Annotated in this window: 45 protein-coding genes (2 of these 45 running past the window's edge); 13 read left to right on the top strand and 32 right to left on the bottom strand. The window is 74.5% G+C overall.

All coding sequences use genetic code 11. The features are described from left to right. From ACFVUY_RS23585 to ACFVUY_RS23705, 25 genes are all read right to left on the bottom strand, one after another. Positions 1 to 756: the 5' portion of a DUF6519 domain-containing protein gene (locus ACFVUY_RS23585; RefSeq protein WP_387732856.1), read on the bottom strand. The gene continues 660 nt to the left of window position 1, outside the view; 756 of the gene's 1,416 nt are visible here — the first part of the coding sequence; the start codon lies at positions 754 to 756; its stop codon lies beyond the left edge, outside the window. Between the two features lie 29 nt (positions 757 to 785). Further along, positions 786 to 3,005: a hypothetical protein gene (locus ACFVUY_RS23590; RefSeq protein ID WP_387732859.1), complete on the bottom strand. Its 2,220-nt coding sequence runs from the start codon at positions 3,003 to 3,005 to the stop codon at positions 786 to 788. A 64-nt stretch (positions 3,006 to 3,069) separates the two neighbouring features. Then, positions 3,070 to 6,849, bottom strand: a complete 3,780-nt coding sequence (locus ACFVUY_RS23595) for a putative baseplate assembly protein (RefSeq protein ID WP_387732861.1) — start codon at positions 6,847 to 6,849, stop codon at positions 3,070 to 3,072. After that, a complete protein-coding gene (locus tag ACFVUY_RS23600) occupies positions 6,846 to 10,055 on the bottom strand; it encodes a putative baseplate assembly protein (RefSeq protein ID WP_387732863.1) in 3,210 nt (1,069 codons plus the stop codon). The genes ACFVUY_RS23595 and ACFVUY_RS23600 overlap by 4 nt, the downstream gene beginning before the upstream one ends. Further along, positions 10,052 to 10,480: a GPW/gp25 family protein gene (locus ACFVUY_RS23605; protein ID WP_387732866.1), complete on the bottom strand. Its 429-nt coding sequence runs from the start codon at positions 10,478 to 10,480 to the stop codon at positions 10,052 to 10,054. Before ACFVUY_RS23605 ends, ACFVUY_RS23600 begins: the two co-directional genes overlap by 4 nt. Beyond that, positions 10,477 to 10,809: a hypothetical protein gene (locus ACFVUY_RS23610; RefSeq protein ID WP_387732868.1), complete on the bottom strand. Its 333-nt coding sequence runs from the start codon at positions 10,807 to 10,809 to the stop codon at positions 10,477 to 10,479. The genes ACFVUY_RS23605 and ACFVUY_RS23610 overlap by 4 nt, the downstream gene beginning before the upstream one ends. Before the next feature lie 13 nt (positions 10,810 to 10,822). Beyond that, complete coding sequence (locus ACFVUY_RS23615; protein WP_360341224.1) at positions 10,823 to 11,332, bottom strand: phage baseplate assembly protein V; 510 nt, start codon at positions 11,330 to 11,332, stop codon at positions 10,823 to 10,825. A gap of 22 nt (positions 11,333 to 11,354) precedes the next feature. After that, a complete protein-coding gene (locus ACFVUY_RS23620) occupies positions 11,355 to 12,512 on the bottom strand; it encodes a hypothetical protein (RefSeq protein WP_387732870.1) in 1,158 nt (385 codons plus the stop codon). Beyond that, the gene (locus ACFVUY_RS23625) at positions 12,505 to 12,864 is read right to left on the bottom strand and encodes a hypothetical protein (RefSeq protein ID WP_387732872.1); all 360 of its coding nucleotides are present in this window, start codon (positions 12,862 to 12,864) and stop codon (positions 12,505 to 12,507) included. The genes ACFVUY_RS23620 and ACFVUY_RS23625 overlap by 8 nt, the downstream gene beginning before the upstream one ends. Then, complete coding sequence (locus ACFVUY_RS23630) at positions 12,864 to 13,496, bottom strand: hypothetical protein (RefSeq protein WP_387732996.1); 633 nt, start codon at positions 13,494 to 13,496, stop codon at positions 12,864 to 12,866. Before ACFVUY_RS23630 ends, ACFVUY_RS23625 begins: the two co-directional genes overlap by 1 nt. Positions 13,497 to 13,501: 5 nt before the next feature. Next, the gene (locus tag ACFVUY_RS23635; RefSeq protein WP_387732875.1) at positions 13,502 to 14,086 is read right to left on the bottom strand and encodes a hypothetical protein; all 585 of its coding nucleotides are present in this window, start codon (positions 14,084 to 14,086) and stop codon (positions 13,502 to 13,504) included. A 20-nt stretch (positions 14,087 to 14,106) separates the two neighbouring features. Continuing rightward, positions 14,107 to 20,340: a DUF4157 domain-containing protein gene (locus ACFVUY_RS23640; RefSeq protein ID WP_387732878.1), complete on the bottom strand. Its 6,234-nt coding sequence runs from the start codon at positions 20,338 to 20,340 to the stop codon at positions 14,107 to 14,109. Beyond that, positions 20,337 to 20,687, bottom strand: a complete 351-nt coding sequence (locus tag ACFVUY_RS23645) for a hypothetical protein (RefSeq protein ID WP_387732881.1) — start codon at positions 20,685 to 20,687, stop codon at positions 20,337 to 20,339. Before ACFVUY_RS23645 ends, ACFVUY_RS23640 begins: the two co-directional genes overlap by 4 nt. After that, positions 20,678 to 22,657, bottom strand: a complete 1,980-nt coding sequence (locus ACFVUY_RS23650) for an ATP-binding protein (RefSeq protein ID WP_387732883.1) — start codon at positions 22,655 to 22,657, stop codon at positions 20,678 to 20,680. Before ACFVUY_RS23650 ends, ACFVUY_RS23645 begins: the two co-directional genes overlap by 10 nt. 20 nt (positions 22,658 to 22,677) lie before the next feature. After that, positions 22,678 to 23,946 carry a DUF4255 domain-containing protein gene (locus tag ACFVUY_RS23655; protein WP_387732886.1) on the bottom strand — a complete coding sequence of 423 codons (1,269 nt, stop codon included), beginning with the start codon at positions 23,944 to 23,946 and terminating at the stop codon, positions 22,678 to 22,680. 114 nt (positions 23,947 to 24,060) lie between these two features. Further along, positions 24,061 to 24,759 (bottom strand): hypothetical protein, encoded by a 699-nt coding sequence (locus tag ACFVUY_RS23660; RefSeq protein WP_387732889.1) that lies wholly within the window; start codon positions 24,757 to 24,759, stop codon positions 24,061 to 24,063. Then, positions 24,752 to 25,483, bottom strand: coding sequence for a hypothetical protein (locus ACFVUY_RS23665; protein WP_387732892.1), 732 nt, complete (start codon positions 25,481 to 25,483; stop codon positions 24,752 to 24,754). The genes ACFVUY_RS23660 and ACFVUY_RS23665 overlap by 8 nt, the downstream gene beginning before the upstream one ends. Before the next feature lie 11 nt (positions 25,484 to 25,494). Beyond that, the gene (locus ACFVUY_RS23670; protein ID WP_387732895.1) at positions 25,495 to 26,019 is read right to left on the bottom strand and encodes a phage tail protein; all 525 of its coding nucleotides are present in this window, start codon (positions 26,017 to 26,019) and stop codon (positions 25,495 to 25,497) included. A 7-nt stretch (positions 26,020 to 26,026) separates the two neighbouring features. Then, positions 26,027 to 27,874, bottom strand: coding sequence for a phage tail sheath family protein (locus ACFVUY_RS23675; RefSeq protein ID WP_387732898.1), 1,848 nt, complete (start codon positions 27,872 to 27,874; stop codon positions 26,027 to 26,029). Positions 27,875 to 28,060: 186 nt separating this feature from the next. After that, positions 28,061 to 28,498: a hypothetical protein gene (locus ACFVUY_RS23680; protein ID WP_387732901.1), complete on the bottom strand. Its 438-nt coding sequence runs from the start codon at positions 28,496 to 28,498 to the stop codon at positions 28,061 to 28,063. A 19-nt stretch (positions 28,499 to 28,517) separates the two neighbouring features. Further along, positions 28,518 to 30,245, bottom strand: a complete 1,728-nt coding sequence (locus tag ACFVUY_RS23685; protein WP_387732904.1) for a peptidoglycan-binding protein — start codon at positions 30,243 to 30,245, stop codon at positions 28,518 to 28,520. 563 nt (positions 30,246 to 30,808) lie between these two features. Further along, complete coding sequence (locus ACFVUY_RS23690; RefSeq protein WP_387687744.1) at positions 30,809 to 31,204, bottom strand: hypothetical protein; 396 nt, start codon at positions 31,202 to 31,204, stop codon at positions 30,809 to 30,811. A 178-nt stretch (positions 31,205 to 31,382) separates the two neighbouring features. Further along, complete coding sequence (locus ACFVUY_RS23695; protein WP_387732906.1) at positions 31,383 to 32,288, bottom strand: ketopantoate reductase family protein; 906 nt, start codon at positions 32,286 to 32,288, stop codon at positions 31,383 to 31,385. A 61-nt stretch (positions 32,289 to 32,349) separates the two neighbouring features. Next, positions 32,350 to 33,078: a hypothetical protein gene (locus tag ACFVUY_RS23700; RefSeq protein WP_387732909.1), complete on the bottom strand. Its 729-nt coding sequence runs from the start codon at positions 33,076 to 33,078 to the stop codon at positions 32,350 to 32,352. Continuing rightward, positions 33,075 to 33,236 carry a hypothetical protein gene (locus ACFVUY_RS23705; RefSeq protein WP_387732912.1) on the bottom strand — a complete coding sequence of 54 codons (162 nt, stop codon included), beginning with the start codon at positions 33,234 to 33,236 and terminating at the stop codon, positions 33,075 to 33,077. The genes ACFVUY_RS23700 and ACFVUY_RS23705 overlap by 4 nt, the downstream gene beginning before the upstream one ends. 359 nt (positions 33,237 to 33,595) lie before the next feature. Here ACFVUY_RS23705 and ACFVUY_RS23710 point away from each other — a divergent pair, with 359 nt between their 5' ends. The 3 genes from ACFVUY_RS23710 (at position 33,596) to ACFVUY_RS23720 (ending at position 37,233) form a co-directional block, all read left to right on the top strand. Continuing rightward, a complete protein-coding gene (locus ACFVUY_RS23710; protein ID WP_387687860.1) occupies positions 33,596 to 34,360 on the top strand; it encodes an ABC transporter ATP-binding protein in 765 nt (254 codons plus the stop codon). Positions 34,361 to 34,365: 5 nt separating this feature from the next. Continuing rightward, positions 34,366 to 35,757: an FtsX-like permease family protein gene (locus tag ACFVUY_RS23715; RefSeq protein ID WP_387732915.1), complete on the top strand. Its 1,392-nt coding sequence runs from the start codon at positions 34,366 to 34,368 to the stop codon at positions 35,755 to 35,757. A 162-nt stretch (positions 35,758 to 35,919) separates the two neighbouring features. Then, positions 35,920 to 37,233 (top strand): sensor histidine kinase, encoded by a 1,314-nt coding sequence (locus ACFVUY_RS23720; RefSeq protein WP_387732918.1) that lies wholly within the window; start codon positions 35,920 to 35,922, stop codon positions 37,231 to 37,233. 111 nt (positions 37,234 to 37,344) lie between these two features. On the opposite strand, the gene ACFVUY_RS23725 is transcribed toward ACFVUY_RS23720, so the two are convergent. After that, entirely contained in the window at positions 37,345 to 38,013 is a 669-nt protein-coding gene (locus ACFVUY_RS23725) for a response regulator transcription factor (RefSeq protein WP_359900828.1), read from the bottom strand. An 83-nt stretch (positions 38,014 to 38,096) separates the two neighbouring features. Here ACFVUY_RS23725 and ACFVUY_RS23730 point away from each other — a divergent pair, with 83 nt between their 5' ends. Both ACFVUY_RS23730 and ACFVUY_RS23735 read left to right on the top strand, forming a co-directional pair. Further along, on the top strand, positions 38,097 to 38,585 hold the full coding sequence (locus ACFVUY_RS23730; protein ID WP_387732921.1) for a MarR family winged helix-turn-helix transcriptional regulator: 489 nt from the start codon (positions 38,097 to 38,099) through the stop codon (positions 38,583 to 38,585). Next, the gene (locus tag ACFVUY_RS23735; protein WP_387732924.1) at positions 38,585 to 40,120 is read left to right on the top strand and encodes an MFS transporter; all 1,536 of its coding nucleotides are present in this window, start codon (positions 38,585 to 38,587) and stop codon (positions 40,118 to 40,120) included. Before ACFVUY_RS23730 ends, ACFVUY_RS23735 begins: the two co-directional genes overlap by 1 nt. Positions 40,121 to 40,127: 7 nt before the next feature. Here ACFVUY_RS23735 and ACFVUY_RS23740 read toward each other — a convergent pair whose 3' ends face one another. After that, entirely contained in the window at positions 40,128 to 40,658 is a 531-nt protein-coding gene (locus ACFVUY_RS23740; protein ID WP_387732927.1) for a DUF5959 family protein, read from the bottom strand. Positions 40,659 to 40,965: 307 nt separating this feature from the next. After that, positions 40,966 to 41,964 carry a ScbA/BarX family gamma-butyrolactone biosynthesis protein gene (locus ACFVUY_RS23745; protein ID WP_387732930.1) on the bottom strand — a complete coding sequence of 333 codons (999 nt, stop codon included), beginning with the start codon at positions 41,962 to 41,964 and terminating at the stop codon, positions 40,966 to 40,968. 461 nt (positions 41,965 to 42,425) lie between these two features. Between ACFVUY_RS23745 and ACFVUY_RS23750 the strand changes: the two genes are divergently transcribed. After that, positions 42,426 to 43,127 (top strand): ScbR family autoregulator-binding transcription factor, encoded by a 702-nt coding sequence (locus ACFVUY_RS23750; RefSeq protein ID WP_387732933.1) that lies wholly within the window; start codon positions 42,426 to 42,428, stop codon positions 43,125 to 43,127. A 289-nt stretch (positions 43,128 to 43,416) separates the two neighbouring features. Then, positions 43,417 to 44,271 carry a BTAD domain-containing putative transcriptional regulator gene (locus ACFVUY_RS23755; protein ID WP_380541222.1) on the top strand — a complete coding sequence of 285 codons (855 nt, stop codon included), beginning with the start codon at positions 43,417 to 43,419 and terminating at the stop codon, positions 44,269 to 44,271. Positions 44,272 to 44,372: 101 nt separating this feature from the next. Here the strand turns inward: ACFVUY_RS23755 and ACFVUY_RS23760 are convergent, their stop codons facing one another. Further along, complete coding sequence (locus ACFVUY_RS23760) at positions 44,373 to 44,792, bottom strand: SgcJ/EcaC family oxidoreductase (RefSeq protein ID WP_387732936.1); 420 nt, start codon at positions 44,790 to 44,792, stop codon at positions 44,373 to 44,375. Between the two features lie 34 nt (positions 44,793 to 44,826). Further along, a complete protein-coding gene (locus tag ACFVUY_RS23765) occupies positions 44,827 to 45,546 on the bottom strand; it encodes a TioE family transcriptional regulator (protein ID WP_387732939.1) in 720 nt (239 codons plus the stop codon). A gap of 169 nt (positions 45,547 to 45,715) precedes the next feature. Here ACFVUY_RS23765 and ACFVUY_RS23770 point away from each other — a divergent pair, with 169 nt between their 5' ends. Then, positions 45,716 to 46,870 (top strand): erythromycin esterase family protein, encoded by a 1,155-nt coding sequence (locus ACFVUY_RS23770; RefSeq protein WP_387732942.1) that lies wholly within the window; start codon positions 45,716 to 45,718, stop codon positions 46,868 to 46,870. Here the strand turns inward: ACFVUY_RS23770 and ACFVUY_RS23775 are convergent. After that, the gene (locus ACFVUY_RS23775) at positions 46,783 to 47,952 is read right to left on the bottom strand and encodes a LysR family transcriptional regulator (RefSeq protein WP_387732945.1); all 1,170 of its coding nucleotides are present in this window, start codon (positions 47,950 to 47,952) and stop codon (positions 46,783 to 46,785) included. The two genes, ACFVUY_RS23770 and ACFVUY_RS23775, sit on opposite strands and share 88 nt — an antisense overlap. Positions 47,953 to 48,023: 71 nt before the next feature. On the opposite strand from ACFVUY_RS23775, the gene ACFVUY_RS23780 reads away from it, so the two are divergent. Continuing rightward, positions 48,024 to 48,713 (top strand): maleylpyruvate isomerase family mycothiol-dependent enzyme, encoded by a 690-nt coding sequence (locus ACFVUY_RS23780; protein WP_387732947.1) that lies wholly within the window; start codon positions 48,024 to 48,026, stop codon positions 48,711 to 48,713. Positions 48,714 to 48,751: 38 nt separating this feature from the next. Here the strand turns inward: ACFVUY_RS23780 and ACFVUY_RS23785 are convergent, their stop codons facing one another. Then, entirely contained in the window at positions 48,752 to 49,141 is a 390-nt protein-coding gene (locus ACFVUY_RS23785; protein WP_387732950.1) for a hypothetical protein, read from the bottom strand. A gap of 140 nt (positions 49,142 to 49,281) precedes the next feature. Between ACFVUY_RS23785 and ACFVUY_RS23790 the strand changes: the two genes are divergently transcribed. From ACFVUY_RS23790 to ACFVUY_RS23805, 4 genes are all read left to right on the top strand, one after another. After that, positions 49,282 to 50,406 carry a PP2C family protein-serine/threonine phosphatase gene (locus ACFVUY_RS23790; RefSeq protein ID WP_387732953.1) on the top strand — a complete coding sequence of 375 codons (1,125 nt, stop codon included), beginning with the start codon at positions 49,282 to 49,284 and terminating at the stop codon, positions 50,404 to 50,406. Between the two features lie 467 nt (positions 50,407 to 50,873). After that, positions 50,874 to 52,199: an MFS transporter gene (locus ACFVUY_RS23795; RefSeq protein WP_387732956.1), complete on the top strand. Its 1,326-nt coding sequence runs from the start codon at positions 50,874 to 50,876 to the stop codon at positions 52,197 to 52,199. Between the two features lie 129 nt (positions 52,200 to 52,328). Continuing rightward, the gene (locus ACFVUY_RS23800) at positions 52,329 to 53,657 is read left to right on the top strand and encodes a non-ribosomal peptide synthetase (RefSeq protein WP_387732958.1); all 1,329 of its coding nucleotides are present in this window, start codon (positions 52,329 to 52,331) and stop codon (positions 53,655 to 53,657) included. 295 nt (positions 53,658 to 53,952) lie between these two features. After that, positions 53,953 to 56,985, top strand: partial view of an amino acid adenylation domain-containing protein gene (locus tag ACFVUY_RS23805; protein WP_387732961.1) — the 5' portion only. Its footprint extends 54 nt past the window's final position; the window shows 3,033 of its 3,087 coding nt (coding positions 1–3,033); the start codon lies at positions 53,953 to 53,955; its stop codon lies off the right edge, out of view.

A 56,985-nucleotide genomic window follows, 5' to 3' on the forward strand; every position in this document is an offset into this window, starting at 1 on the left:
CTGGTTCTCCGGGCCCCGGTAGCCGGCCTCGGGGTGGGCCAGGCACGGGTCCTCGCTCGCCCGCTCCGGCCGCCTGGCGCGCGCGGCCAGCAGTCCGCCCGGCCGCTCGTGTGCCTCGGCCCACGCGTCGAAGGCCTCCCGCACCCGGGACGCCCCGCCGTCCGGAACGCTCAACTCCGAGGCGGGCAGGGCGAGTACCTGCCAGACGAGCTTGGCCCGGGCCGCCGTGTCGGGCATCGCCGCCCCGAGCGCGACCTCGCGGATCTCCGGGTCCTCGACGGCGGTGACGCTGCGCTCCCAGACCTTCAGGTAGACCAGGAACGGGAACTCGCCGGGCAGCCGGTCGCCGTCGCGCTCCTGGTCCCGGTAGGCGTCCGGCTGGTCCCAGTACGTCCAGCCGGCGGGCGCCTCCCGGGCGTCGCCGCCGTTGCCCTGGCCGCCGTCGTCGGGCACGGCGATGCCGGGCTCGGGCCGGTCGGCCTCGCACAGGATGCCGTCCACGTAGTAGCGGCCGCCGCCGATGGTGAGGTCGTCCACGTCGTGGTTGCCCGGCACGTAGCCGATCGCGAATCCGGCCGCCCCGGCCGGTCCGCCGCGGCGGCCGATCAGGTCGGCGGCGAGCGTGCGCAGCTGGTACCGCTCGATCGCTGCCTGTTCGTTGGCGTCGGCGTCGAGCTGGACCCGGCCCTGCTGGGTCAGCACCGCGGAGTAGTGCTTGCCGGGCCGGAAGGTCAGGCGCGAGAAGTCTGCGTGCACGGTTTGCCTTTCGGAGTCATCGGGGCGGGTCAGGAGACGAAGAAGATCCCGGCGTCGGTGCCGGCCGGGGTGTACTCGGCCAGCCGCGCCCGCAGGTTGTCCTCGCGCTGGGGCTGGAACAGGTCGTGGAAGGCGCCGAGTTCGGAGCGGTCCTCGGCACCGCGGGTGATCTCCGGCGCGCACCCGGCGGCCAACTGCCCGTAGCCGGGCGTGCCGTAGCGGAGGCTGGTGAACAGCGGGCGGACCCGCTCGGCCTCCAGCTCGCGCAGCCGGGCGGCCTGCGCCGGGTCCAGTTCGCCGCGCTCGACGAGTTCGGTCACCGCCGAGCGCACCAGGTCGGGCTGGCACTCGTACCGGCGCGGGGTGCGCGAGCACGGCGGGACGTAGCAGAACCGCAGGCAGCCGAGCGAGCGGCGGGCCACCCGCAGCCGCCCGGTGAACACGCAGTCCTCGGCGATCGGCACAGCGTGGGTGTGCACCTCGCCGACCACCGTGGAGCGGTGGGCGTGCAGCAGCGCGTGGGCGTGCTCGCAGTCGGGCCCGGAGAGCGCCGGGCGCTCGGGCCCGGTGGCGTCCAGGATGCTGTCGGCGAGGTGGATCTCCAGCGGGTCGGTGTCCACCTCGTCGCCGACGACCTGGATCGTGCCCAGGATGCTGCTCTCGATCGTCACGCAGGCGGTGGTGTGGTCCAGCACCAGGCTGGGCTCCTGCGGCGAGTGCGGTTCGCAGTGCGGCTCCAGCGACCAGCCCGGCACCAGGGTGCAGTGCCGCAGGGTGACGGAGGCCAGCGGTCCGGTGACGTTGACCCCGCGACCGGTGATCAGCAGTCCGTCCAGGATCAGCCGCCCGCCCGGGCAGATGCCCCGCACGTTGAGCGCGTCCGGCCGGTTGCTGTACCAGTCGAGCAGCCGGATCACCGGCCGGTTGCCCTCGGCGGCGCGCAGTTCGAGGTGGTCGTTCTCCGCCAGGTCGAAGTCCAGCTGCTCCTGGTAGGCGCCGCTGTGGGTGATCTCGATGACGGCGGCGCCGCCCGCGCTGCCGTCCTCCTGGTCGGCACGCCACTGCTGGTAGGCGTCGTTGATCCGCTCGTACGGCTCGCCGGGGCCGACCCGGTAGAGCGCCCGCTGCCGGGCCTCCGGACGGTCGCGCGGGTACTCCCCACCGCCGGTGTCGCCGCCGAACGCGTAGTGGTAGTCGACCCAGACGCCGCGGCGCGGGGCGGAGCGGGCGCCGAAGGCGATCCGGCCGAGCAGCGGGTCGATGGCGACCTGGCCGCGCTTGGGCCGGTACGTCCAGTCGCTCAGGTCGGCCACCGTGATCTCGGCGGGCGGGACCGGCTCCTGGGCGCCGTCGCGCCAGATGGCGAAGCTCCTGCCGGGCCCGTAGTAGTCGGCCGGGCGCTCGGCGAGCTGCCGGCGCCGGATCGGGGCCGGCACGTTGTCGATCGCCGCGAGATGGGTGGTCGACGGCTCCGGCTCGGGTTTGGTGATCAGCTGGGTGTCGTTGCCGAGGACCGAGAAGGTGAAGAGGTTCCTGGCCCGGTCGATGCAGTACGCGGGCGCCCGGGTGACCGGGTACGGCTTCAGCCGCCAGACGTACAGGGCGACACCGGCCGGCGTGTGGCCGCCCTGGCGGCGGGTGGATGCGGCCCGGCGGACGTCGGTGGTGTGCGCCTGTCCGTCGAAGGGCCCGCCGAGCAGGTCCAGTTCGGCGCCGCGCCGCACGTCGACCAGCCGGCCCCGGCCCAGCCTCTGACGGTCGGCCGCCTCCTCGTCGGGGCGCAGCAGCCGTACCGGCTGGGTGCCGCCGAGCAGCCGGGAGAGCTCGACCGCCCGGGCCGGCCAGTCGGCGACCGAGGCGGACAGCTCCTCCAGCAGGGCGAGCGTGCCCTTGCGCCGGCGGTAGGCGACGGTGTTCGCGACGTCGTTCCGCGGCGCCAGCCGGGCGGCGAGCCGGTCCCGGGCCGCGGCCCGCTCCGGGGAGGCCCCGCCGTGCAGGCCGGTGGCGAGCACCTCCTCGTAGCCGGGCAGGATCCGGTAGCCGACCAGGTCGCCGAGGTAGGCGACGGCCCAGTCGGCGGCGGTCTCCACGAACCAGTCCTGGTAGCCCTGTTCGATGCCGCTGCGCACGACGTCGACCTGCTCGGCGACGACGGCCAGCAGGGCGCGCAGCGGCTCGCCCGCGTCGGCGTCCCTCAGCCGGTGCCACTGCGGCAGCAGTTCCAGCAGTCCGTCCGGGTCGCGATTCATCGGACGCACCTCTCGACGATTCGCTCTCCCTCGGCCTCCGGCCGGGGGGACCCCCGTCGCTCACTCATGCGCGGATCTCCTTGAGGATCAACGTGTCGGGAAGATTCGGTGACAGCAGGGCGAGTTGGGCCGGACGGATGCCGCGGAACACCGTCACCGCGCGGCCGGCCGGCAGCGGGCGGGTGTCGGTGACGGACGGGTTGAGGCGCAGCAGCTCCGCGACGGAGACGCCGTTGCGGGCGGCGATGTCGGTGAGGGTCTCCCCGTCGGGGTCCCGCACCCGGTAGCGCTGCTCGTCGAAGCGGGCGAGCCGGGCCGGGACGATCGGCTGGGGCTGGGCGAGCTGCTCGGACAGGTGTTCCAGGCCCTCCGGGGTGAGGCTGCCGGGCACACCGGTGAAGGCGTCGACGTCGACCCGGTCCACGCCGGGGACGGTCTGGGCGACGGCGAGCACCTCGGACAGGTGGGCGCTCTGGCCGAGTTGGCGCCCGGCGTAGCCGAGGCGGTCGAGCAGGGCGCGGCGCAGCACCGGTTCGACCAGGTCCCAGGAGTGGTCCGGGTCGACCTTGACGCTCAGGGCGAGGACCAGCAGGACGAGTTCGCGCAGCGCGACCTCGACCGGAAGCCTCGGGTCCCCGTAGGTGGTGAGCGAGGAGTGCAGGGTGCGGATCAGGTCGGAGTCGGGGGTGAGCGGGATGTCGTCCACCCCGGCGACCGTGACGTGGACGAGCTCCCGCCGGCCGTCCGAGAGCCGGGTGGCGCCGGCGCGCCCGATGCCGGCCCGGGAGCGGGTGAAGTCCTCGTAGTCGGGCACCGAGACCAGCCGGTCGAGTGCCGTGACGGCGAGCGGGATGTTGCGCCTGGCCAGATCCGGGCCGTCCGGGCCGGCGCCGCCGGTGGCGGGCAGCGGGTTGACGACGGCGGAGACGCCGAGCGGACGGGTGGTGAGCTGGGTGATCCGGCCGACGCCGACGTTTCCCGGCTCGCCGATGCCGATCCGGTAGCGGGCGCGGACGTTCTCCTGGCCGGTGGGCAGGCGCGAACCGTGCACGCCGTCGCCGAAGGTGACGGTGGTGCGGCCGTCGGCGGCGGTCGAGGTGACGTAGACCCGTTCGTCGGCGCCGCGCCCGGCGAGGCTGTCGACCTCGTGCCAGCGCACCCCGTCGACCCGGATCTCCAGGGTGCTGCGCGCGCCCCCGGGGGTGTCGGCGGCCAGCCAGGTGAGCGGTGACTGCCAGAGCGTGAAGCGCTGGCCGGGGACCCCGGCGTCGCCGCTGCCGACGGCCTCGTCGCGGGTGGCCCCCTGGGTGGCGCGGACCACGTTGCCGAGGACCTGGACGGTGTCGCGCCGGTAGCGGTAGGCGAGCGGGGCACTGAGCGTGATCGCGGTGCGGACGGTGTCCCCGGGCAGGCGCGGGTCGACGCTCTGCCCGACACCGGCGATCATGGCGAGTTCGGTGCCCCGGACCCCGGTGGTGTTCGGGATGTCGGTCCGCTCGCCGCCGACCGCGATCCACCGGCCGGGGGTCAGCCCGTCGTAGAGCCGGGCGAGTTCGATCCGGTCGCCGTGGACGTCCTCGGTGACGGGCTCGTCGGCGAGCCGCAGCGACTCGCCGCGGGCGTAGACGGTGGTGTCCCGGATGTCCGAGAGCTGGGTGTCCTTCTCGTCCAACCACGGTTGTTGGAGGGACAGTTCGGTCACCTTGCCGGTGATGCCGAAGTCGGCGCGGGAGATCACGCGCACGTCGGTCACCCGGGTGATGACCTCGGCGAGGTCGCGGCTGCCCGGGATGCCGCCGTCGATCCCCTTGCGCGGGCGCTGGATGACCACCCAACTGCCGGGCGCGATCTGGTCGTAGACGGCGTCGAGGGTGAGGACGGTGCCGGAGACCGGCTGCAGCTTGGTGGTGAACACCACCTCGACCGCGGGCGGCGACTCGTCGGTGGCGGTGTAGCGGTGGACCCGGACGTTCAGCTCGCCGGACTCGCCGGTCTTCTCCTGGCCCGGTTCGAGCTGGTAGTCGAGCGCGGAGCCGGGCCCGCCGTCCACCTTCACGTGGACGCGCCCGTCGGCCTGCGGGCGGGACACGAAGACGGTGCGCTCGGGCAGTTCGGCCAGGAACTCGGCGCTGACCCCGGCCTCCTGGTCGGGAGCGGGCACCGCGGCGCGCACGGCGGCGGCGTGCGGGTTCGGTGCCGGTGCGGGCGGCTCGATGGTGACCACCTTGACCTGTCCGGGGCCGAGGGTGAAGGTGTGGTCCCACGGCAGCGAGAAGCCGTCGTGCGTCAGGCTGCCGGCCTCGACGTACGTGAAGTCGGCGGTCCTCGGGACGGTGCCGGCGGTGTCGAAGCCGATCCGGACGCCGATCAGCGTGCTGCCGGCGAGCGGCCAGTCCACGTAGCGGTCGATCCGGCCGTCGTTGCCGTAGACGGGCTTGAGCGGCGCGGTGGCGCCGAACGGGGTGGCGACCACCCGCATCGCCTGGATCTCGTGCACGGCGAGCGGCGCCGTCAGGTCGACCCGCCGCCAGGCGGGGTAGAGGCCGTCGCGCAGCCGGGGGTCGAGCGCGGACAGCAGTTGCACGCCGAGGTCCGATCCGGGCGCGAACAGGCGCTGCGGGTCGCGGGTGAGGTCCCGGGCGCTCAGCGGGGTCCGGACGGGGGCGGTGCGCAGCGCCGCCAGCACCGAGCCGAGTCCGCGGACGGCCGGGTCGGCGGTGCCGGCGCCGGGAGGGTTCGGTCCGGGCTTGTCGGGGACCTGCGGCGGCTCCAGCTGGTGGGCGCGGTCGCGCAGGCCGGACAGTTCCTCGCCGAGGCGTCCGAACCAGTCGGCCACCGGCTGCCGGGAGTGCGCCAGTTCGGCGGCCTCCGCCGCCCGGGCGATCACCGGGGTGAGCCGCTCGGCGAAGTCGGCCGGGGTGCTCAGCGGGCCGGACGGCCGGTCGAGGTCGGCGCGCAGCGGGGTCAGCACCTGGTCGTCGAAGTCCCGGATGATCCGGCTGTGCCCGGGCCTGGGGTTCGGGGCGTCCTCGGAGACGGTGATCCAGTCCGCCAGTTCGGCGCGCAGGTCCTTGAGGGTGCGCAGGTCCCGGGGCAGCCCGATCACCGTGACGTCGTTCTCGCGGTCGAGCCGTACCTCGGGCACCAGCCGCATCACCCGGTGGACCGGGTCGGCGGCCTTGTCGGCGCTGAAGACGAACAGCAGCCGGTCGCCGGGCCTGATGTTGTTGGCGGTCCCGGCAGCGAACAGCTCGGCCCGCCCGCCGGGGTTCAGCTGTCCGGGTGTCAGCTGGTACGGGCGGCGGCGCAGCACGGCCAGCTCGTTCCAGGCCGAGCGGGCGGCGAGGTCCTCCGCGGTCTCGAAGGACTGCGGGTCCTCGCCGGGGCCGGGGACGCTCTGGCTGCGGGCGCCGCGCGGGACGACCACGGTCGGGTCCTCGGCGGCCCGCGGGTCGTGGTCGAGGGTGTAGGCGAGGTAGGTGTCGGCGGCCACGCCGGGCCGGGGCCGGTGCCCGACGAGGCGGCCGAGCAGGGTGAGCGACTCCCCCTCGACGGCGGTGCGCAGGTAGCCCTCGTTGGCGATCCGCTCCGAGTAGAAGGTGAGCACGTCGGCGAGCACGGCCCAGGAGTCCAGCAGCGCGATCGCCGGGTCGTCCGGGGTGCGGACGGTCAGGTCGCGCAGCGCCGGGTAGGCGGGGCCGGACAGGCGGGCGAGCAGGCTGTCGAAGAACTCCCCGTAGCGGCCGACCCGGTAGCCGATGGCGTCCAGCCCGGGCGGGTTGAACAGCGGCGCCGGGGTCGCGGTGGCGGTGCCCGAGCAGCCGCAGGTGCACTGGCCGTTCATCGGCCGCCTCCGATCACGATCGAGAGCCGGCCGTTCTCCGGCCGGTCGGGGTCGTTGTCGCAGCCGGCGATCTCCAGCGCGCCGAGCCGCAGCAGCCCGTCGGCCAGCTCTCCGTCGTCCCGCCCGAACTGCCGCCGCAGCCGGGTGACCTGGGCGCTGACCACGCCCGGCACGGCGGCGGCGACGGCCACCAGCCGGGAGACCCGGACCGGCTCGCCGAAGCCCAGCGCGTCCGGGTGGAAGAAGCCGAGCCGGCCGTCCGGCAGGGCGCGGCTGCCCAGTACCCGGCGCAACTCGGCCAGCACGTGGCCGCGTTGGTAGCCGGGGGCGGCGCAGACCCGCAGTTCGAGGTCGAGCGGCACCACCAGGGCGGGGCGGACGACCAGGTCGTGGCCGATCCGGCGGTACGCCTCCAGACCGTCGCCGACCGCCGCCAGCAGGGCGGTGTCCGCGGTGGCCCGCCCGTACGGTTCGACGGCGACGTGGACCTCCTGGACGCTGCCCGTCCAGCGGAGTTCGGCGGCGGCCCGCCGGACGCCCGGCAGGGCTGCGGCCAGCTCCGCGTAGTCGGCGGCGGTGACAGCGCGCAGCCGGGTGCGGCTCAGCGCGAGCGGGGCCGACTGCCGTACCTGGTCGAGCGGTTCGGGATCGGTGCCGCCGCTCGCGGGCATCGGGTTGCGGACCCGGAGTTGCGCGTCCTGCGGCGGCGTGACGGTGCTGCGCCCCCTTGGGTGGGGCGGCTGGTCCCGGCAGACCACCAGGTGGTTGATGGCCTCCGCGCCGACGTTGCCGGCCGTGCCGTTGCCGATCCGGTAGGCGACCCGCAACTCCGCGCCGGGCCGGGGCGGCCGACCGTGCCGCCCGTCGCCGAAGCGCAGCGCGAGGCGGCCGTCGTCCTCCGGCTCGCCGACGAAGTGCCGGTCGCGCCGGCCGTCGGAGAGCAGGTCCCGGCGGGGCGTCCATTCCTGGCCCTCGGCGGTGGCCCGGACGGCCGGCAGTGCGGCACGGGGGTCCTGGGCGGTGATCCCGGACGCCGGGCCGGCCAGAGCGGGGGAGTCGGGGTCGAGCCCGGAGGCGTACCGGCCGCCCCAGCTCTGGGCCACCTCCCAGACGCCGGGCCGCCGGAGCACCCCGCCGGCGCGGGTCCGGGCGGTGAGCACGTCGAGGCGGCGAAGCTTGGCGGCGAGCAGGCGGGTGCGGCGGGCGAGCAGTTCGCGCAGTCCGGCGGCGGGCCGGTCCGCGAGGTGCAGCTCGTGCACCACCTGGGCCCCGAACAGCAGGGCCAGTTCGGCGAGGTCGGCGCGGGAGAGGGGGTGGCCGCAGTCCGCCCGGTGCCACAGTTCTTCCAGCCGCTGCCGGACCCGTTCGGGGATGCCGGCGAGCAGGACGGCCTGCCGGGCACAGACGTGTGCCCGGTCCGGGTAGGCGGCTGCCTGGGTGACCGGCGCGTAGCGCAGCACCGGGCGGAAGGGCTGCGGCAGGACGGGGTAGCGGGTCTGGTCGAGCAGCGTCTCCAGCGTCGCCGCCTGGGCGTCGGCGGTGGGTGGCTCGACCACGGCGCCCTGGCCGTCCTCGCCCTCCGCGCTCGCGCCCGGCGCGAGCTGGATGCTCAGCCCGGCCCGCCGGACCGCCGCCTCGCCGAGCAGCGCGTACAGCTCGCGGACCTGTCGCGGGCCGAGCTGGCGGCCGGTCCTGGTCCGGTCGAGCAGGTCGTGGATCGCCTCCGCCGCGGGGCTGCCCCCGGTGCGGTCCGCGCAGCCGGACCCGCCCGGCCCGCAGGGCGCCACCCGGACCGGATCCGGCGGCACCGCGAAGGTCTCCGGGGCTCCGCCGCAGAAGGTGAGCGAGCGGCCGTGGTCGACCAGGACGACGTTGCCGCGGGCGACGCTCACGTCGGGGATCGGGCCGCAGTCGCTCCCGCCGTGCGAGGACAGGCAGACCGGGAAGGTGAGCGCGTCCTCCGGTGCCCACTCGACCTCGACCACGGGCTGCTCGTACAGCTCGTCGACCAGGTGGGTGACCGAGGTGAGCCGGACGGCCTGGCGGTGCGCGGGGTCGGCGTCGGCGGCGGCGCCGGTGCGTGGGCCGAGCACCTCCTCGACGACCAGCAGGTCGCCGGGGCGCAGCGCCAGGTGCCGGGTGCGGTCCTCGGGCCGGTCGGCCTCGTGCCAGTCGTCGCGCAGCGTGGCGGAGGTCGAGCCCTTCGGCAGGACGCAGTCCTGGTCGCCCCAGGTCCAGAACCGGATGGTGTTGTGCGCGGGGTGCAGCACCAGGTCCGTTCCGCCGAGCGGCTCGAACACCTCGACCGCCGCGGTCCGGGTGAGCGCGTCCAGCTGCTCGTCGGGGATCACCGTGGACAGTTCCGGGCGTTCCTGCGGGCCGAGCCGGCTGACGTCGACGGCGGCGAAGCGGAAGGTGCCGGGGTGGAGGGCGATCGGGCGGTCGGTCGCCAGGGTGACGAACGCCCGGGCGTTGCAGCCGTCGTGCACGGCGTAGTCGATCAGCCGGACGTGCCGGCGCACCGACACCCGGCGGCGGGCCGTGTCGAGGTACGCCTCGGTGGCCACCGCGTCCTGCTGGTAGGAGAGTTGGTCGGCGGTGTAGGCGAGCAGCTCGACCAGGGTGATGCCGAGGTCGGGCAGGTGCCGCTCGGTCCGGCCGGGGGTGGTCAGGCTCATCCGGTCCAGCACGAGCCGCCGCAGGCTCTCGTAGTCGCGGGCGGTGTAGTCGATGACCGGGGCCGGCCGGACGGCGGGCGGGCAGTCCTCCTCGGTGCGGCAGTCATAGGGGGAGGGGCAGTCGGCACCGAAGGAGAACCCGGTGCTCGCGTACCTCGGGTCGAAGCCCGGGTACGGGCGGGTGCCCGGCCGGCCGTAGGCGTCCGCCTGGACCACGGTCAGCCGGTAGCGGGAGGTGTCGCCGGTGCGGTCGAGGGTGACGTGCATCCGGTCGTCCAGCTCCGGGTCGTCCGCGCGTTCGAGGTCGACCGCGAGGGCGCGCAGGCCGGTGATCCGCCGGCCGCCGTCGACGCGGATGTTCTCCGGGCCCAGCTCCTGCGGCGCCCGGCCGAGGAAGGTCACGCTCAGCGTGCGGCCGTCGTCCTCCAGCTCGGTGCCGTCCAGGCCCAGCAGGTGCGCCGCGCGCACGTCGGCGCGCCGCAGTTCCGCCCCGCACTGTGCCGTCGGACGTTCGGACCACCCGGTCATGCCGCCACCCCGCCCTCGAAGACGTCCTGCCGCTGGGTACCGGTCCGGCGCACAACGTACGCCAGCTCGACCCGCACCACGTTGTCCTCGCTCTCCACGTCGAGTGCGGCGACCTCGATGACGTCGCCGAGCCACCGTTGCAGCGCCGCCTGGACGGACAGTTGCAGGGTGGCCGCCAGCTCCGGGCTGTTCGGTGCGAAGACCAGGTCGAGCAGCCCGCAGCCGAAGTCCGGGTGCATGACCCGCTCACCCGGGCTGGTGAACAGCAACTGCTCGATCAGGTCGCGCACATGGTCGCCGTACGCCGCCTCGGCGGTGCGCCCGCGGCTGTCGATCCGGAACGGGAACGCGATGTCCGTCCGGGCCGGGCCGGGCGGCGGAGCCGTCGGCCGGGCGCCGGGCCCGGGGTACTGTGCGGTGTTCATACCCCCACCGCCCGCTGCTGGACGACGGTCACGACCGGCGGCCCCTGCGGGACCTGCTCGGTGCTCTGGCACAGCCCGACGGCGGACTGCGGCAGCGCGGGGGAGCCGTTCACCCGGATCCGGGCGGACGGCACCACCCAGCGGATCGTGACGCAGGGCTGGGGCTTGCCGGCCACGTTGAACGGGCAGCCGGTCACGGTGTACAGGTCGGCCGTGGCGGTGACGGCCTGACCGGCGACCAGCACCCGGGCCTGGCTGGGCAGGGCCGTCGCCTGGGCGCCGTGCGGGCAGGTCACCGTCGCATTGACGTGCAGCAGATTTCCGGGCACGAGTCTCTCCCCGTCAGGTCACGCTCAGGGCGTCCTGGTTGATGGAAACGGTGGCGCCGACGAGCGAGATCGAGGCGCCCTGGCCGTTGCTGATCCGGATGCCCGAGTCGTTGATCACGATCGAGGCCCCGCTCGGTGTGCGGAGGGTGATCCCCGTGGTCGGGTCGTCGGACAGTACGATCACCCGCCGCCCGGTGGTCTCCAGCACCTGGTTCGGCACGCCCGGCGGGCCGGTCGTCGCCTCCACCGGCACCTCGGAGGCGGAGCCGTACCAGCAGCCCGTCCAGATCGGATAGCTCTGGTCGCCCTGCTCGAACTCCATCCACACGCCCGCCCCCACCGGCGGGACGGCGTAGTGCCCCATGCCCGGACCGGCCACCGGGAAGCAGGGCATCGCCCAGGTCGACGCGACCTCGCCCAGTACGTCGGGCACCTGGGCCTGGATGCGGCCGATCCCGAGCGGGTCGGCGTTGTTCACCACCGTCCCCCGGAACTTGCCGAGGTAGCGGGTCGGTTCGGCCATGCGGGCAACTCCTGCTGCAGCGTCAGGGGATGACGGTCGGCTGGAGGGCGATCAGGCCCTCGCGGGTCAGTGTGAAGTTCTGGGTGTACGAGCCGCGCTTGAGGTTGTGGGTGACGCTCTTGACGAAGTACAGGCCGTCGTAGGTGAGTCCGGCGCCGCGGACTCCGACCAGCTCGCGCGGCCGCAGTACGTGGCCGTACCGGACGACGTCGAGCTGGCCGGAGCCCGAGACGGCGTCCGCCGACTGCATCGCCCTGGCGATGGTCTCGGCGACGGCCTGGGAGCTGTCCTTCTTGGCGGTGTCCGCGATGACCTTCTTCTTCAGTGCCGGCGCGGGCCTGAGCGCGAGCGGCGGACGCAGGATGCTGACCTCCGGCACCGGCAGGACGGCGGACACTTTGGTCGCCGGGAGCTGGATGCGGGCCTCCGGCTCCTCACGGGCGGTCCCGTCGAATGCGAAGGTGAGCTGGTCGACGTTCGACAGCGCGTCCATGTTCACGTTCAGCGCGTGCTGCGGCACACCGAGCCGGATCTCCGGCCCCCAGTAGCCGCGGCTCATCCCGGGGGCCGGCCCGGGGTCGAGGTAGAACACGTAGCCGTTGGCCTTCGCCAGCTCGTTGACGTACCCGAGGTCGGTGCCCTTCTGGAAGTCGATCCGCCGGGTCGGCATCGGCGTCTGCGGCACCAGCTCGGGGATGACCAGCGGCACGATGCCGTACTGCCCGTACTTGGCGATGATCGCGGCCACCCGGGCCGCCGGGGACATCGCGGGGAACGGCACGCCGGCCTGCTCCTCCAGGTCCATCAGCACCGTCAGGTCCTCGCCGGTGACGGTGAGCGTGGACTGGCCGGGTTGGTTGCTGATGCCGACCTCCTGGCGGATGATCACACCGTCCATCAGTACGGTCGGGGTGCCCGTGACGGTCACCATCAGGACGACCCTGATCTTCGGGTCGAAGAAGCCGCCCGGCAGCAGCGCGGTGTTGATCAGACCGTGCTTCGACAGGTCGAAGGCCAGCTGGAAACCGCTGCGCTGCCCGGAGGCCACCGTGACCTGCACCGACAGCAGCGCGTCGGTCACCGGCTGCGGCACCGGCACCGGGAGCTGCGGGCCCATCAGCAGGCTCAGGTGGATCGACCCGATCGGCCCGCCCCCCGTGACGGCCGAGGCGTCAGCCATTCCCCACCCCCGGCCCGGGCACCGCGCCGGGCAGCGCGATGGTGATCCGCCGGCCCGGCGTCGCGGTCAGCTCCCGCGGATCGAGGACCGGATTGGCGTCGGCGATCCGCCACCACTGGTCGGCGCTGCCGGGGTAGCGGTAGGCCAGCAGGTCGGGGCGGTCGCCGGCGCTGACGGTGTGCTCGGCGAGTGGGGTCAGGCCGTCCGCGCCGGGCAGCAACCGCCGTTTGAGGTACGGGACCTGCCGTCCGTCCGGCTCGGTGTGCAGGGCGACCGGGACGCCGTGGTACCGGCTGGTCAGCGGGTACGGCGAGGGCGCGGGCAGCGCGTTCAGCGGGTTGTCGGCGGTCATCAGAACCCCCCTCCGAGGCCGAGCGCGCTCAGCCGGCCACCGGCCGCCGTGCCGACCAGCCGCTCCTTCTGCGCCAGGTGCGCGAGGTACAGCTCCGCCCCGCGGTGTCCGGTCGGCAGATCACTGACGGTCAGGACGCGCAGGCCGATTGCGACGGCGGCCCTGATCGGATTCAGCTCGATGTCGAACGCCTCCTCGGTGATGGTGAGTTCGGTCAGCCGCACCGGCAGGATCCGCTTCCCACCCCAGGTGAAGAGGGTCAGCGGGGCCTCGATCGGGGTGATTTCGAGGGTGCCCAGCGCGGCGAGGGCCTGATTGCTCCGCAACTGCGTACTGGTCGGCTGCACCAGCAGTTCCAAGGTGGCCAACTGCGGATGGATCCCGTTCGGCGCCGGCACCTCCAACTGGTCGGTGGCGTCCAGTTCTGCCGTGAACTTCCAGGTTTCGACGGCGGGCCCCTTGAGCCGCAGAGCCTCCGTCCGGTCCCCGGTCCCGTCGGCTCCTGCCACCTGCGGGGCGAGCGACCGCTCCAGGCTGTCGGGGTTGAACTGCAGCACGACGATCCGCTGCGGCGTCCCGCGCTGCGCATCGACGATGACCAGCCCGGCCCTGATGGGCTTCGGGGCGTCCATGTACGTCACGTCGCTCCCATCTCCTCGAGCACGGACCGGGCGATGTCGGCCACCTCTTCGTCCTGCTCCTCGTCCAGCAGTTCCTCCAGCAACGGTGCGTAGGCGGGCCACGGCTCGTACGTGATCGCCCACACCGCGTTCTTCCGGACCTCCGGCCGATCGCTGCGCAGAGCCCGGCGGACGCTCCGGAAGAATTCCTCGTCGAATTCCATCGGTGCACCCAGCCCCAGGCGCAGCACCTCCGCCGCGTAGGTGTCCGGATCCGCCTCGGGGTCTGCACTCCGGACGAGTTCGGGGAGCCGCCAGGTGTTCAGCGTGGACTCCGCGAGTTCCACCGTGCTCCGGATGACCTTCTCGTCCGAACCGGTGATCATCACATAGAAGAAACCGGAGAGGAGATCCTCGCAGTAGGTGAGGACGATGGCCGGGCCGACGTACCAGGAGATCTGGCGGGGCGTCCATTTCTCGGGGTCCGCGGGAATGTCGATGCGCCGCGGCCAGCCGATCAGCGCGGCCAGTTCCTCCACGGCGGATTCGTCGGCGTCGTCCCGCAGGACCAGCCGTCGGCTTCGGTCGAAAATCTCAGTCATCGGTTGATCACCTCGGGGAGCTACTTCAGTCCGTACAAGTGGAAAAGCTTTTCGCGGATCCGGCCCTTGAGTTGTTCGAGAGTGGTGATCTCGCTTCCCTTCTCGGTCTTGATGTCAAGGGACTTGATCCACATCTGGATCACCAGGATTTCACGGTTGGCCAGCCCCTGGACATTCTTTCCGTTGAAGGCCTTCTCGCTCGTGTCCGCACCCGATTCACGCTCCTTCGCGCGCTGCCGGTCGAGCGTCCTGGCCTGCTCCATGGCACCTCCCCCCTCCATCGGGAGGTACTTCAGCGCCTCGGCGACGGGCATCGCCTCGCCTCGGTGGACCCGCAGGCCGGGGAGGCTGGTCTTCGGGTCGGCGGTCGGGGCGACCCCGGAGACCCGGCTGCCCTCGGCGGCCATCTGCAGCAGCATCCCCGAGTGGATGATCGACCGCTCGTTCCGGTGGACCTCCTTGCCCATGATCAGGCTGCCGAGGAACGCGGCGTCGCGCCCCACCTGGCCGTCGACCCGGCCGCCGGCGGCCATCGTCCGGACCCCCTCGACCACCTCGCGGTTGTGGCCGGGGTCGTTGAGGATCCGTTCGGCGATGCCCTCCTTGAACGTGCCGGCACGGTTCTTGCGGCCCCGGTAGCGCAGATGCTCCTCGGCCTGGCCGTTCTCGTGCTGCCGCTTGATCACGGCCCGCTGGAGGCGCTGGGCGCTCTCGACCGCCCGGAGGCTCTCCTGCTCCTCCTTGTCGGCACCGGCCGCGATCCGCTTCTGCTGGGCGTTCCGCATCTTGTTGGTCTCGCGCAGCACGGTGTGCGTGACGGCGGCCGGGGTCCGGTCGGGCCCGTCCTCGAACTCGAACACGTCGTGTGCGCTCTCGTTCGTGTACTCGAAGCCCGCCATGCTCGGGCCCTGATGGTTCATGAACCGGGCCATCGAGGCGAAGCCGACTCCCTGCGGGACTCCGAACCGCCGTTGGTCCGCCGCGGAATCGTCGTCCTTCCGGTAGATCTGATTCGTACCGTTGGCGGTCCGGGGGTGGTTCAGGATCTCGGCGGACAGCTCGTCGAGCATCGCCAGCAGGTCCCGCTCGTCCAGGGTGAGCGCGTCGGTGAGCTTCACCTGAGGATTGAGGGTGGCCGTGATGGCGAAGGTCCTGTCGCCCTCGATGCCCAGGCTCGACAGCCGGTACCACACGCGCATCGCGGCGAGCAGTGCCCGCAGCACCGGGCCCCTGACGCCTCGATGGAGCAGGCGCTGGATCCGTGGCCGGATGCGGGCGGCGATCAGGTCAAGGCGGTTCTGCTTCGCCTGGGGTGAGTTCTCGTGGGCGCGGCGCTGGGCGCGTTGCTGCCCGCGCTTCTGCTGCCAGGCGCGGAGGCGGTCGCGCTGCTTGCGGTAGGCGTCGCGGATCCTGTGCGCGCCGTTGGTGAGGGCGCGGCCGAGCTTGGTGTTGAGGACCTTGCGGCCGAGGGCGCGGGCGGCCGTCCGCACCCGGTTGAGGGCGGCCTTGACGGTCTGGCGGGAGGCGTTGAGGGCGCGGCCGACGGGGGAGGCGGGGCGGCGGCGGGTGCTGGGCTTCGGGTGGGTGACCTCGCGGCGGGGGCGTCCGGTGGCGGTCGACGGGTGGCGCTCCGCGTGCCGGACGGTCTGCTGGGCGGGGCCCGTCCGCGCGGGGCGGGTGCGGCCGGGGGAGGGTCGCCGGCGCAGCGACCGGGTGGCCCGGCGCAGGCTCGCCCGGGCCTTGTCGACGGCCCGTCCGGCCGCCTTGCGGGCGCCCTTGCCGGCCCTGGCCAGGCCCTTGAGGATCTTCTGCGCGATCCCCTTGAGCTTGGTGCCGACCGCCTTGCCGGCCCCCTTGAGCTTGCTGAGCAGGAAGTTGGAGATGAAGTCCAGCAGCGCGACCACGCCCGCCGCGACCGCGTCGGCGAACAGGCAGGCCGCCGACCCGGACTTGACCGCCTTGAGGAAGGTGACGAACTTCCCGATCGCTGCGACGATCTTGCTGATGGTGTTCCATGCCGCCACCAGCCCCTGGACGATCGCCATGATCGCGCCCGCCGCCGGCACGATCAGCGACACCAGCTTCTCGACGACGATCGAGATGATCATCCCGGGCAGCGCCGCCACGATCGCCTGCCAGGCCATCCGCCCGATCTGGGCCATCGAGATGCAGCCCTTGACCAGGACGTTGACGATGGTGGAGGTCAGGCCGACGACCGACTCCACCTTCTCGTTGAACCACGTCCGCACCGCGCTCTTGATCGCACCCCACAGGTAGTGCTGGATGCCGTCGATCGCGGCGCTGCCGAGTTTCTTCAGCCAGCCGCCCGGGTCGGAGGCGATGTCGCCGATCAGGACCGCGAACTCGCCGAAGACCGCGATGGCCTTCTGCACGAAGTCGATGGCGTCCATGACGGTCCTGCGGACCGCCTCGATCGCGGCCTTCAGCCGCGCCTCCAGGGCGTCCAGCAGCGCGTTCAGCCCGGCCGCCAGCAGGTCGAGCAGTTTGTTGACGGCGTTCTTGAGCCTGTCCGCCCACTCGTTGACCTTGGCGACGGCCTTGTCGCGCCACTCCTCGATCTTCTTGCGGAACCTGTCCCGCAGTTCGGGGAAGGCCGCCAGCAGGACGTCGCAGATCTTGATCAGCGCGTCCGCGAGCTTGTTGATCAGGTCGACGGCGAATTTCCGCGCCTGGTCGATCGCCCAGTTCGCGAACTTCCGGAAGCCGTCGATGATGTCGTTGATCAGGCCGCGGAAGAAGTCGAAGACCTTGGTGACCGCCTCGACCAGCGCGTCGAAGGCCGCCTTGACCTTGGACTTGACCCAGCCCCACCAGCCCTCGGACTCCTCCTTCTTGCGGTCCTTCTCCTTCTGCGCCTTCTCCTCGGCCTCCTTCCGCTTGTCCTGGATCTTCCGGTTGTCCTGCTGCTGACGGTCCTGGACGCCCTGGTCGGCCTCGGCGCGCTTCCTGCCGATCTGTCCGAGCTTGTCCTGGTGCTCCGCGGCGGAGTCCTGGTCGGCGGTGGAGACCTTCTGGTCCTGCTCGGTGCGCCACTGCTCGCGCTCGGCCCGGACCCTCTCCGCGGCCCCGCCCCGCTCGCCGGCCTGGGCCTCGGCGTTGTCGGCCACCGCCTGGTCGATCTCGGTCTGGTTCTGCCGCCGCGCCTCGGCCTCGCCCTGCTTCTGCTCGGCCCGGGCGGAGCCCAGTCGTCCCTGTCCCTGGCCGACCGCGGCCTGGATCTGCGGGCCGCGTTCCTGCTGGGCGACGATGCCGATGCCCGGCTTGGTGCCGGCCGCGCCGCGCGCACCGGCGCCCCCGCGCCTGCCGCGGCCACCCGGAACAGCGGCGGTGAGGGTCTCCTTCGGCACGTCCGGGTAGATCCGGTCCTCGCCCATCGGCTTGCCGGCGTCCTCCCGGCCGACGCCGAGGATCCTGGTCGAGCTCTCCTTGAGCTTCGTGGCCTGCCGATCGGTGCGCGCCGGGTCGCTCTCCCCGGTCAGTTCGACCTCGGGCGCCGGGCCGACGGTGGTGTTCAGCGCCGGGTCGGTCGAGGGCACGCCGTCGACTGCGACCTGGGCCTGCTGGACCTCCTGCGGCGACACCTGGTTGCCCGGGTCGTCGGCGACGTGCGGCGGGGCGACCCGGTCCCCGGGGTTGCGGCCCTCGACCTTCTTCTCCTCGGCCTTCTGCTGCTCGCCGTCCGCCCCCTGCGGGCCGACCCGCTCCAGCCGCTCCGTCACCGCCTCGGCCGGCGGCGCGGCCTCGGGCGTGCCGGACTGGGTCCGCGGGGCTCCGGACGGGCGCTGGACGGTCGGCGGGGCGGCCTGCAACCGGGCGTGCTGCTCGCCGACCGTACGGTCCACCGAACCGTCCACGCCGTCCAGGGAGGTGGCCATCTGATCGGGCGGCAGGCTCGCGGCGGTGGCGAGCGCGCTCTGCGGGTCCTGGCCGGAGAGGTCGGGCGGGGCCGGCTTCTCCTCCTGTTGCTCCTGCTTGGCCGGGCCGCCCCCGCCGCCCCCGCCGCCCCCGGCGGCACAGGCACCGCCGGCACCGCCGGCACCGTCCGGCTCCGCCTCGGTGGTGGGCTGCTGCGGGCCCGCGCAGGCGCCGCCGCCGGACTCCAGGGAGGCGTCCGGGGCGGGCCGGTCGGCGAGTCCGGCGGGTGCATCGGCCTGCTCGGCCGCCGGACCGGCCGCGGCGGCGTCCGGCGTGGCGGCGGGGGCGGCATCGAGCTCCGCCCCGGGCGCGCCGTCCGGGACGTCGGCGGGCCCGCCCGGGCCCTCGCCGCCGACCGGCCCCGACCCGCCAGGGGCGCCGGTGCGCTCCGGTACGCCCGGTTCGGCCGCCGGGTCGTCGGCCTCCCGGGTCTGTTCGACGGGGGCTTCCGGCTCCTGCCGCAGCTCCGGATCGGGCTCCGGGGCAGTGGGTTCGGTGGCTTCGGCGGCCCGGGCCGGACCCTGGGTCGGATCGGGGCCGACCTCCTGCTCGACCGGCCGTTCCGGCTGGAGGTCGCGGCTGCCGCGGTCCTCGGTCTCCGCGGCGGGGGCCGGGGAGGTGGCGGCCTCAGGCCGGCCCGGATCGGGTGGCGCGGCCGGTTCCTCGTCGGTCTCCGGCCGGCCCTCCCGCTCCTCCTGGACCTGCTCGGCCTTGGTCGCGGGCGGCTCGGGGAACGCCGGTGCCTCGGCGTTCGCGGGGGGCGCGCCGTCCGCCGACAGCGGGATCCGGTCGACGGTCGGGACGGCCGACACGTCGAGGTCCGAGGCGGGCAGGAAGTCTTCGGGCCCCAGAGCCTGCTCGGCGGCGGACGGCTGCGGCGACCGCTCCTGGTCCGTGCCGGGAGCGTCCCGGACCTCGGAGTCCGCGCCGGGCTCCATGCCCAACGGCCCTTCCGCGTCCAGGGTTTCGTCCTGCGGTTGGTCGCCCTCCAGCAGCCCGTGCCGGGCGAGCGGGCTGTCCGGGGCCTGCGCGATCGCGTCCAGGCGCTCGGGCTTGACCGGCGCGGACTGCGGCGCCGGGGCGGCGGCGGGCTGCGGTGGCCTGGTACCGGCCGAGGGCTGGACGGCGGCGTCCGGCGGCCCGGCCTCGGGCGAGGCCGGTACGACGGCGGCCACGGGCTGGGCGGCGGCCTCCTCGGCCGGCGCGGGGGACGGCTCCGGGCCCGCCTCGGGGGCCGCCTCGACGGTCGACGGCTGCGCCTGCCCAGGAGGCCGGGCCTGATCGGCCTGCGGCTGCGCGGCCTCGCCCTGCACGGGCGGTGCCTGCTGCTCGTCCTGCCGTTCGTCCTGCTGCTGTCCCCGCTCCTCCGGGCGTTCCGCGGCACCGTGACCCTTGCGGCGCCTGCGCCGCCCCCGCGGGGCGTCCGACTGCCGCGCCTCCTCGTCGAGTTGCCGCTGCCGGTCCTGCTCGCCGCGGTCCTTCCGGTCGATCCGCTCGTGGTCGTCGGTGGTTCGGTCAGCGGCATCGGTGACCGGTTCGGGCGTCTGCGGGCTGTCGAGGTCGGCCGGACGGTGCTCGGCGGCCTCGACCAGCTCCAGCACCCGGGTGTAGTCCGAGGAGGGCAGCCGGACTTCCAGGCGCTCCAGCACGGAGGCCTGCAACTCGGGGGCGAAGCGTGCGAGTTGCCAGCGGACCCGGCCGGCGGAGTCGGTCGGGTCGCCGCGCAGTGAGCGCAGGATGCCGGCCGCCAGCCGGTCGACCAGGGTGGCCGGGTCGAGCCGCTCGGCGCGGAACCGGTCGGCATCGACGGTCGCGTAGCGCAGCCACCCCGGCGTGGCACCCGGCGTCGCCGCCGTCGGCCGGTCGTCGCGCGCGCCGTGCTCCGCCTCCCGTTCGATCGCGTCCTGCGGCAGGCTGACCGCGCCCAGGTCGCGGCCGGCCCGCAGCGCGCCGAGCGGGTTCGGGGCCTGGACGGTGTGCAGCAGCTCGTGGGTGAGCAGCCGCCGGCCGTCCTCCGCGCCGGGCCGGTACTTGCCCTCGCCGAAGAAGAGGTCCGGGCCGACGGCGACGGCGTCCGCGCCGATCAGCTCGGTCAGCGCGGCGGAGTCCCGGTCGGTGTGCACCCGGACCCGGCTGAGGTCGTGCCCGAGCCGCGCCTCCAGCTCCCGCCGCACGCCCGGGTCGAGCGGCTGGCCGGCGCCGGAGACGATCTCCTTCGGCTCGGGCGTACGGGCCTTCGGCACCCGGGTCCTGCGCCGGGCCGCGCCCTGCTCGGTGTCCGGTGCGGAGGCCTTGGCCGCTACGGCGGGTCGAGTCATGTCCGCCCCCGTCCCGGCGGCCGGCCACCGCCGGACAGCCCGGCGTGCACGGCGTGGGCGAGCGCCTCGCCGAGCCGCTGCGGCGAGGTGCCGGCCGGGAGCGGCGGCAGGCCGGAGAGCAGGTCCAGCGTGCGGTCGCCGCCGACCGCGAGCGGCACGCCGCGGGCCTCGACCAGGCGGGTCAGTTCGCTCCGGAACGCCGCCGTCAGCCGGTCGTGGTCGATGTGTGCGAAGCCGTCGAGGACCAGTTCGCCGATCTCGACCTCGATCCGTCCGGCGCCCCCGTGCCCGGCCCCGCTCCGCCCGTCGCCGTCCCTCCCCGTCGCAGCCCCCTCGGTCAGATCCATCCGCCGACCTCCGAGGGCGTCAGCGAGCGCTCCAGCTTCAGGTACTCGGTGCGCGCGGCGGCCAGCAGGTGCCGCATCTGCACCGGGCAGTCCTCGTCGGCGGCCAGGAAGGCGGCCGACAGCGCGATGTTGCGGATGGAGCCGCCGGCCACGGTGAGCTGCGCGAGCCGCTCCGGGTCGAGGCCCTGGCTGGGGGTCTCCTTGGGGATGACCCGGCGCCAGATCTCGGCGCGCTCCGGCACCCCGGGGAACGGGAAGTCGACCACGAACCTGATCCGCCGCATGAACGCCGGATCCAGCGCCTTCTTCATGTTGGTGGTGAGCACGGCCAGGCCCCGGTAGGCCTCCATCCGCATCAGCAGGTAGCTGACCTCCAGGTTGGCGTAGCGGTCGTGGCTGTCCTTGATCTCGCTGCGCTTGCCGAACAGCGCGTCGGCCTCGTCGAACAGCAGCAGTGCGCCGCCGCGTTCGGCCGCGTCGAAGACCCGTCGGAGGTTCTTCTCGGTCTCGCCGATGTACTTGCTGACGACCTGGGAGAGGTCGATGACGAACAGGTCCACGTCGAGCTGCCCGGCGACGACCTCGGCCGCCAGCGTCTTCCCGGTGCCCGACCCGCCGGCGAAGAGCGCGGTGACGCCGAGGCCGCGACGCAGCACCGACTCGAAGCCCCACTCCTGGTAGACCGTGCCGCGCCGGCGGACGTGGGCGACGATCTCGCGCAGGATCGCGCGCTGGCGCTCCTCCAGTACCAGGTCCTCCCAGCCGGCCCGCGGCTCGACCCGCCGGCCCAGCTCCTCCAGGGACATCCGGGCCTCCGTCAGGCCGGCGTGCCAGGCCAGCGGGCTGATGTCCCGGCCGTCCTCGGCAGCCCGCCGGGCCGTCGCCGCGGCGGAGCGGATCACATGGCCGGGCAGTGAGAACTGCGCGGCCAGCGAGCGGAGTTCGCTCTCGTTGATCCCCGGCGCACCGTCCAGTTCCGCCGTCCAGATCGCCAGCTGCTCCTCGGGGCCGAGCGGGGGCACGGTCAGCCGGGCCCGGTCCGAGGCCCCCGCCGGCGGAGGCTCGTCGCCGGAGACGACCAGCGGCACTGCCAGGCTCGCGAGGAAGGCCTCCGTGCCGTTCGGGGACCGCGGGTGCTCCCGGCCCGGCCCGCCGCCCTCCACCAGCAGCGCGGCCGGGATCAGGATCGCCTCCCGCTGCCACAGCCGGGCGAGCTGATCGCGCTCGGCGGGCTCGGTGGGCAGGTCCTCGCGGTGCGCGGCGTAGAGGCCGAGCCCGGCGCGGTGGGCCGCCGCCGCCGCGATCTCCCAGCGGGTACGGCGGTCGGCGCCGGTCAGTTCGGTGTGCGGCGGGCCGGTCAGCCCGGCCGCGGTCCACCCCAGGGCCAGCCCGGCCGCGCACCGCTCGTGGGGCTCGGGCAGCTCGCCGGGCGGCCCGACCCGGGTGAGCAGGCCGTGCAGCCGCACGTCCAGGTACGGCACGCCGACCAGGAAGTGCAGCACCCGCTCGTCGATCCGCAGCCGGGAGGCGGTGAGCGCGGTCTCGTCGTCCAGCTCGACCAGCCGGAAACGGCGCAGCGGGCCGACCGGGGTGAGGGCGCTCCAGTGCGGTTGGTCCAGGGCGGCGAGGGCGAGCGAGAAGGTCGGGTAGGCACGCCCGGGGTCGCCGCCGGCCGCGGCGCACCGGGCGGCGGCGGTGGGGTCGATCACGGGAGCGGCGGCCAGCACGAGGACGTCGCGCTCGAACGGGGTGAGCCCGAAGGAGGCGCTGAGCGCGTCCAGGGCGGTGGCGGGCTGTCGCCGCCCGCCCCTGCGGCCGGTGGGTTTGTCGGACGAGGTGGGGTCACCCGCGTCGCGGCCGGCCGCGTGCGCGTCGACGCGGTCGAGCACGGCGGCGACCGCGGCCGACAGCGCCTGCCGGTGCGGCTCGTCCGCCGGGCCGTCGCGGCCCTGCCCTCGACGCGTGCTCATCTCGGTCCCCCGTCCTGCGGTCAGTGCGTCAGGTCCACGACGGGACCGCTGAACGTCCCGTCGCTCGACACCGTCAACTCGCTGGGCACGCCGTCCACCTGGACCCGGGCCAGGTACGCGGTCGGGCTCACGCCGACGACCGGCACCCGGACCTCGTACGGGTCGGTGCGCGGCCGCGGCGGCGCGGGCGCGCGGAACTGGTGGCTCGCCCCGCGCCGCCCGGCGGGCGGGTGCGACTCGTCCAGCAGCAGCACGACCTGCTGGTCGTCCCGGAGCGGCAGGTCCAGCCGGACATCCAGCCGGGCCGAGACCCCGGACGGTCCGTCGCCGCGGTCCGCCGTGCCGATCGGCCCGACGATCCGCGGCTGCCGGGCGAAGGTCTGCGCATTGGACTCCAGCGCGAGGTGGTCGGCGGCGGGCCGGCCGTCCAGCGCCAGTCCGTGCAGCACCTGCACCTGGTACACGCCGGGCGGCAGGTCCTCCGGGACAGCGACCACCAGGCGGTCGTCCCGGACGCCGCCCGGATCGACCGGCACCCGCCGCTCGCCCAGCCGGGCCACGATCAGGTCCGCGCGCAGGCCGGTGCCCTCCAGCACCAGCTCCCGGTCCTTGGTCACCGGCCCTTCCTCGGGAGCACCGGGGGACCCGGCGGGCCGGGAGAGCACCCGCTCCACGACCGGCCCGCGGGACGGCACGGCCCGCACCGTACGGCGCAGCACCGGCTTGCCGGCCACCGGATCGACCCTGCCCTCCACGAGGACGGCGGCGGCCTGGTAGGTCACGGACAGCGCGTACGGCGTCTGGAGCAGCGTGCTCCACAGCTTGGACAGCTCCTCGACGTCCATCGTCGTGGGCGTGAAGCGCACCCGCTGCGGCGAGGCGGCCAGGTCCGTCCCCACCAGGTACGGCTGGGCGGCGGCCTCCTCGATCAACTGCCGGGACAGTACCGGCTGTTCGGTCAGTGCCCGGACCACGCAGCCGAGCAGCCGTTGGCCGACCAGCTGGGACTCCTCGCCGTAACAGCTGATCAGGTAGTGCAGGTCCAGGGCGGCGGCCGGCCGGGCCAGCACCGTGCCGTCCGTCGCGCGGGTGGGTGCGTCGCGATTGCGCAGCGAGGCGTTGGCCGTGACCTGGTAGAGGAAGACGGTGATGGTCGGGTCGGTGGGCGGCTCGGTCGGCGGCTTGCGGGCGCCGACCTCGACCGCGAACGGGATGTCGGGCGGGAGCGCTCGGGTGATGAGCAGCCGCAGCGCCTCGCTCACGGTGGCGATCGCGAGGTGGTTGCTCATGCGCCCGCCTCGCTGCGCTCGGCAGGGGCATTCGCCCGTACGCACCTTCTGATGGCTCGCTCGCTCCGCTCGCTCACGGGTTCGCCCCCTCGGTCGTGTGCCCCACCCGCGCGCTCATGAGGTCTCCCGGTCGAGGTACTTGTCCAGGTCGAGGGCCGGGCCCGGGCGGGCGGCCGCCGGCTTGGCCGGTCCGGCCGGGGTGCGCTGGGCGGCCCTGACCTCGACCCGCCCGATCTGGACCCGTACCACCCGCTCGACCGGGCGCTGCCGGCGTCGGGTCCCGGTCCCGTGCGCCTGGCCCGGATCAGCTGCCCCGGCGGCCCGCCGTACGGACGCCGGCGCGGCGGCCGACCGGACCGGTGCGGGCGGTGCCGCGGTCGGCCGGTCGGGGTCGGCCGCCCGGTGCCGTGCGGTGACAGGTGTCGGTACGGCTGCCGGGCGGGCGGTCTCCCTCCGCACCGCCGGCCCGACGGCCGGTGCGGCACCGGCGGTGACCTGCGGCGCGATCAGCAGCGGCGTCCGCGGCAGCGGAAGGACGGGTGAGACAGCCGGCCGGTCCTCACCGACCACTGCCCGCAGCGCCCTCTCGGCCGGCGCCGCGGGCAGTGCCGCCGGCAGCCGGGGGAGCGGCACGGGAACGGGTCGCCCGTCCGAGCGGCCCGGCCCGAACGGCTCCGCGTCGATGACCGGCGGCGCCGGAGCGAGTGCGTCGAGCCGTTCGAACGGCCCCGGCAGGCGCGGGCGCACCCGTACCCCGGCCCGGTCGCCGCCCGGGCCGCGCTTCGCCACCAGGCGGTCGAAGTGGTCAGGCATCTGCACACAGCTCCAGGTAGTAGCGGCGCCGCAGCGGGCCGAGCGCCAGGATCTCCGCCTCGCTCCAGCCGTAGGCGGTGGCCAGGAGGTGGACGTGGAGCAGGGTCGCCCGGGCCCAGTCGTCCAGCTCCTCCCAGAGGTAGGAGGCGATGTCCAGCTCGGCGAGGGCCTGCTCGCCGCACTCGGGGCAGCCGAGGTGCAGCCGGACGTCCGCGCAGGGGTCGGCCGCGGCGGCGGCCTCGGCCACGCGCCGCTGGACCGGTCCGGGGAGCTGCCGGGCGGCGACCGGCTCCCCGCCGTGCTCGGCGTCCAGCACGCACCGCTCCAGCACCACGGCCCTGGCCTGGTCCGCGGGGGCCTGTTCGGCGGCGGCCAGATCGCCGGGGGTGGGCAGCCGGAAGCCGACCTGCCAGCCGTCCAGCTCCACCCGCAGCGGGCCGTCCGCCGGCCGCGCGGCACCGACCACCTGTCCGGAGTCGAAGGTGAACTCCATCTCCTCTGCGCAACTCGGGCATCCGACCCGCATGTTGAGCCGTTTGCCGAACAACTCGGCTCGCAGGCCGAAGAGTTCGGCGTCCCGCTGGCCGAGCGGAACGGCCAGCAGCTCCTCCGTCCCGGCGCCCGGACGGGCGACGGCGTGCAGCAGCAGGGCCCGCCCGGTGCGGCCGGCCGTCAGCCCGGCCTCCCAGGCGGCCAACAGGGCTGCCTCGCCGGCGAGTTCCATCGGCCGGCCGCTCAGGCCGGCTGCTGGAACGAGGGCTCTTCCGGCTCGGGCGTCTCCTCGTCCCGCTCCCAGCCCTCCACCTCCAGCTTGAGGCTCTGGATCGCCACCGCGTTGGCGTTGGCGTCCAGTTCGCCGAGCACCTGGTACTCACTCGGCCAGGCGCGGTACAGCTTGTGGGCGACCGCCACCTGACCGGCCTCGTTGAGCACCTGGATCACCAGGTCCTTGCGGAAGTCCCGCAACGAGACCTCTGCCCCGCGGCCCGCGCCGACCATCCAGACCTTGTTGGCCCAGCGGTCGAACTCCGGGTCGTGGGTGACCCCGCGCTCCAGGGTGACCGCCTCGAAGTCGGTGCGCCCCGGCGACTTGCGCGGCGCGCTCGGATCGCCCCCGCTGCGGTGCTTCACCACCTCGGTGGTGCGTTTGAGCGGGCTGATCTTGCTGACTCCGGCGACGACCCTACCGTCCCAGACGACCAGGAACTTGAAATTCTTGTACGGATCGAACCGGTGCGGATTGACGGTGAACTCGACCATGGAGATCCTAAACCTCGAACTGTCCGGCGAGCTGCTCGATCTTGACGATCACGAATTCCGCGGGCTTGAGTGGCGCGAATCCGACCACGACGTTCACCACACCACGATTGATGTCGTCCTGCGTGGTGGTGTCCCTGTCGCACTTGACGAAATAGGCCGAGCGCGCCGACGTGCCCTGGAACGCGCCCTGCTGGAACAGCGAGTGCAGGAACGCGCCCACGTTCAGCCGGATCTGCGCCCACAGCCGCTCGTCGTTTGGCTCGAACACGACCCATTTGGTACCGCGGTAGAGGCTCTCCTCCAGCATCAGCGCCAGGCGCCGCACCGGGACGTACTTCCACTGCGAGCTGAGCGCGTCGGCGCCCGCCATGGTCCGCGCGCCCCACACCACCGGGCCCACCACCGGGAACGTCCGCAGGCAGTTCACCGCGAGCGGGTTCAGCAGGCCGTTCTCCCGGTCCGTCAGCGGGACGGTCAGCGCGCGCACCCCGGGCAGTCCGGCCTCGGTGCCCGCGGGCGCCTTCCACACGCCCCGCTGGCCGTCGGTGCGCGCCATCACGCCGGCGATGGTGCCCGACGGCGGGAAGCTGCGCAGCCGGCCGGTGAGCGGGTCGACCAGCTCCAGGTGCGGGAAGTACAGCGCGGCGTGGTCGCTGCGCACCGAGTCGAAGGCGGACAGGCCCGCCCGGGCGTCGTCCAGCGTCGTCCACGCCTGCGGCGAGTCGACGATCAGGAACATCCGCTGCTCCGCGCAGAGCGCCTGGGCGGCGGAGACGACCGTGACGGCGTCGTCCACGCCGGCGTAGCCGGCCAGTTCCGGCAGCACCAGCAGGTTGACGTCCGGCACGTCGCGCAGGGCCTGGATGCCGGTCTTGCCGGCCTCGCTGCCGATCAGGTCGGTCATGCCGGGGGCTGCGCCGTCCTGGCCGCCGGCGAGGGCGAGGACCGGCGGATTGACCGAGCCCTCCAGGCCGAGGTTGTTGGCGGCCTCACCGAGGAAGCGCACCACGTCGGCCGGGTCCGTGGAGCCGGCGACGACCTGGAGCTGCCGACCGAACACGCTCACCCGGGTGCCCGCGAAGGCCCGCCTGCCCGGGGCGTCGGGCAGGGCCCGCAGCTTGCGCTCCAGCAGCAGGGCGAGTTCGGGGACGGTGGTCGGCGCGGTGCCGTCCGCGGCCGGGTCGTAGATCGTGACGGTCCGCGAGACGTCGGCGATCTTCACCTGGATCTCGTGGGTGAGGTCCGGCAGCGTGGCGGCGAAGGGCTTGGAGACGGTGCCCACCGGATCCGGTCGGCTCTCCGCCAGGACCTTCACCCGGACGACGCCCGAGCCGCTGTTCACCACCGTCTCGGCGAACCGGGGGCTGGCGGCCCGGACCGACAGGTCCGCGAAGGACTCCCGGACGGCGCCGGAGGTGTCGAAGACCTGGAGGTTGAAGGTCTCGGCCGGGGTCGGCGTCCGGTAGTCCACGGCGACCCGCAGTCCCCCGCCCCAGAGCCCCGGCTCGACGGCCGTGACCTCCAGGGCCGGGGTGGCGGTGGAGGACTGCGTCGAGTTGAGCGTGACGCCCGCGGCGGCGCCGGTGCCGGCCGCCGCGACCCGGACCACGACCCCGACCGAGCCCCCGTTGAGGAAGAACTGCTGGACGGCGTAGCTGACCGGGCTCTGACTCGCGAGTCCGCCGAAACGGCGTTCGAAGTCCGCGAAACTGGTGATGGTGACCGGCTGGTTGAGCGGGCCGCGCCGGGTGGCCCCGACGAAGGCGGTCACCGAGGTGCTCACCGCGGTGATGGTACGGACGCCGCTGGGAAGCTCTTCGATGTAGACGCCCGGGTAGGTCGGTGTCGTCGGCAATTCCCCCTCCGTTCACTTCGTGCATCAAGAAACCGCTCAATGGGATCAGGATGCATTGGTGGCAGGCTCAGTCTCGGATTCAGGTGACAATTCGTCAAGGCCTGAACACGAAAGGCTAATTGTATTACTGGACCTATTTTTTGGGTTGCGGAATACGCTGTTCCGCAACCCTTGTGCTGGTGCCCGTCAGCCGCCCTCGGGCAGGTTCCGGTAGTCGGGTCGGGCCGGCGCGGAGTCCGGCGGCGTCGCTGCGGGTGCCGGTGCCGGTGCCGGTGTCGGAGCCGGTGCGGGTGTGGGCGTAGGTGCGGGTGCGGGTGCGGGTGCTGGTGCGGCGGGCGCAGGCGCAGGTGCGGCCGGGGCCGGTGTGGGCGCGGGTGTGGGCGCGGGGACCGGAGGCTGGTAGGACGGCGGCCGGGCCGCCCCCAGGAACCAGCCCCAGTTCGCGCCGAACCGGTGCTCCAGGAACCGGAACGCGGCGTAGTAGACCGTGCCGAAGCCGGTGACCAGGGCGGAGGTGACGGAGGCGTTGTCCAGGTGGATGCCGAGCCGCGCGGCCTGCACCACGAGGAACGCGACGATGTAGGGCACGCACGTGCGCCACAGGGACAGGGCGAGTTGGTACATCTGTCCTCCTCGGCCGGTGTCAGCCGGCGACGGTGAAGCCGTGCGCCTGGCCGAGCCGGGTCAGCGAGTTGGTGCCGGGTATGCCGTCCGCCTGCTGCCCGCTGTACCCGTACCGGCGCTGCAGCTCGGCGTAGGCGTCGACGGTCCTCGTGCCGAACGAGCCGTCGGCCCACTGCCGGTCGAGCAGCCCATCGGCGACGAGCGCAAGCTCCACCGTGTACACGTCGTCCGGGTACGTGGTGGCGCCCTGGGCCGCGTCCGGGTCCTGGCGGGCCGCCGCGACGACCCTCGACTTCGACACCTCGGCCAGCGGGACGGCCCCGCCGAGCAGTCGGCGCAGCGAGGCCTCGCCGGGCACGCCGTCCGCGTCCCCGTCGGAGTAGCCCAGACTGCGCTGGAAGTCGGCGTAGTTGAGGGTGTCGGCGTCGGTCCAGTCCGGGCCGGGGCCCTGGCCGTAGTGCGAGCCGAAGTTCGCCGCCACCAGCGCCTCGCCGACGAGGGTGACCTGCGGACCGTGCGCGCCGTAGCCGTACGGCAGGCCGCCGACGCTGTTCCGGTACCTGGCCGGGGTCGGGTCCGGTTGCGGCGCGGGCTGCTGGGGCGGGGCGTTCGTCGTCCCGGACGGGCGCGGCGCACCCGACGTCACCCAGGCGTACAGAGCCGGGCCGGGGCAGTCGGTCGAGTAGCCGTCCTGGTGCCCCTTGATCTCCGGGCCCGCCGGGCCCTGCTGCTCGCAGTACTCGATCGCGTCCCGCAGCCCGTTGAGCTGTTCCGGGGTGGGCACGGTCGAGCCGGAGGAGCCGACCAGCCCGCACACCGCGTAGTGCGCCTCGTTGAGCGGGACGTCGCCGTTGGCGCTGTTGCGCCGGTTCAGGCCGCGGCCCTCGAACACGTGGCCGTGCTCGCAGACCACGAAGCTGTAGCCGATGTCCGACCAGCCGTCGTCGTCCATGTGCGAGGCCTGGAGGCGCCGTACGTAGGCCGGGCAGGTGTCATGGCTGCCGAAGGTGTACGCCGTGCCGAGATAGTGCACCTTCACTCCGGCGCGCGGACCGGCGTACGGGATCGAACCGTTGGGCTCGCGCCAGGGCCGCGCGCCCCACTGGTCCCGGGGCACCAGCTGGAGCCCCGGCCAGTCGGGCGACTGCGGTCCTGGGGTCGGCGTGGGTGGCTCGGGGTCCGGGGCCCGGCCCGCGCCGGCCCACGCCCGCAACTCGTCCAGCGAGCCGTTGAACACGTCCGCGTCGAGCGGGTCGTCGCTGTACTGGTGGAAGCGCCACGACGCCTGGATGCGCGGCGAACCCGCGGACACGTAGTCCGCTATCCACAGGAAGTCACCGGCGTCGTCGTCCGTCCGGAACCAGTAGTCCCGGTTGGTGTAGAGCCCGACCAGGCGGTCCGGGTAACGCTGCTTGACCGCCGCCAGCCACCGGTTCTTCGCCTCGGTCGCGTCGCCGTCGCCGACCGACTGTCCGTACGGCTCGAAGTCCAGCACCAGCAGCTCGCCCGCGGGCACCTGCCCCACGATCCGGCAGAAGTGCTCCACCTCACCGTCGACCGGGTTCTCCGCGTGCAGGAAGTGGTAGTGCCCGACCACCAGTCCGCGCCCCCGGGCGTCCGCGAGCTTGTCGGTGTACCCCGACTGGCCGGTGTGGCCGCCCTCGGTGGCCTTGATGAAGACGAACTCCGCGTCCCCCGGGATGCCCGACTGGAAGTCGGAGACGTCGTAACCCTTCGCGTATGCCATCAGGATGCTCCCCCTTTGCGCCGATGGCAGCCACGGCCGACCGGCCCCTTACCTCAGGGCGCACGACACCGGCCAGGGCGTCATGTTCACTCCACATGAGAACTGACTGAGCGTCAACTCTCTTTATTTGAATGTGTTCTGTGGGTTCTGCGGGCCTTCTGCGGTGGTCTCGTCCGGCAGGTCCGTGCCGCTGGCACATTCGCCGGACGACGCGCCGTGGCGAGGGTGTTCGGGGGTCCTGTCCGGTGGTCGGGGGGCATGGTCGGGCCCGCCGGGGCGGCGCCCCGGCCGAGGACGGCCGAGTGGATGTGGGCTCCAGCGCCCGGGCGCGGCCGGGGCGCGGCGGGCGGCCTGCCGCAGGTCGAGGACGCGGCAGGGCAGGCCGAGGTCCGTCACCTGCGGGATGAACTCCGCCTGGGAGAGCGTTCACCGCCGGCCCGGGCGGCGCGTGTGCTCATGATCCGGGACGGGATGCGCTCCCGGCCGGGCTGTGCCGGGCCGGGAGCCGGTGGAGCGGGCGGCGGGCGGCGGGCGGTGCGGGAACCGGGAACCGCGCCGGCGCGTCAGGAGTCGGCGCAGGCCTTCCCGATGTCGCCGGCGGCGTCGGTGATCGGCTTGAAGTCGGGCTGTTTGCCCTTGGAGACCTGGTCGATCGCGTTGTTGACGGCCTTGGCCAGCCGGTCGGCCGCGGGGTCGATCTTGTCCCCGCCGTCCTGGCGGATCTTCTTGGCGTCGTCGGCGACCTTCCGCAAGGCCTCTACCGTGTGGTTGCGGCGGTTCTCGTCGGTGATCTGCCCCACGTTGATCGCCGAATCGGCGAGGTCCTGGACGTCGCCGGTGAGGCTGATCGCCCGCTTTCCGCAGTCCAGGGCCTTGTCGGCGTCGCACGCGGTGAACAGTGGGACCGCGAGGAGCAGCGCGAGCGTGGTGGCGGCCAATCGGTACGGCTTCCTTGTCATGTCTCTATCCCTCCCGCCGTATCAACGCCGCTCCGTCGTGCGGAGGTTCCGGAAGACCGGGTGAACCCTTGGGAAAGTCTTTGCCCCGTCGCGGAACATGAGGTTCCGTCATGTGAGGGAAGACGTACGGGCGTTCACCCCGCGGGCGCCGTGCGCGGGGTGAACGCCTCTCCCGGCCCTACCGCTTGGCGAGCCCGGACAGCTCGCGCACCAGACGGGCGATGGTCGGGGCGGCCACGGCGTGGGCGTCGGCCGCCCGCAGCACGGCGCCGCCGATGGCGTCCAGCTCGGTCGCCCGGCCGGCCTCCACGTCGCGCTGCATCGAGGACTTCATCGCCGCGGGGAGGCGGTCGAAGGAGGTGAGCAGCGCCTGCGCGTCCGCCGGCGCGCCGACCGCCCGGGTGACGGCGGTGATCTCGTCCAGCACCGCGAGGAGTTCGGCCCGGTGCTCGGTGCGCACGGCGCCGATCCCGCTCGCGTGGCGGGTGGTGAGCAGGGCGAACGGGGCGAGGAAGGAGAGCTTGCCCCACAGCATCGCCGTCTCGTCCTCGCGCAGCGTGACGTCCAGCCCGGTGTGGCGCAGCCGTTCGGCGAACCCGGCCACGGGGGAGTCCGGTTCGGCGGTCGCGCCGAGCTCGACGGCGGCGAACGGACTGGTGTGCTCGATCCTCCCGGGTGCCGTCCGGGTGGCCTCGACCCGGATCGTGCCGGCCACCACGCGCCCGGCCGGGTAGCGTTCGCGCAGCAGCGCCATGTGGTCCAGGCCGTTCAGCAGCGGCACCACGATCCCGGTGCCGAGCACCTCAGGGGGCATCCGGTCGAGGGCGCCGGCCAGCGCCGTCTCCTTGACCGTCACGAAGGCCGCGTCGACCGGCTCGCGCAGCTCGGTCGCGGCCTCGACCCGGGCGGTGAACTCGCCGAACCGGCCGCTGCGGACGTGCAGTCCGTCCCGCCGGACGGCGGCCGCCGTCTCCTCGCCGGCCAGGCAGACGACCCGGTGGCCGTCGCGGGCGAGCAGCCCGCCGATCAGTCCGCCGACGCCGCCCGGCCCGAGGACGGCGACGGTCAGAGGGGTGGTGGTCATGGTGACTCCCGTGGGTGGGGGTGGGTGGGTGAGGGAGGGGGAGGCGGAGGGGCGGGCCCGGCTACGACGCCTCCCAGAAGAACCGGCCCTCCAGGCCGTCCGGGCTGAGGAAGCCGAAGCCGTTGCCGTAGCCGAAGTTGAGGAAGTACGGATCGCCCTCGTCCGGGGCGTCCGCGAGGGCGAAGAGGTACTGCCAGGGCGCCGGGACCCTGGCCCGGCCGTTCGCGTAGGACGGGTCTCCGCCGAGGTGGTCGTGCACGTGGTCGCCGTCCGGGAAGGGCACCTCGGGGCCTTCGTCGCGCAGGTACCGCTGGAAGGCGGCCCGCTGGTCCATCGCCCGGTCGACGTCGTCCGACAGCGGCACCACGTCCAGGTGGTACTCGACCGGGGTCCGCTCGCCGTCGGCTTCGCAGCGCCAGAGCGTGCGGCCCCGGGTGTCGGACGGGCCGATCACGGCGAACGGCGGGATGCGCCCGTCCGGCTGGACGAGCAGCAGGCCGTCGCCCCGCTCCGGGTCGAGGCCGCCCATGATCTCGTCCTCTTCCTCCAGGAAGAGGTACGCCAGCCGCCCGGGCTCGCCCGGGACGGGGAACTGCCCGATGAACACCAGCGGTTCGCCCGTGGTGGGGGCGAGCGGCCAGGCGGGCTCGGCCAGCCAGTACGGCTCGCCGCCGAGCTTGGGGACCGGTGCGGTGATCGGTCGCTCGGCCGGGCGCGGGGACAGCCGGCGGCGGGGCAGGTAGGCGGCGTCGTGCGGACCGGTGGCGGTGCCGGTCGGGAGGGGGATCATGCGGCGGCCTCGGTGGGTGCGTCGTGCGCGGTCGGTGCGTCGTGCCCGGAGGGGGCGGAGTGGGGGAGGGAGCCGGAGGAGAACGGCTCCTTTCGGTGCGGCTCGCGGCCCGGGGCGGGTAGCCGGAGGCCGCGGCCGGGCAGCAGGTCGATGGTCACCGGATCATGATTCCCCGTCGGGCGGATTCGACGGGAGGCGGGGTGGGGACGGGTGGAGGAGGGGAGGGTGAGCCGGACCGTGGCGGGGCCCGCCGGGGCATCCGTCCCCACCCCGCGGGACGGCTCGAAGGACCGCCCGCGGGCGGCGGTCGCGGTCGAACCGTTCGGGCCGCCGACCGCGCCGCAGCACGGGGACGGCCACCGGGCGGGAGCGCTCCGGAGCCGGCCCCGGCGATGCCGCGACCGGCCCGAGGGGGCGTAGCACCACCTGCGGGGTTCGGATTTCCGAACCCCGGATTCGGGTGCCAGCACAATCGATCTCCCGGCCCCGGACGCCCACGATGGAGGGCATGAACGGGATGACGACAGCCGCCACCACGGCGGCGAACGACGGGACGACGGGCGCGGCCCTGAGCGCGGTCGGGCTGCACCGGGAGTACGGGCGCGGCGCGGCGGCCGTGCGGGCGCTGCGCGGGGTGTCGGTGGGCTTCGCGCCGGGGACGTTCACGGCGGTGATGGGGCCGTCGGGATCCGGCAAGACCACCCTGCTGCACTGCCTGGCCGGGATGGACCGTCCGACCAGGGGCACCGTGCGGTGGGGCGACACCGAGGTGTCCGGGCTGCCCGAACGGCGGCTGGCGGAGCTGCGCCGCACCCGGGTGGGGTTCGTGTTCCAGGCCTTCAATCTGATGCCCGCGATGACGGTCGCGCAGAACGTCGAGCTGCCCGGGCGGCTGGCCGGGCGGCCGCCGGAGCGGGGCGGGGTGCGGGAGGCGCTGGTCCGGGTCGGGCTGGCCGGGCGCGAGCGGCACCGGCCCGGGCAGCTGTCGGGCGGTCAGCAGCAGCGGGTGGCGATAGCCCGGGCCCTGGTCTCCCGGCCGGAGGTGCTGTTCGCCGACGAGCCGACCGGCGCACTGGACCGCGCCACCGGGCAGGAGGTCCTCGGCCTGCTGCGCGCGGGCGTCGACGTCGACGGACAGACCTGTGTGATGGTCACCCACGACCCGGTCGCCGCCGGGTACGCGGACCGGGTGCTGCTGCTCGCCGACGGCCTGCTGGTGGACGAGCTGATCAGGCCGACGGCCGCGCAGGTCGGCGAGCGGCTGAGCCGGTTGGGCGGGTGAGCGCCGTGAGCAGTCCCGTGCTGAGCCTCTCGGCGGGGCAGATCCGCCGCCGTCCGGCCTCCTTCGCCGGGCTGGGAACGGCGCTGTTCCTGGCGGTGGCGGCGGTGACGCTGTTCGGGTCGCTGGTCGCCGCGCAGGTCACGGCACCGGCCGCGGTGTCGCGGGCGGCGGTGTCCGGGCCGGGCCTGGTGCTGATCGCCGGCGCGTTCGGCGAGATCGCCGTCCTGGTCGCGCTGTTCGTCGTGGTCAACGCGCTCGGCTTCACGCTGCGCCAGCAGCACCGGGAGCTGGCGCTGCTGCGCACCGTCGCGGCGACGCCCCGTCAGGTCCGCCGGGTGGTGCGCGCGCAGGTGGTGGCGACGGCCCTGCTGGTGGCCGTGCCGGGCGGCCTGGCGGGTTTCCTCGCGGCCCGGGCCTTCCTCGCCGCGCTCCAGACGCGCGGCATGGCGGCACCCGGGCTCCGCATACCCGGGGCGCCGGTGCCGGCGCTGGTCGGGTTCGGGGTGGCCCTGCTGGTCGGCCTGGCGGCCACCGCGGTCGCGGCCCGCCGGATCACCCGGCCCGCCCCGGCCGTCGCGCTGACCGAGGGCGCGGGCGGGCCGCGGCGGACGGGCGCGCTGCGGGTGCTCGCCGGGGTGGCGGTGCTCGCCGGCGGCGGGTTGCTGCTGCGACTGGCCGCGAGCCGGCCGGCCGGAGAGCTGGACAAGGCGGGGCAGGCCGCGCTGCTCGGCTCGCTGGTGCTGCTGGTCGCGGTCGGACTGCTGGGGCCGGTGGCGGCGAGGGGCCTGGCGGTCGTGCTCGGCGCCCCGGCGCGGGCGCTCGTGCCCAGGGCGGGCTGGCTGGCGGACGCCAACCTCCGCGGCTACGCGGCCCGGCTCTCCTCTGCCGTGGTGCCGGTCGCGCTGCTGGTCGGGCTCTGTGGCACCATGCTGACCCTGACCAGCACCGCGGAGCAGGTGGCCCGGGCGACGGGTGCCGCGACCAGCGTCACCAAGGAGAGCGACATCTGGCTGCGCGAGATGGAGCTCGGACTGCTGGTCTGCTTCGCGGCGGTCTCCACGGTCAACACCCTGGTGGCGCTGACCGCCGAGCGGCGCCGGGAGTTCGCGCTGCTGCGCCTGGTCGGGGCGACGCGGCGGCAGCTGTTGCGGATGCTCTCGGTGGAGGCGGTCCTGACCACGGCGATCGGGGTGCTGCTGGGCGCGGCGGTGGCGGCCGCGGCCTCGGGGGCGTTCAGCCTGGCGGTGACGGGCTCGGTGGTCCCAGTGGTGCCGGGCGCGGCCTGCGCCCGGGTGGTGCTGGGAGCAGCGGTGCTCACGGTGCCGGGGATCGTGGGCACGGGGCTGTGGGCGGTCGGCGGCTCGGCGGTGGCATCGACGGGTGGGGAACGGCGGTGAGACGAGGAAGGTCGAGGCGGGCGTCGACGGTGGGCGGGCCGCCGGGTCGGTGCCGTGGTGGTCCGAGGGGCCGCCCGGACGGAGGGGCAGGTGGGTGCGATGGCTCCGGAGGTGCCTGGTGGATGCTGGAGGCCGGTCGGAGGGTGAACGGTGAGGTGGACGGTGGCTGAGCGGCGGCGGTACCGGTCGGTGAGCGGCGGCGAACTGGCCTTCGCGGTGCTCGGGTTGCCGCTCGGGGTGCTCGGCGGGGTGTACGCCGTCGCGGTCCTCTACGCCGGGGTGCTGCTCTCGCTCACCGTGCTGGGCCTGCCGTTCGTGGTCGCCGCGCTGCTCGGGGCGAGGCGGCTCGGCGGGCTGCACCGGTGGCTGGTCGGGCGGCTGCTCCGGGAGGAGGTGCCCGCGCCGCCGCCGTTGCCGCGCCCGTCCGGGGTGTTCGCCCGGGGCCGGGCGGTGCTGACCGACCCGGTGGCCTGGCGGACGCTGCTCTACCTCCTGGTGCGGCTGCCGCTGGGCGTGCTCGGGTTCCTCGCCGTGGTCGTGCTGCCGCTCGGCAGCGTCTGGCTGGTGGGCTTCCCGCTCTGGGTGCGGATGATGGAGCCGGGCCCGCGGTCGATCGGACTGCTGGACCTGGGAGCGGTCCCGGTCGGCCTCGCGGTGCTGGCCGTCGTCCCCGCCGCGGTGCGCGCCCTCGGCGGAGCGGACCGCGCGCTCGCCCGCGCCCTGCTCGGGCCGGTGCGCTCGCAGCAGCGGGTGCGTCAGCTGGAGAACGCCCGGGCCATCCTGCTGGCCGAGAACACCGACCGGCTGCGGGGCCTGGAACGCGACCTGCACGACGGCACCCAGGCACAGCTGGTCGCGCTCGCCATCACCCTGTCACTCGCCGACGACGTCCTGGCGGAGGGCGCTCCCTCCGCGGGCGGACCGGCCGGGGGTGTTCCCGTCGCGGGTGTTCCCACCGGGGGTGTTTCCTCCGTGGACGGACCGGCCGGCTCGGGCGGGCCCGACCTCGGGCGGCTGCGCGCCCTGGTCGACCGGGCCCGTGGGCAGACCGACGACACCATCGCCGGTCTGCGCCGGCTGACCCGGGGCATCCACCCGGTGGCACTGGACGGCGGGTTGGCCCAGGCCCTGCCGGGGCTGACCGCCACCTCTCCGGTGCCGGTCGACGTCCGGCTGGACCTGCGGGAGCGTCCGGAGGAGGTGATCGAGCGGGCCGTCTACTTCTGCGCGGCCGAGCTGTTGACCAACATGGCCAAGCACAGCGGCGCGCGGTCGGCGGAGCTGACCGTGACCGCGGCCGACGGGAGGGTCCGGCTGACCGTCAGCGACGACGGGCGCGGCGGCGCCGCGATCGGCGCGGGCACCGGCCTGGCCGGCCTGGCCGAACGGCTCGCGGCGGTGGACGGGACGCTGCGGGTGGACAGCCCGCCCGGCGGGCCGACGGTGGTCGGTGCCGAGCTGCCCGGCCGGCTCTGACGGGGGCACGGTCCTTGCCTTCAGGGCCATCGCCTTCGGGGCCGTCGCCCTCCGGGGCCGCCGGTCTCGGGGCCGCCGGCCTCGGGGTGTCGCCGTTCCGGGTCCGTCGGCTCAGGAGGCGCCGCTCTCCGCGAGGTAGGCGAGCACGGCCTTGACCCGCCGGTTGTCGGCGTCGGTCGCGGGCAGGTCGAACTTGCCGAACACGGCGGCCACGTGCTTCTCCACCGCCCGCTCCGAGACCGTCAGCAGCGTGGCGATCGAGCGGTTGGAGTGCCCCTGCGCCATCAGCTCCAGCACCTCCCGCTCGCGCGGGGTGAGCGCGTCCACCCGGCTGCGCCGCCCGCCGTGCATCAGGCCGTTGACGATCTCCGGGTCGAGGGCCGTGCCGCCCGCGGCGACCCGGTGCAGGGCGTCCACGAACTCGGAGGTCCGGGCCACCCGCTCCTTGAGTAGATAGCCGATGCCCGCTGCGCCGGCCGCCAGCAGCCGGGCCGCCCAGACGGTCTCGACGTGCTGGGAGAAGACCAGGATGCCGACCTCGGGCAGGGCGGCCCGGATCTCCACCGCGGCCCGGATGCCCTCGTCGGTGTGGGTGGGCGGCATCCGGATGTCCACCACGGCCACGTCGGGCCGGTGCTCGGTGACGGCGGCCACCAGCTCGGGCGCCGTACCGGCGGTGGCGACCACCGCGCACCCACGGGCGGTGAGGAGTTCGACCATGCCGTCCCGGAGGATCACCGAATCCTCGGCGAGGACGACGCGGAGCTGATTGTCGATCATGCCGTCATTATCCGGCTCGCCGTTCCCGGGAAATCCTTCAGTCCAGACTGGACAGTCCAGACTGATGAAATTACCGTGGAGCCATGACCGAGAAGCGAACCGGCCCCCAAGCCGCCGCGGCCCGTACAGCCCCCGCCGAGGCCGTGGCGCCCGACACCGCGGCACTGGCCGCCCGCGAGCTGCGCACCGTCTTCAGCCGGCTGCGCCGCACCCTGCGGGAGGCGAGCGGGACCAGCGACCTGACCCCCTCCCAGACCGCCGTGCTCAGTCGGCTGATCAACGACGGTCCGGCCTCCGCGAGCGCGCTGGCCGCCGCCGAGCGGGTCCGTCCCCAGTCGATGGCCGCCACTCTCGCCGTGCTCGAACAGCACGGACTGGTCGGTCGCCGCCCCGACCCCGAGGACGGCCGCCGCCAAGTGGTCAGCCTCACCGAGGCGGGCCTGGCCCACGTCGCGGACAGCCGCCAGGCCCGTCAGGAGTGGCTGACCCGGGCCATGGCGGAGCACTACACCGAGGCCGAGCGCGCCACCGTCCTGGAGGCACTGGCCCTGATGGACCGGCTGAACCGGTGATGGCCGGTCCGTCCGCCCTGCTGGCCCGGCTCCGGTCCCGCCGCCGGCTGCCCGCTCCGGAGGGCGGGTTCAACCGCCGACTGATCGCACCGATGGTGCTCGGATCGGTGCTCAACCCGATCAACTCGTCGATGATCGCGGTGGCCCTGGTGCCCGTGGGCGCCGCCTTCGGCGCGCCGCCCGCCGAGACGGCCTGGCTGGTCACCGCGCTCTACCTGGCCACCGCCGTCGGCCAGCCGGTGATCGGGAGGCTCGTGGACACCCACGGGCCGCGCCGGCTCTACCTCGCCGGGACGGCCCTGGTCGGCCTCGCCGGACTGCTCGGCGCGTTCGCCCCGACGCTCGGACTGCTGATCGCCGCCCGGGTGCTGCTCGGCCTGGGCACCTCCGCGGCCTACCCGGCCGCGATGCACCTGACCCGTACCGAGGCCGAGCGGACCGGGCAGTCCAGCCCCACCGGGGTGCTGACGCTGCTGGCCGTCGCCAACCAGACCGTCGCGGTGGTCGGCCCCACCCTGGGCGGTCTGCTGATCGGCGCGGGCGGCTGGCGGACGGTCTTCGCCGTCAACGTCCCGCTGTCACTGGCCTGTCTGGCGCTCGGCGCGGCCCGGCTGCCCGTCACCGACCGCCGCTCCGGCCGTCCGGACCGAGGTGACGGGTCCGACGGCAGAGACGCGTCCGGCCGCGGCGACCACCGCGGCCGCGGCGACCACCGCGGCCGCGGGGACCACCTCGACCGTCCGGACCGCCTCGACCGTCCGGAGCGCCTCGACCACGCCGGGATCGCGCTGTTCGCGGTCCTGCTGCTCGCCCTGATGCTGTTCCTGATGCGGCCCGACCCGGCGCGCTGGTACCTGCCGGTGCTCGCCGTCCTGGCGGCCGCCGCCTTCGCCGTCCGCGAGCGGCGGGCCCGCACCCCCTTCATCGACCTGCGGTCGCTCGCCGGCAACCGCCCGCTGATCGCCACCTACCTGCGCCAGGTCCTCGGCTACACCTCCGTCTACGCCTTCCTCTACGGCTACACCCAGTGGCTGGAGGAGGGGCGCGGCCTGTCGGCGGCCTCCGCCGGACTGGTGCTGCTGCCGCTGTCGCTGACCGCGCTCACGGCCGCCGGGGTCACCGGCCGCAGTCCGGGTGTGCGCGGCAAGCTGCTGGTCGGCTCCGCCTGCCAGATCGGGGCCTGTGCCGCCCTGCTGTCGGTGCACGCGAGCAGTCCGGGTGCTCTGCTGATCGTGGTCGGTGTGCTGGCGGGCGTCTCGCAGGGGCTGATCGGGCTCGGCACCCAGACCGCCCTCTACCACCAGGCGGACCCGGCCGCCATCGCCTCGGCGGCCGGGCTGCTGCGCACCTTCATGTACCTCAGCGCGATGGCGGCCTCGGCCGCGAACGCCGCCTTCTTCCCGCACGGTGCCACCACGGGCGGGCTGCACCGCCTCGCGCTGTTCATGCTCTGCGGCGCGGCCCTGCTCTTCCTCCTCACCGTGCCCGACCGTTCGCTCGGCCGGCCGGGACGTCCTGTGCGGACCCGGGGATGACCGATGATCAGCTCTCCTCCACCGGGGTTCCGCGCCAGGCCTGGAGGCCCGGGGCGAGCTCGACCACCTCGGCCGGATAGGCCTCCCGGACGAGCTTGAGCAGCGCGCGCTGCTCGTCCAGCCAGTCCGGTGCGGGGGAGAGGACGACCCGGAGCGTGACGCCCGATTCCTCCGCGTCCGAGACGGTCACCCAGAGCCCGCCCGGCCGCGCGGGCTCGATCCGCAGTTCCGGGCCGTGCTCCTCGTCCAGCCAGCGGACCGCGGCGCCGCGCCCGAGCCGCTCCAAAGCCGTTTCCCACTGGGTCAGATGGCGGTCGGTCACCAGCGTGACGAACTGCCCGCGCACCGAGTCGGCGGTGACGGTGATCTCGCAGTCCAGCCAGTCGTGTCCGAGCAGGGAGCCCGGTGCGTGCCGTCCGAGCACCCGTACCCGGACGTTCCGGCCGCCGGTCCGCCCGTCGCGGCCGGGGGCGTCGTCGGTTCCGGGGCGGTCGGTCAGTCTTATCAACTCGTTCTGCTGCGAAGCGACTTCGCTCACGGCGTGCTCCTGTTGGCAGCGGATCAGGGGCTGACATCCTTGCGCAGGTGTTCGCCCCGGTGCCAGCCCGGAATCGGGATGTTCCGGTCGTCGCCGGCGGGCGGGAAACGCCCTGTGCCGGGGGCGCCGCCCCGGCAAGCGTCGTCGGCACGCGGACGGCCTCCCGGACGCGGACGGCCCGCCGGACCGGGAAGGTCGGGCGGGCCGTCCGCGTGGCGTGGCGGTGGGTGCGTCCGGTGGTGCGGCGGGTGCGGGCCGCTGCTCGGGCGGTACCGGCTGCCCGGTCGGTGCGGCGGCGGCCGTCGGGTCAGCGGTGGTCCGGGTGGCCGGTGAGCACGGTGGTGAAGATCGGTTCGCCGTGCTGGTGGCCGGTCACGGTGGTGGTGAGGCTGTCCGGTTCCTCGCCGGGGGTGTGCCGGGCGGTGATCGTGGTGGGCGCGTCGTGCTCGGCGTACCGGTGGAAGGTGGTGGCCGCGGCGGCCGGGGTGACGGTGACCGGGCTGCTCAGGGCGTTGGCCGCCTGCCGGGCCGCCTCCAGCAGCACCATGCCGGGGATGTGGTCGTTGGCGTGGTCGAAGAGGATCGGGTGCCGGAAGTCGGGAGTGAGGTGCCAGCTGTCGGGGGCGTCGGCCGGGGTCAGGACGACGTCGCTCGGGCGGACTCGGCCGACCCGGGCCGGCGGGAGCGGCTCGGCGGTCACGGTCGGCGCCGCGGGGTGCTCGGCGCCCTGGCGCCCCCGGCGCAGCCGCTGGTAGGTGGAGTCCGGGACGGTGGTGAACCGGGCATACCCGGTGGCGGCGAGCTGGGCGCCCCGTCGGACGACGGTTTCCAGCGTGAAGTCGACCGTGGTGCCGGAGCGGCGCGGCTGGGCGAGGAGCTGGATCTCCAGGGTGAGGTCGGTCGGTGCCGCTCCGATCGGCAACTGCCGCGGCTGAGTGGTGTAGTCGAGGTTCCACATCATGAACTTGTGGTCGAGCGGTACGCCGAACCGGGTGTGGGCGAGGTAGAGGCCGGCCTGGCGGATCGTTTCAGCTGCTTGCATCGGGTCGTGCCGGGTGCCGTCCGGCGTGCAGAAGAAGGTGTGCGCCCGCGGCCACTGCGCGGTGACGGCGAAGGCCGTGTCGGTCAGCTGTTCGCTGCCGGTGATGAAGACCTCGGCGTGGCAGGCCCGGTGCACGTACTCCTTGGCGACGGTGCTGGTCAGGCGAGGCGCCGGGGCCGCTGCTGCGGCCGGGCCGGGGATCGTCCGGGGGTCCGGGCCGGTGGCGAGGGCGGAGGCGGGCGTGCGGAAGGCGAGCAGAGTCATGGGGAGCGCTCCGAAAGGCCGTGATGGGCGGGGTGGGCTGCTCAGGGCTCGTAAGATACGTACCTACCGGTTTGGTTTTCAAGGAGCCAGAACAAAGGTTCGTCGGCGGCCGAGCGTGTTCGGTCGGGCACGGTGGGTGTGTGCCGGTCGCCGCCCCGGGACCAGGTTCACCGGGCGGGCCTGCTTGACCTGTGGGAATGTCGATGGCCAAAGTTGTCAGGTCCATTGCCACGACTGGATCGTTCGTCGTCCCCCCGGGCACAAGTGGGAGCTGTCGCTCCGGATATGGGGGCTGGCGGCGAGATGTCGGCCACCTGTTCGTCCCATACCGTCCACGCGGTTTTAGTCCGCTTGAGGACGGCCCTAGGTGACCTGGGATGCAAGGACCCCTGTCGACCGTGGCGGGTAAGATACGGGGTGTTTGGTTTTGTTTGCCGAGCGTTTCGGGTGGGGTGGTTGCGGTGGTGCGACAGGAGCGGGCGGTCCGGACGCGTCGGCTGATCCTGGAGGCGGCGGCGTCGGTCTTCGACGAGTACGGGTACGAGGGGGCGACGATCGGCGAGGTCGTGGCCCGCGCCGGGGTGACCCGCGGCGCGGTGTACTTCCACTTCGCCTCCAAGCGGGAGCTCGCCCAGGGGGTCGTGGAGGAGCAGTTCGGCCGGGACGAGATCCCCGAACGGCAGTGCAAACTCCAGGAGTTCGTGGACCTCGGGATGGTGGTCGCCCACCTCATGCCGCGCGACCCGGTCCTGAGCGCGGGCGCGCGGCTCTCCCTCGGCCAGGACATGTTCGGAGACTTCAGCGGCGGTGCGGCGCCCGGCTGGATCCAGCGGGCCGAGAGCGTGCTGGAAACGGCGGGCCGACGCGGTGAGCTGCTGCCCCAGGTGGTGCCCGCCGAGACGGCGTGGCTGGTCACCGGGGCCTGGACGGGGGTGCAGATCCAGTCGCAGAAGATGTCCGGCCGGGCGGATCTGGAGCGCCGGATCTCCGCGCTGTACCAGCATGTGATGCCCAGTATCGCGGTGCCCGGGGTGCTGGCCACGCTCGACCTCGCGGTGGACCGGGGCGCCCGGGTGGTCGCGGAGCTCGCGGCGGCCCGGGCGGCGGAGTCCGGCCCGACTGGGCCGGACGGGGCGGGTGCGGCCGGCGTCGGACCGGCCTGAGTCGGGCGCTCGGGGTGGCCCGGGTGGCCCGGGTGGTCCGTGCGGGCCTCGTTCGAAGCGGTTCGAGGTCGGACGGGCGGTCCGGCGTCCGGTTCCGGTGGGGATTGCTCCGCCCAAAAACAAACAGCGCGTTCGGTTTTGTATTGACAAACCGTCTGTCCTGTTTTTGGATGGGCGTCGGGTGCTCGACCGACCTTCCAGCGGACCTGCGTGGACGGTGAGCAGCGGAGCACCCGCCCGGCCGGCGGCCGTCGGGGCCGCCGATCCGTCTGGATATGGGGTGGTCGTCGTGGAGATCCGGGTGCTGGGGTCCTTGGGGGTCCGACTGTGCGGGGCGTCGGTGGTGCCGTCGGCGCCGAAGCCGCGGCAGGTGCTCGCCCTGCTGGCGTTACGGGCCGACCAGGTCGTGCCGGCGGGAGTCCTCGCCGAGGAGCTGTGGTCCGGCCGCCCGCCACGCAGTGCCCGCACCACCGTGCAGACCTATGTGCTCCAACTGCGCGACCTCATCGACCGGGCGCTCGCCCAGGGCGACGGCGGCCCGGGGGCCTCCTGCGCGAAGGACGTCCTGGTCACCTCGGCCGGCGGCTACATGCTGAACAGTGGCGGCGGACTGGTCGACCTCCAGGAGTTCGACCGCCTCGCCGGGCACGGCTACCGCGCCATGGACGGGGGCGACTTCCCGCTCGCCGCCCGCCAGTTGGCCGATGCGCTCGCGCTGTGGCGCGGCCCGGCCTTCGCCGACGTTCCGGTCGGCGGCCAACTCGCCGTCGAGACCAGACGGTTGGAGGAGATCAGGCTCTGCGCGCTGGACCAGCGGATCGAGGCCGACCTGCGACTCGGCCGGCACCGGGTGCTGCTCGCCGAACTCACCGTCCTGATCGACCGCTACCGCACCCACGAGAGCCTGCACGGCCAGTACATGATCGCGCTGCACCGCTCCGGCCGGCGGGGCGAGGCGCTTGAGGCCTACCAGCGCCTGCGGAACACCCTGGTACGGGAGTTGGGCATGGAGCCGTCCGCGGCGCTGCGGCGGCTCCAGCGTTCCATCCTGCTCGCCGGCCCCGAGCGCGCGGACCAGGAGCAGCCGGGCGCGCTCGCGGACGGCGCCGGCGCCCGCACCGCCCGGCTCACCCGGGTCGGCTGAGCCGGGCCGGTCGGGCCGGGCCGGTCGGGCCGGGGCGCGGCGCCGGCGTCCGGCGGGGACGGGCAGGGGCGGACTGCGACGGACTGCGACAGGCCCGGTGGCTATTCGGCGAGCACGCCGGTGTTCTGGCAGGCGTGCAGCAGCCACCGACCGTCGTCCTGCCTGGTCATGACGTACAGCGGCGCGCCCTCCGAGTCCCCCTCCGGCGACCGGTAGACCTGGCGGACCTTGACGGCGGCCACGTCGGGGCGAAGGAACTGGATGTGCACCGGCTCGTACGTGACGTCGCCGTCCCAGGTCGCGGCGGGCAGCACGGCACGGGTGAACTCGGCGATCGCGTCCAGGCCGAGGAGGACCTTGCCGTGCGCGGTGGTCCAGATCGCCTCGGGGTGGAACAGTGCGAGGAACGCGTCCGGGTCCTTGGCGCGCTGGGCGCGTTCGACGGCGGCCACGACCCGTTCGACGGCCTGGATGTCCGCCTCGGGGGCGGCCTGCGCGTTGGCTGCTGCTTCGGTGTTCATGTGGATCACTCTGGTACCTCAAGTGGCCTTGAGGTCAAGCCGGTCGGGGCGCTCCGGTGCGCAGCCCCAGATAGTCGTCGAGGCGGGCGGAGGCGGTGAGCATCGCCAGGCCCCGGGTGGTGAGGCGCTGCTGCCAGCCGTCCAGGGCGGCGGCGAGCTCGCCGGTGCCGCCCGCGGTGCGGATCTGCCGCAGCACGGTGGCGATGTGGTCCAGCAGGTAGCCGCCCCGGCGGAGCAGGTGGGCGAGTTCGGCGTCCCGGACGTCGGCGGGGAGGTAGCGGCGGTGGCCGGTGGCGCGGTCCCGGGCCGGGGTGAGGATGCCGGCGGCCTCCCAGGCCCGCAGGGTCGCGGGGGTGAGGCCGAGCCGGTGCGCGACCTCGCCGACGGAGCGGGGGCCGGGTGGTGCGGGGAGCCCGGTTCCGGCGGCGGCGCCGCCGGTCAGGTGGCCGACGGCCTCGCGGACGGCGGCGAGGGTCTCCCGGTCGCGCAGCAACTGGGCGTGTCCCCGGTCGAGTTCGGTGAGGGCTTCGCCGATCCGGTCGGCGTGGACGGCGGTCATGACCGAGCCCGCGGTCGCGTACCCGTACGCCGGGACGAGGGCGAGGTAGGCGCGAAGGGCGGCGGCGTGCAGCTCGGTGTAGATCCGGTATCCGGTGGGCGTGCGTTCGGCGGGCGGGAGGCAGCCGTCGCGCTCGTAGTTGCGGATCGCCTGGGTCGAGATGCCGTGCTCGCGCGCGAGGTCGGAGGGTCGCATGGTCGTCCGGTCGTCTCCCGTTCCGGGCTGGTGGGGTGAGGTGGGACCGGGTGGGGCGGGGTGCTCGAAGTCGGTCGATGGTTGGGCGATGTTTGAGGCTTTCAGCGGAGGCTGGGCGGCGGAAGCGGGAAAAGTCTCAACCGATCCTTCAAGGATACGCTTGAGGTCCATGAACCAGGACGTGTATGACTTCATCACCCCCGCGTGCGAGCTTCTGGGGCTGGGCGAGCCGACGCACCAGGAGCCGGCGTTCGGGCTGGTCCGCAACGAGCTGTTCGCCAGGCTGGTCGGCCGGGGCTTCCGGTCGATCGCCCTGGAGACCGACCGGGTGGCCGCCCTCGCCGTGGACGCCTACGTCCGGGAGGGTGTCGGCACTCTCGAATCGGCGATGCGGAAGGGCTTCACGCACGGCTTCGGGGAACTCGCCCCCAACCGCCGACTCGTCGCCTGGATGCGGGAGTTCAACCGGCAGCGGCCGTCCGGGGAGCGGCTGGCCTTCCACGGCTTCGACATCCCGACCGAGAACACCAGCGCCCCCAGCCCACGCCGCTACCTCGAACACGCCCGCGACTACCTGGGGCTCGACCTCGACGTCGCCGGTGTGGCGGGCGAGGACGAGCGCTGGAGCCGTACGGAGGCGGTGACGGACCCGGCCCAGTCGCCGGGCGATACCGCCGACGCCGCCCGGCTGCGCTGCCTCGCCGACGACCTTCTCCTCCAACTCCAGATGCGGGCGCCGGAATTGATCGGAGCGACCTCGCCGGCCGAATGGTACGGGGCCCGCGCCCGACTGGCCGCCGGGATCGGACTGCTGCGCTACCACGCCCAGTCGGCGGTCCGGGGCCGCACCCCGAGCGCCCGGATCAGCGCCCTGCTCGGCGTGCGGGACGCGCTGATGGCGCAGAACCTCCTCGACATCCGCGAGATCGAGGCCCGGCGCGGACCGACCCTGCTCTTCGCCCACAACCGGCACGTGCAGCGGAACCCGAGCGCCTGGGCGCTGGGCGAGCTGGACTGCCGGTGGACCGGCGCGGGCCACACCGTCGGCACGCTGCTGGGCGAGCGCTACGCCTTCGTCGCCGGGAGCCTGGGGCGCAGCGAGGCGCTCGGACTGGCCGAGCCGGCGCGGGGGACGTACGAGGCCCACCTGCGGGGACGCGGTGCGGCCTGGGAGTTGACGGACACCGCGCTGCCGGCCGACGCCCGCACCCGCACCGACACCGTCCCGCGGCAGGGCTACTTCCCGCTCGACCGGGAGGTGCTCGACGGCGCGGCCGCGCTGCTGCACATCGCCGACGGCGCGGCGGTGACGGCCGGAGCCTGAGCGGCCGCCGGCCCGGGGTAGGCCTGCCGCAGGTGGGCCACCAGGGCGGCGGTCGGCGGTGAGGAGGGGTGCCCGGCCGGCCAGGCGAGCGCGATCCGGACCCGGGGAACGGGGTCGGTCAGCGGACGCACCCGCAGGCCGGGCAGCGGGCCCGGGTCCGGCAGCACGGCCACGCCCAGGCCGTGCGCGGCGAGCTCGGCCAACTGCGGTGGCGCGGCCGCCTCGACGCCGACCGTCGCCGCGACGCCGGCCTCGGCCAGGGCGCGCTCCAGCGCCGTGCGCAGGCCGGTGCCGCGCGGGGTGCTCACCAGGGCGTGTCCGGCGAGCGCCGCGACCGGCAGCGCGTCCCGGCCGGGGGCGGTAACACCGGCCCCGCTTCCCGAGCCCCCGGCGGTGCCCGAGCCCGGGGCCGTGTCCGTGCCCGCGCCCGCGCCCGCGCCCGGGACAGTGTTCGCGCCCGAGCCGTGGACGGAGCCCGCGCCCGAGGCGGGCGCGAGCGGATGGTCCACCGGGCAGGCCGCGACCAGCGGGACCTCCAGCACCGTGTGCAGCGCCAGCCCGCTCAGCGACGACCCGCCGTCGTCGCCCTCCCGCCCGCTCCCCGGGGTGGGCAGGCCGACGACGGCGAGGTCCAGCCGGCCGTCGCGCAGCGCGGAGAGCATCCGCGCGGTGGTGTCCTCGGTGAGCGAGAAGTCGATGCCGGGGTGTTCCTTGCGGAACGCCGCGAGCGTGGTGGCGAGCCCGGGGATGGTGCCCAGTCCGGACGGCGGGGTCAGGGCCGCCCCGGCGACCATGCCCAGACGCACGTGTCCGCGCCGCAGCCCGCCGAACTCCTGGGCCGCGCGGCGGGCCGCGGCCGCAGAGGCGAGCGCGGCCCGGGCGTGCGGCAGCACCGCCTCGCCGACCGGGGTCAGCCGTACGGTGCGGCCCGAACGGTCGAGCAGTCGGTGGCCCAGTTCCCGTTCCAGCTGCCGGATCTGGGAGCTCACCCCGGGCTGGGTGAGGTGCAGCAGCCGCGCGGCCCGGGTGAAGCTGCCGTGCTGGGCGACGGTGACGAAGTACTGGAGCTGCCGCAGTTCCATAACTCCCGATCATAGGTGCCAGAACTTCCCGGTCTTGGACGGGTGTACGGTTCCGCCCGCAGGCTGGGCGCATGGAAACCGTGCCGCAGAACAAGGACACCGGGGTGCCGCAGAGCCGGGACACCGGGCAGATCCACTGGATCCGCGAGCAGATCGCGGCCGAGCGCCGCGAGCTCGCCCGGGTGTTCGCCGACCTCGCCCCGGAGCAGTGGAACTCGCCCTCGTTGTGCGGTGGGTGGCGGATCCGCGAGGTGGCCGCGCACATGAGCACCGGATTCCGGCACTCGACGGCACGCACGCTCCTCGAACTCGCCCGCTCCGGCGGCAACGTCCACCGGATGGCCGACCGGATCGCCCGCCGCGACGCGGCCGCCATGACCGAGCGCGAACTCGCCGCCGCGATGGCCGAGCACGCGGACCACCCCTGGCGCCCGCCGGTCGGCGGCCCGATCGCGGCCCTCGCCCACGACGTCGTCCACGGCCTCGACATCACGGTGGCGCTCGGCCTGCCCGCCCGGCTGCCGGTGGCGCGCACGAAGGCCCTGCTGGCCGGTGTCTCACCCCGTGCGCTGCGGTTCTTCGGGGCCCGGCTGGACGGCGTCCGGCTGGTGGCGACGGACACCGCCTGGGCGTACGGCGACGGGTCGCTCACCGTGACGGGGCGGGCGGAGCACCTGCTGCTGCTCGCGTACGGGCGCCGGGTGCCGGAGGGCCTGCTGGCGGGGCCCGGCGCGGGACGCTTCACGGCCGACGCCGCATAGCGGCGGATTGGCGTACAGGCGAACGGGCGAACGGCACGCTACCGGCGGTCGGTGCTCAGCCACTCGGTGAGGGTGGCGTGCAACAGCTCGACCTGGGCGCGGTCCAGGATCACCGTCGCCCGGGAGCCCGTGCCGCCAGTGCCGTCCGTGCCGCCAGTGCCGCCAGTGCCGCCAGTGCCGTCCGGGGCCGGCCCGCCGAGACCCAGCCGGAGGTACTCCACCGGGAGAGGCCAACCGCCCTCAGGTTCGGGAGCGTCGCCGAACCGGACGTCCGGGTGGCAGTGGTTGGGGATCACGCCGAGTTCCAGCCAGCCCCCGCGGCGGTCGTCCTCGGCGGGGCTGACGTGCGAGCCCTGGTAGACCCTCGGGGCGGGCGCGTTGCCGTCACCGTCGTCGGCGAAGTACAGCCAGGAAGCGAAGATGGACATCCGGTTCTCCTCGGGTCTCGGACCGTGTGGGGCAGGAGCCTAGCGAGCGCCCGGGCGGCCGTCGTGCGCGTTTCGGGGGCCCGTGACTACGATCGGAAGAAGTCCTTCCGGATGGTGGTGAGACGGAAGCCAGGTCGCCGATGGCCCAGAGGTCCGTGCAGTGGCCCCCGTACGTGCGGGTCGCGCCGTGGTTGCTGACCGCCGGCGGGCTGGTGTGGAACGCGCTGGACCCGACCGACTACTGGGGCGATCCGCTGCTGGCGGCGGCCGCCGTGCTGGCGGGTGCGCTGCTGGCGCTGCGGGACACCGTCGCGGTGGGGGCCGCCAACGTTCTCGGCATCCTGCTGCTGTCCACCCAGGACGGGTCGATCGGGACCGGGGCCGGCTTCCTGGAGCTGGCGAACACGGCGTTCGCGGCGCTGCTCGGGATCGGGGTGAACCGGGTGGTGGACCGGCACGGGCGGCGGCTGGCGCGGGTGCGGTCGGTGGCCGAGGCGGCGCAGCGGGCGGTGCTGCCGGAGCCCCCCGCGGAGGTGGGGCGGCTTTCGGTCGCGGCCTGCTACCGGGCCGCCCAGGACGAGGCGCTGATCGGGGGCGACGCGTACGCGCTGCAGGTCACCCCGTTCGGCGTGCGGGGGCTGATCGCCGACGTGCGGGGCAAGGGGCTGCACGCGGTCGGGGCGGTCTCGGTGCTGCTGGGCGCCTTCCGCGAGGACTCCCACCGGCTGCCGGACCTGGCCGCGCTCGCGGACGCGCTGGAGGACTCGCTGCTGCGGGAGAGCGAGCGGATGAGCGAGGAACTGCGGATGGAGGGGTTCATCACCGCGCTGCTGGTGGAGTTCCCGCCGGGGGAGGAGAGCGTGCGCACGCTCGACTGCGGGCACCCCGGCCCGTACCTGCTGAACCCGTACGCGCGGGGCGGGGGCGAGCCCCCGGTGCGCCGGCTGGACGCGGCGGATCCGGGGCTGCCGCTGGGGATGGGCGGACTGGGTGCGGCGCGCCCGGCGCCGGAGAGTCGGCCGTTCCCGGCCGGGTGGACGCTGCTGCTGGTGACCGACGGGGTCACCGAGGCCCGGGACGGGGCGGGGGAGTTCTACGACCCGGTGCTCGGGCTGGCCCCGCTGGGGCCGTTCGCCGGGCCCGGCGAGGTGCTGGACGCGCTGGTGGCGGACGTCGAGCGGTGGACCGGTGGGCCCAGGGACGACGACATGGCGGTGCTGGCGATCACCCGCCGGGCGGAGGCGGAGGCGGAGTCGGGCGGCTGACGGCCGGCCGACGGTCGGCGGCGAGGCCGGCGGAGCAGTCGGTGGAACGGGCGGCGAACGGGTCGGCGGAACGGGTGATGGACCGGGTCGGGCGCGGGTGCTCCGTGACCGTCCGGTCACCTTGTCTACGGCTCGCTACGGTCACGCCGGTATCACGATGAGATGACGGTCGGACTGCACTCCATGGAATCCGGCCAAGTTGAGCGTCTCCGTCCGGTGGCTGGAAAGACAGCGTCCGAATACCGGACAAGGAAATGGACGGACGGGCCCGGAAGTGGTCGGAGTGCCTGTCGGCCGGTGCCGCCTAGGCCGACGGACGCCGCGGGCGGCGTGACGGCAGGAGAAGCGGCCATAAGGAGCGCGCAAAGGCGGGCCGGGGGAGTGGCGGGATTCGGCCGACGTGCGTTCCGTCCGGAAACGGACCTGGTGCTTGCCCAGTGTCGAAGGGGTGACCGAGAGTCGCACCGATGAACGAGAAGCCCAGCCCCCGCCAGGCCCGTCTGCTCGGCCACCGCGACTTCCGGCTCCTGCTGACCGGAGCCGCGGCGGCCCAGACGGGCAGTCAGGTCACCCTGGTCGCCCTTCCCTTGGTGGCCGTGATGGTGCTCGACGCCACGCCGTTCGAGGTCGGTCTGCTGACCGCCGCCGAGACCGCCGCCTTCCTGCTCGTCGGCCTCCCCGCGGGCGCCTGGCTGGACCGGATGCGCAAGCTTCCGGTGCTGATCCGGGCCGACGTGGTGCGCTGCCTGGCCGTCGGGTCGATCCCGCCGGCCGCCGCCTTCGGGGTGCTGACCATGCCGCAGCTCTACCTGGTGGCGCTGGTCACCGGGGTGGCGACGGTCTTCTTCGACGTCGCCCACCAGTCCTTCCTGCCCGCCGTCCTGCCGCGCGAGCAGCTGGTCGGCGGCAACGGCGCCCTGGAGACGGTCCGTTCCTCGGCGCAGATTGCCGGGCCGGGCCTCGGCGGCGGGCTGGTCCAGCTGCTCGGGGCGCCGCTCGCCATCGTGGCCGACGCCTGCGGCTACCTCGCCTCCGCCCTGCTGCTCGTCCGGATCAAGGTCGACGAGCCGCGGCCGGAGCCCGAGCCGGGGCGCTCGCTGCGCGCCGAGGTCGGGGAGGGTGTGCGGTTCGTGCTCGGCCACCCGCTGCTGCGGGCGATCGCGACCGCCACCGCCACGTCCAACCTGTTCTCCGCCGTGCTGACCGCCGTGCAGACGGTGTTCTGGGTGCGGGTGCTCGACCTGTCGCCGGGAGCCATCGGCGTGCTGCTGTCGGTCTCCGCCGTCGGCGGACTGGCCGGCGCGCTGTGCGCCGGGCAGCTCGCCCGGTGGATCGGACAGGCCCGGCTGATCTGGCTGTCCACGGTGGTGACGGCGCCGTTCGCGCTGCTGTGGCCGCTGTCCGGAGGCGGTGCGGGCGTGGTGCTGTTCGGCCTGGCCTCCGGGGTGGTGCTGTTCGGCGCGGTGGCCTACAACGTCGCCCAGGTGAGCTTCCGGCAGAGCATCTGCCCGCCGGAGCTGCTCGGCCGGATGAACGCCACCATGCGGTTCCTGGTGTGGGGCACCCTGCCGATCGGCGCCCTGATCGGCGGCCTGGTCGCCGAGGCGTCCGGGCCGCGCACCGCGCTCTGGCTCTGCGCCGCCGGCTTCCTGCTGGTGCCGCTGCCGCTGCTGCTCTCCCCGCTGCGGCGGATGCGCGAGCTGCCGGGCCCCGACCGTACGGCCGGGCAGGACGCGGACGCGGAGGCGGACGCCACCGACCAGGAGAGCGCGGTGAGCCCCGGCACGTCCTGACCGGCCGCCCACCCGCGCCTTCCGCACCCGAACCCCTCCTGCCGACCGAACCCGACCCCCGACCGACCCCCGACCGACCCCCGACCGATCCCCGACCCGAGCCGCGACCGGAAACCGGAGACCGTTCCCGTGCACGCCAGCATCACCGCCGCCTACCTCGCCCGGTACCGCTCCGCCGCCGCCGAATCCCCGGTGGAGCTGCTCCCGCTGACCGGCGCCCAGCGGCGCTTCCTGATCACCCGCCGACTCGCTCCGCAGAGCCGCACGGACGTTGTCCCGCTGTTCTTCGCCTACCCGCGCGGCACCCTCGACCTGGGCCGACTGGCCCGCGCCGCGGCCGCCGTGGCCGCCCACCACCCGGCGCTGTGCGGCGGATTCGCGACCGTGCGCGGCACACCCGTGCTGCGCACCGGCGGCCCCTCGGCCGAGGCCGCCCGGATCGCCGTCGCCCCCGGCGGCACCGCCCGTGCGGCGCTGCGCGAGGCCCTGTCGAACTGGCCCGCCGACGGACCCGCGCTGCGCCTGCTGGTGGCCGCGGACCCGGACGGGGACGAGGAACTGCTCGCCCTCGCGCTGGACCACGCCGCCTGCGACGAGCAGTCGCTCGGCCTGCTCACCGCCGAACTCGGCGCCGCGTACGAGCAGGACGAACCGCCGGCGGACGGGCCCGACCCCCGGGCGCTGGCCGACTACCGGCAGGCCGTCGAACTGCAGCTCGCCGCCGAGGACGCCGCCGGCGGCCCCGCCGCCCAGGCCCACTGGGGCCGCCGACTGGGCGGCCTGACCGGGGCGGGCGGTGGCGCGGCGACGTCCACCGGCATGCTCACCGAGCGGCTGCCCATCGCCGGGGGCGCCGCCCGTGGCGCCGTCTTCCCGGCCCTGCTGGACGCGGTCGGCTCGGCCCTGCACCGGCTGCACGGGGCGGACGGGGTGGCCGGGGCGGCCCGGCCGGAGACCGGGGGAGGGCCGCTCGCGCTCGGCTACCCGTGGGGCGGACGGCCGGCGGGCGCACCCGCCGCGCTCGGCTGCTTCCTCAACACCCTGGTGCACCCGGCGACTTCGGGCCCGGTCGCGGACCTGGACGCCCTCGCGGACGCCTGGTGGGACGACCTCGACCAGGCCGGCACCCCCTTCGACGAGGTGGTCCGCGCCGCCCGCACCGCCGGGGCCCCGTGGTCGGGCGCCCTGGACGGCCTGCTCACCATGGAGGACCTGCACCGCCGCCCACCGCTGGTGCTCGGCGGCACCCCAGGCCGGGAGACCCACCTGGACGGGCGCCCGCTCGCCGCACCGCTGGCCGTCTCCGCCTCGCACGGCGACGACCTGCTGATCCGGCTGGCCTGGGACCGCGACCGCTTCCCCGAGGCCGACGCCCGGGCCGCCTTCGGCGAACTGCTCGCCGTGCTGCGGCACCACCTGCACGCCCGGCCGGTCCCGGTCCCGGTCCCGCAGGCCTGAGGCGCCCGGCCGGCCGCGTCGCCCACCCGACCGCGTCGCCCACCCGCCCGCACGAGCCCGACCGCAGGCGTCCGACCGCACGCCCCACCCCGCGGGCCTCGAACTCCCACGACGGATCCGCCACGAACCCACCACGCCCGTCCGCGCGCGTCCGACACGCCGCCGGACGGGACCCCGGGCCCAGGGCCGCACCTCACCCCGGTGCGCCCCCGGGCCGCCGGCCGGCACGGGAACACCCCACGTCCGCGTCCGGCCACCGCAGTGCCGACAAGCCCACCACACAAGGGAATCGACCATGTTCGCACTCTCTCCCTCGCAGGAGATCGTCTGGCTGCACGAGCAGATGCTGCCGGGCAGCCGCGCCTACAACTTCACCGCCGTCCTCGACCTGTGGGGCACCCTCGACCGGGACGCGCTGCACACCGGCCTGGCCGCCGTGCTGGCCCACCACCCCGGTCTGCGGCTGGAGTTGGTGCCCAGGCCGGAGGGGCTGCCCGGCCAGCGGGTCGCCGAGGTCTGCGAACCGGAGCTGCGCCACAGCGACTTCGCCGCCGAGCAGGACCCGGAGGCCACCTTCCGCCGGCTGCTCGCCGCCGAGGCCGAGGAGCCGCTGGACACCGAGCGGGCGCCGGTGCTGCGCTGGCACCTGGTCCGGCTCGGCGACGACCACCACCGGCTGATCCACGTCGAGCACCACCTCGTCCACGACGGCCACTCCTTCGCGATCCTGCTGCGCGACCTGTTCACCGTCTACCGCGCCACCGTCCTCGGCGAGCCCTACGAGCTGCCCACCGCCCCCTCCTACGAGGACCACGCCCGCGCCGCCGCCGACCTCCCCCGGGACCGCGGACTCGACTTCTGGACCAAGGAGCTGACCGACGCGCCGCGCGAGGTCACCCTCCCCGGGCTGGCTCGGCCGGGTGCCGAACGGCGCCACCGCGGCGGCCAGCTGCGCCAGTCGATCGGCGCCGACCTGGCCGAGCGGCTGCGCGAGCGCAGCAAGGCCGACGGCCACACCCCGTTCAGCACCCTGCTCACCCTGTTCGCCGAGCTGCTGCGCCGGCACAGCGGCCACCGCGAGGTGGTGATCGGCACCGCCGTCGGCAACCGCCCGGAGGGCTTCGAGGGCACCGTCGGCATGTTCGTCAACACCGTCCCGCTGCGCCTGCGGCTCGACCCGGCGGCCCTCGGCACCGACGCCGTGGACGAGGTGACCGACGTCCTGCTGCGCGCCCTGCCGTACCAGGACCTGCCGGTCCAGGAGCTGACCCGCCGGCTCGGGCTGCACACCACCGGCGCCGACAACCCGCTGTTCAACGTGATGTTCAGCGCGCACGACGCGGCGCTGCCCGATGTCCAGGCGCCCGGGCTGGAGGTCTCGCTGTACGAGGGCTTCAACACCGGCACCACCCGCTTCGACCTCGACCTGGTGCTGCTGCCCGACGACCGCCGGGTGGTCGGAGAGAAGCACGGCGCCGCCGGGATGACCCTGGTCTGGGACTACGACGCCGACCTGTTCCGCGAGTCCGAGGCGGTGCTGCTGTCCGAGCGGCTGCTGGAGCTGCTGCGCTGCTACCTGGACCGCCCGCAGGCGCCGATCGCCGGGCTGGCCCCCGCGCCCGAGGCCGGACCGGCCGCCCCGGTCACCCCGGCCGCACTCGACCCGGCCGCCGCCCACGACCCGACCTCGCTCGCCCTGCTGGCCGGCACCGAGCGGATCAGCTACGGCGAACTCGACCGCAGGGTCAGCGAGTTGGTCGAGCGGCTGCGCGCCGCCGGAGTCACCCCCGGCCAGCCGGTGGCCACCGTGCTGCCGCGCGGCGCCGACAGCGTGGTCGCCCTGCTCGCCTGCCTGCGGTACGGCGCCGTGTACGCGCCGCTGTCCACCGAGGACCCGGCCGCCCGGCTCGGGCTGCTGCTGGAGCGGCTCTGCCCGGCGCTCGTCCTCGCCACCCGGCAGAGCGCGCTGGCACTGCCCGCCGAGGGCGTCACCCCGGCGCTGCTGGACGGCCCCGCCTTCCCGAAGGCCGAGCCCGCCGCCGCGCTGGACGGCGCCGCCTACGTGATCCACACCTCCGGCTCCACCGGCGTGCCCAAGCCCGTCCTGGTCGGCCGCGAGGCCCTCGCCGGGTACGTCGCCGCGATCGCCGACCGCTACCGGCTCACCTCCGCCGACCGGGTGCTGCTGTTCGCCCGGCCGTCCTTCGACGTGGCCCTGGAGGAGGTGCTGCCCGCCCTCACGGCCGGCGCCGCCCTCGTCGTGCCGCAGCGCGAGGTGCCCACCGGGCCCGAGCTGGTGGCCGTGCTGGCCGCCCGCGGCGTCACCGTCGCCAACCTGCCCACCAGCTACCTGCTCGCCGTCCGCGAGGACCTGCGCGAGGCGCTGCGCGACGGCCGCTGGGCGCCCCGCCTGCTGGTGCTCGGCGGCGAGCGGCTGCCCGCCCGGGCGCTGGCCGGCCTGACCGGGGCCACCACCGTGCTGAACGCCTACGGCGTCACCGAGGCCACCGTCACCTCCACCGTGTACGAGGTCACCGACGCCGACGTCGCCGAGGACGGCGAGATCCCGCTCGGCGCCGAACTCGACGGTGCGCGCATTCACGTCCTGGACGACACGCTGCGCCCGCTCGCCCCCGGCTGCGTCGGCGAACTCGCCGTCGGCGGAACCCTGCTGGCCGAGGGCTACCTGGGACTGCCGGAGCCCACCGCGGCCCGCTTCACGACCGTCCCCGTGCTCGACGACGCCCGCGTCTACCGCACCGGCGACCGCGGCTACCGCGACCTGGACGGGCGGCTGCGCTTCCTCGGCCGCGCCGACAACCAGGTGAAGCTGCGCGGCCACCGGATCGAACTGGAGGAGATCGAGGCCGCGGCCTCCGCCGAACTCGGCGGCCGCTCCTGCGCGGTGCTGCTGCACACCGACCCGCAGACCGGCCCCCGCCTGGTCGGCTTCCTGGAGGGCGCCGACCGCCCCGACCAGGCCGCCCTGCACGAGGCGCTCGCCCGCCGGCTGCCCGGCGGACTCGTCCCGGCGAGCTGGACGGCCGTCGCCGCGATGCCGACCCTGCCCGGCGGCAAGCCCGACCGCGCCGCCCTCGCCCGCCTGGCGGACGAGGCCCCGGAGGCGGAGGAGGTCGAGCCGAGCGAGTTCACCGACCCCGGCCAGCAGCTGATCGCCGCCGCCTGGCGCGAGGTGCTCGGCCACGACCGCTTCGCCGCGGACTCGCACTTCTTCGAGGTCGGCGGCCACTCGCTGCTCGCCGCCCAGCTCGCCGCGTACCTGGAGCCGCACCTCGGCAGCCGGCCGCCGCTGCGAACCCTGTTCCGA

The organism is Kitasatospora sp. NPDC058063 (assembly GCF_042885395.1).
Classification (GTDB): domain Bacteria; phylum Actinomycetota; class Actinomycetes; order Streptomycetales; family Streptomycetaceae; genus Kitasatospora; species Kitasatospora lactacystinica.

Excerpts from the sequence above, each read along its gene's own strand:
- ACFVUY_RS23590 (WP_387732859.1), bottom strand. The coding sequence starts at position 3,005 with ATGAATCGCGACCCGGACGGACTGCTGGAACTGCTGCCGCAGTGGCAC.
- ACFVUY_RS23595 (WP_387732861.1), bottom strand. The coding sequence starts at position 6,849 with ATGAACGGCCAGTGCACCTGCGGCTGCTCGGGCACCGCCACCGCGACC.
- ACFVUY_RS23600 (WP_387732863.1), bottom strand. The coding sequence starts at position 10,055 with ATGACCGGGTGGTCCGAACGTCCGACGGCACAGTGCGGGGCGGAACTG.
- ACFVUY_RS23605 (WP_387732866.1), bottom strand. The coding sequence starts at position 10,480 with ATGAACACCGCACAGTACCCCGGGCCCGGCGCCCGGCCGACGGCTCCG.
- ACFVUY_RS23615 (WP_360341224.1), bottom strand. The coding sequence starts at position 11,332 with ATGGCCGAACCGACCCGCTACCTCGGCAAGTTCCGGGGGACGGTGGTG.
- ACFVUY_RS23620 (WP_387732870.1), bottom strand. The coding sequence starts at position 12,512 with ATGGCTGACGCCTCGGCCGTCACGGGGGGCGGGCCGATCGGGTCGATC.
- ACFVUY_RS23625 (WP_387732872.1), bottom strand. The coding sequence starts at position 12,864 with ATGACCGCCGACAACCCGCTGAACGCGCTGCCCGCGCCCTCGCCGTAC.
- ACFVUY_RS23630 (WP_387732996.1), bottom strand. The coding sequence starts at position 13,496 with ATGGACGCCCCGAAGCCCATCAGGGCCGGGCTGGTCATCGTCGATGCG.
- ACFVUY_RS23635 (WP_387732875.1), bottom strand. The coding sequence starts at position 14,086 with ATGACTGAGATTTTCGACCGAAGCCGACGGCTGGTCCTGCGGGACGAC.
- ACFVUY_RS23640 (WP_387732878.1), bottom strand. The coding sequence starts at position 20,340 with ATGACTCGACCCGCCGTAGCGGCCAAGGCCTCCGCACCGGACACCGAG.
- ACFVUY_RS23645 (WP_387732881.1), bottom strand. The coding sequence starts at position 20,687 with ATGGATCTGACCGAGGGGGCTGCGACGGGGAGGGACGGCGACGGGCGG.
- ACFVUY_RS23650 (WP_387732883.1), bottom strand. The coding sequence starts at position 22,657 with ATGAGCACGCGTCGAGGGCAGGGCCGCGACGGCCCGGCGGACGAGCCG.
- ACFVUY_RS23655 (WP_387732886.1), bottom strand. The coding sequence starts at position 23,946 with ATGAGCAACCACCTCGCGATCGCCACCGTGAGCGAGGCGCTGCGGCTG.
- ACFVUY_RS23660 (WP_387732889.1), bottom strand. The coding sequence starts at position 24,759 with ATGCCTGACCACTTCGACCGCCTGGTGGCGAAGCGCGGCCCGGGCGGC.
- ACFVUY_RS23665 (WP_387732892.1), bottom strand. The coding sequence starts at position 25,483 with ATGGAACTCGCCGGCGAGGCAGCCCTGTTGGCCGCCTGGGAGGCCGGG.
- ACFVUY_RS23670 (WP_387732895.1), bottom strand. The coding sequence starts at position 26,019 with ATGGTCGAGTTCACCGTCAATCCGCACCGGTTCGATCCGTACAAGAAT.
- ACFVUY_RS23680 (WP_387732901.1), bottom strand. The coding sequence starts at position 28,498 with ATGTACCAACTCGCCCTGTCCCTGTGGCGCACGTGCGTGCCCTACATC.
- ACFVUY_RS23685 (WP_387732904.1), bottom strand. The coding sequence starts at position 30,245 with ATGGCATACGCGAAGGGTTACGACGTCTCCGACTTCCAGTCGGGCATC.
- ACFVUY_RS23690 (WP_387687744.1), bottom strand. The coding sequence starts at position 31,204 with ATGACAAGGAAGCCGTACCGATTGGCCGCCACCACGCTCGCGCTGCTC.
- ACFVUY_RS23695 (WP_387732906.1), bottom strand. The coding sequence starts at position 32,288 with ATGACCACCACCCCTCTGACCGTCGCCGTCCTCGGGCCGGGCGGCGTC.
- ACFVUY_RS23700 (WP_387732909.1), bottom strand. The coding sequence starts at position 33,078 with ATGATCCCCCTCCCGACCGGCACCGCCACCGGTCCGCACGACGCCGCC.
- ACFVUY_RS23710 (WP_387687860.1), top strand. The coding sequence starts at position 33,596 with ATGACGACAGCCGCCACCACGGCGGCGAACGACGGGACGACGGGCGCG.
- ACFVUY_RS23725 (WP_359900828.1), bottom strand. The coding sequence starts at position 38,013 with ATGATCGACAATCAGCTCCGCGTCGTCCTCGCCGAGGATTCGGTGATC.
- ACFVUY_RS23730 (WP_387732921.1), top strand. The coding sequence starts at position 38,097 with ATGACCGAGAAGCGAACCGGCCCCCAAGCCGCCGCGGCCCGTACAGCC.
- ACFVUY_RS23735 (WP_387732924.1), top strand. The coding sequence starts at position 38,585 with ATGGCCGGTCCGTCCGCCCTGCTGGCCCGGCTCCGGTCCCGCCGCCGG.
- ACFVUY_RS23745 (WP_387732930.1), bottom strand. The coding sequence starts at position 41,964 with ATGACTCTGCTCGCCTTCCGCACGCCCGCCTCCGCCCTCGCCACCGGC.
- ACFVUY_RS23760 (WP_387732936.1), bottom strand. The coding sequence starts at position 44,792 with ATGAACACCGAAGCAGCAGCCAACGCGCAGGCCGCCCCCGAGGCGGAC.
- ACFVUY_RS23765 (WP_387732939.1), bottom strand. The coding sequence starts at position 45,546 with ATGCGACCCTCCGACCTCGCGCGCGAGCACGGCATCTCGACCCAGGCG.
- ACFVUY_RS23770 (WP_387732942.1), top strand. The coding sequence starts at position 45,716 with ATGAACCAGGACGTGTATGACTTCATCACCCCCGCGTGCGAGCTTCTG.
- ACFVUY_RS23775 (WP_387732945.1), bottom strand. The coding sequence starts at position 47,952 with ATGGAACTGCGGCAGCTCCAGTACTTCGTCACCGTCGCCCAGCACGGC.
- ACFVUY_RS23780 (WP_387732947.1), top strand. The coding sequence starts at position 48,024 with ATGGAAACCGTGCCGCAGAACAAGGACACCGGGGTGCCGCAGAGCCGG.
- ACFVUY_RS23785 (WP_387732950.1), bottom strand. The coding sequence starts at position 49,141 with ATGTCCATCTTCGCTTCCTGGCTGTACTTCGCCGACGACGGTGACGGC.
- ACFVUY_RS23790 (WP_387732953.1), top strand. The coding sequence starts at position 49,282 with ATGGCCCAGAGGTCCGTGCAGTGGCCCCCGTACGTGCGGGTCGCGCCG.
- ACFVUY_RS23795 (WP_387732956.1), top strand. The coding sequence starts at position 50,874 with ATGAACGAGAAGCCCAGCCCCCGCCAGGCCCGTCTGCTCGGCCACCGC.